Genomic DNA, 47,075 nt, shown 5'->3' on the forward strand with positions numbered 1-47,075 from the left:
CGTTCGTATATAACGTTTCCATTTTTATCTGCTATGCGTAAAAGATAGATAGGTTCTGTCCATATACCATGATTCACAAATACTGAATAAGCGCCTACCATATCATAAACAGAAGCGTCAAAAGTACCCAGACAAATCGAAGGTACTGCCGGCACATCACTGGTAATACCCATATTTTTTGTCAGGGTTGCAACAGCGGTCTGCCCAACCTGTTTCATCATATAGGCGGTAATATAATTCTGTGAATTGGCCAATGCCTTTTTAAGCGTGAGCGCGCCTGGTATTGGCTTATAAGCTTTGGGATACCAGGTAGTGCCATCGCCTGCGTCTATACCAACGGGCTCATTTGGGACGGTATAACATGGCGAATACCCGCCATTACCAATAGCAACAGCATAGGTAAAAGGCTTTGCTGTAGATCCCACCTGACGGGTTCCCATTTTTACCTGATCATATTTAAAATGGGTGTAATTCGTACCTCCTACCCATGCCCTGACGTAACCGGTTTGGGGTTCCATTGACATAAGGGCATTCCGAAGCATGAGTTTATAATATTTAATCGAATCGACAGGCCTCATCACCGTATCGATTTCACCTCTCCAGCTAAAAATGGTCATTTGGGTCGGTGTTCTGAAATTTTGGAGAATCTCTTCTTCGGTCTTTCCTTCAGTTTTTAGTTGCTGGTAACGGTCAGAACGGCGCATGCCCTGACTTATCAGTAATTTTGCTTCCGGGATATTAAAAGGGTCGCGGCCCTTCCATGAATTATTGAACTGAACCTGCAGTGTTTTTAGATACTCCCTCTGAGCATCTTCTGCATATTTCTGCATTCGCGAATTGATTGTTGTATAGATCTTGAGCCCATCTCTATCCAGATCATAAGGTGTGCCATCGGCTTTGTAGATCGAATTTTCTTCAAGTGTCTGCTGAATATCTTTCTTGAGTACCGCCCTGAAATAGGGTGCAGCCCCTTCGTTATGATCAGAAGGATTGAATGCCAGTTTTAAAGGGCTTTTCTTCAGAAGTTCTACCTCAGCATCACTGAGGTAATTTGCGTTATGCATGTTTTCCAGAACCGTATTTCTGCGTCTGAGGGCTCTTTCAGGATTACGGTGAGGATTATAAAGTGAAGGGCCTTTCAGCATCCCGATAAGAATCGCAGCTTGTTCAGGTTTAAGCTTATCAGGTGTAGTGCTGAAATAAGTTCTGGCCGCTGATTTAATTCCAAATGTATTGTAAGATCCAAAATCTACAGTGTTAAGATACATTGTAATAATCTCTTCCTTGGTATACTGCCTTTCCAGTTTTACAGCCACAATGAGCTCCTGTGATTTCTGAATCAGTCGCTTGGTAAAGTTTCTGGATCTTCCTTCTTTTGAGAACAGGTTTAAAGCAAGCTGCTGTGTAATCGTACTTGCGCCTTGTCGTTTTCCTGCCAGGTTATAAAAAATAACCGTAAAAGTACGTTTGAAATCAATACCCGAATGACTGTAGAAGCGGATATCTTCAGTTGCGATCAGGGCATTAATTACATTTGGGGAAATCTCATCGTAGCGAACATTAGAGCGATTTTGAACATAATAGGTGCCTAATACAATATCATCACTCGAAATAACCTCGGAAGCCTGATAACTCTTTGGATTTTCAAGCATACGAAGATCAGGTAGCCTGCCAAATAATCCCAGACCGATGCTGAAGATCAGTATAGCTCCAAATGCGATCAATCCCAGGATCCATTTCCAGAATAGGATAGTATAGCGATTTAAATCATGCTGAGTCAGCTTGGTATTCATATAAAACTTGTATTAATAGTTCTTTTTGTAATACTCAACATAAAGGTCGAGTGTTTCTTTATCAGTTATTTTTTCGAGATTCTGAGAATTAATTATGAAGGTATTGTATTTGGCTACAGGTATTTTCATAATTGCCCTCATCAGGGGGCTGATATTAGTAAAATAAGTTGTTACCGCTTCTTTTCCAGCAAACGGACCTACAAATATCAGTTGATTTTGGTTAGCAACCGATTTTAATTGATGTTTTATTGCTGATCCGGGTAAATTGGCCCGGTTAAACTGCCCGATCCCAAATCGGGATGAGCTTAAATTAACTGAAGGGTCAGAAATATTCACTACGAAATAATGCTCAGCAGAATCATCCTTTCTGAAAAGGCCGGTTTCTGACTCAGTTCCTAATATAACGGTTTGAGGTTTCTCCTTATTATCGGCAATTGGCTTATTGTCATTAGGTTCAGCGACTAAGATCGCAGGCTGCTCAATTTCAGCCTCCTGGAAAAATCTGTTATTGAAATCCATGTCACTTAACGCTACTATCCGGTCTGCCATTGCAACCCTGTTCGAATCGATGAATGCAAGATGTTGCTTAATGAGAGGAACTATTAGTTTTTCGTCGGGGAAATTACTGACTATCTCTTTAAAAGCATTTTCCAGACCCGGAAGTTTTTGAGTATGCCCAATGGCCAGCGAATTTAGGTAGGCTAATTGTGCAGGCACTTTTTGTACTCCTGAAACTTGTCTGTACTTTTCAATAGAATTAAGCATTTCTGTATAATTCTTTTTTACATATAAGTCGTAGATGTCATTGTAAAGCCGGTTGAAGGCAGCTTCCTGCTCATCCTGTTTTTGATTGAAATCCGGGTCTATAATTATTTTTGCAAATGGGGAGTCAGGAAATTTAGTAAGAAGGATATTTTTGTATTCTTCAGATCGTTTCTTGTTGGCGGTGCTGTAAAGTCTGTATAAATTATAATAAACGGCCAGTTTATTCTGATTTTCAGGGAAACGGTTTAATAATTGTTCATAGGTTTTTACGGCTTCGGCAGTATCGGCAGATATGTCCCGATAATAATTGGCAATATCATAAAGTGCAGATGCAATTTTCTGATTTGACTCGGCCTTTTGTTCAGGGCTAACAGGAACCAACAGGAGATATTCTTTTATCCGGGAATCCATATCGGGCTCCGTTTTTATTTCCTGGATCGGAAAAGGGTTTGCAGCACTGCCAGGATCCGGGAGAATCGCTGAAGGCATCTCAGATACTGTGCGCTGGCTTCGCCGCCAGTTATCTTCCAGTTTTCTTGGACCCCAGCGTTTCTTAAAATCGGCAAGACCCTGACTTAATGCCGCCGAATTATTAAAATAGAATCTCGTATCTCTGGAATTGGAAGAAGTTAGAGTTGTTGGCATAAATGCATTTCCACCAACAGGACTTCCTGAGCTGGTCTGTGCTTTTTCGATTTGTGCCTGTATCATTTTGCCAATTCTTTCTTTGCGCTCAGCATCAGGCAATTGCGCCAGCATTTGCAGGGTATCCTGCTGAGCTATTATGCTTAGACTATTTGCCAGTACCTCCAGATTATCGGCTTTCTTTTTAATCAGAAGGTAATCAGGGTAATTTTTAGGTAAGCTGATGAGTGTACTATCATAATAGGTCTTAGACATTAGAAAATCCGACTTAGTAAAGTAAATTTCGGCAAGCTCCAGATAGGCCAGTCCTTTCAGGTTTAAATTTTTTGTGCTTTTCGATACAGCCAGATTATAATTTTCAATTGCTTTTTCAAAATTATTGGCCTGGGCATAACTATTGGCTATCTGAAAATAGACCTGGTCAAGAAGTTCCCTGTTTTTGTCATCCTTAAGAAGAGCCATGATCTCTCTGGTTCTTCCTGAAGTATCTCCACTGAGTTCGGTTTTAAGATTAATACGACTAAGGTTCGCATTAAATGCCATATCGAAAGGGGCATTGCTTTTAATTACTTTCGTATAATTCGATAATGCGTTCTGTGCCTGGCCGGTAATTTCATACAACTGAGCAGTGAGATAGGTCCAGCGGATCTTCTTCTGTTTATTTTTGACCGTTTTCAGGGCCTTTTCGAGCAGGTTTATTGCTTCTTCATCCTGCTTTGCATAAATGTAAAGCTGAGCACGTGTTGCATAAATATCAGCAACAGATTTTTTTTCTGATAATATATTGCTGATGGCTGTATCAAGAGTGCTTTCAGCTTCCTCCAGACGATCGGATGCAATCAGAGACCTTGCTTTCCATGCCAGTGCCGCCTGTCTTATCTCTTTCCCTTCGGGATAATTATTATATACGTAGTTAAAAAATTCAACTGCATTGAAGAAATTAGACTTCAGATGGTTTGCCTTAGCGATTAGAAAATAAGCATCATCAACATACTTACTCAGGGACTTTTCATTGGCAATGGTGTTTGCCTTTAATATTGCATCATCCAGTTTTTTTAACTCTGATTGTGAAAGACTCTCATTGGGCTCTTTATAGACAGAAATTACCCGGTCATAATTATCAGCATAATTTAACTGAATGTTTTTTTCACTTAGATTGATCAGTTCTTTTGCATTATAAAGTATATTATAATGTGCTGTTAAATTCTGCATACCCCGGCTGGCCACAGTTTCTTTCTGTGAGCTGCATGAAAGCAGGCAAAAGCAAAAAAAGCAGCTTAGGAATATAAAACGAAATGCAATCAGAATATTTGAATTCAATTTAATCTTGCTTGAAATATATAACAGAATCTTTGCAAAGATATTTTATCGTAACGGATTTGTCCTGATAAATATAAACTCTTTCTGTCATAAAACTCTTTCAATCGGGGGGACTAACTATTTTCTGCTTTGATTTATTTCGCTGAATGCAGCTTATATTTTGATAATTTTGCAATACAAAATCGAGTTAATGGAGCAGAAGGAAGAGAATCACAAGAATAATGACAAGACTGATGGTATTGAAGCTGAAAAGCAGGCTCTGAACAGTTATGTAAAATATACAGGTGTGGCTTTTCAAATGATGGCTATTATCGGACTATCGGCATTTATTGGTTATAAGACCGATCAGTATTATGAACATAAGACGCAATGGGTAACGGCAATTGCCTGTGTTTTGGGTGTCTTTTTATCAATTTATCAGACCATCAGACAGTTAAAGCCATGAGTATTTATCGTTTTTTCATTTATTTTATTCTGTTCACAATTTTCCTGGCCATAGCCCCCCTGGTATTTCAATTCTTTTATCCGGAAATGAAGTTCCTGATTCCAAAATTTTGGGCCCTGTTCTGGATATTTGAAGTTTTAACCCTAAGTATCTATCTCCTGGCTACCTGGAGGATGAGAATCAGTGATAAGGCATCCGGTCAGGCATTGCTCGGCAGTGTTACCATAAAGTTGCTTTTTTGCATGATAATAGCCTTTGTTTACATCAATGCAAACCCGGTTGATCCCTTTAAATTTATCATCAATTTTTTTTATCTATATTTCTTTCATACAGTGTTTGAAATATATTGTTTGTTATGTAACTTGCGCAACCAAAAATTTAAGTAAATTCCTTATAATAAATGGATTTGAGCCATATTTTCAATTCAAAAAAATTCTTCAGCATAGCTATTTGTGCAGTTTTATTTTCGTTTTTGAGTTTTTCCGCTTTTTCTCAGGAGCATGCATCATCAGATACCACACATGCTTCTGCATCAGAGGCACATGATACTAAACCAGAAAAGGAGGAGGATATATCCAAGGTAATTCTTCATCACATCGCGGATTCGCATGAGTGGCACTTTTTTGGTCATGTAGCGCTTCCTTTGCCGGTTATTTTGTGGACTGATAACGGACTGGTTAGTTTTCTTTCTAATAAGTTCGGACATAATGATCATGGTACTGAATTGCTGGATGTAAATGGCACCAAACTGGTTTATTATCACGGAAAATATTATTATCCTGAATCTGTAAAAAGTGCTGATGGAACTTACATCGCATACAACAACAAAGGGGAGATCATGAATACCAAGCCTCTTGATATTTCAATTACCAAGAATGTGGTTTCTTTGTTAATTTCAGTTACAATTTTGCTTATCGTGTTCATCGGGATTGCCAATGCTTACAAGAAACGTGAAGGTAAAGCTCCGAAAGGTTTGCAGTCTATTCTTGAGCCAATCATCATCTTTGTTCGCGACGATATTGCCAAGCCGCAGTTAGGTCATAAATACAGAGGTTTTATGCCCTATTTATTAACGGTATTTTTCTTTGTTTGGTTGAATAACCTGATGGGATTGATTCCTTTTTTCCCGGGAGGTGCAAACTTAACTGGAAATATTGCAGTGACTATGATGTTAGCACTCTGTACCTTTATTTTAACAACTGTAAATGGTAACAAGAATTACTGGGGTCACGTATTTACCCCTCATGTTCCATGGTGGTTATATCCATTAATGATCCCGGTTGAGATCATTGGTTTGTTTACCAAGCCTATCGCCCTTATGATTCGTTTATTTGCAAACATTACTGCTGGCCACATTCTTATTTTAAGTTTGATCTCTCTGATCTTTATCTTAAAGTCGGTTCTTGTTGCAGGTATTGCAGTTCCGTTTGTTCTGTTTATCAGTGTGATCGAGTTAGTGGTAGGTTTTATTCAGGCATTTATTTTCACAATTCTGTCGGCCTTATTTATAGGGATGGCGGTTGAAGAGAAACATGCTGAGCATTAATATGAATTTATTTTTTGTTTAATATATATTTAAAAATCAGATTATGATCGTAGGAAGTATCGCTGGTATTGGTGCAGGATTAGCTGCTATCGGAGCAGGCATTGGTATCGGGAACATTGGTGGAAAAGCCATGGAAGGTATGGCTCGTCAGCCAGAAGCAGCATCTAAAATTCAAACAGCAATGTTAATCGCAGCAGCATTCGTTGAAGCGGTAGCACTGTTTGCTGTGGTTGTTGCGTTCTTAGGAACAGGACAAGTAAACTAAAAAAATAAGGCTTGTGCGATTGGCACCGGCCTTATTTTATTGTTTTGATTGATTTATTAAATAATATAACAAAATGACATTACTGGCATTAAATCCATTAGTTTCTCCGGATCCGGGTTTATTTATCTGGTCAACAGTAGCTTTTTTAATACTGTTCTTCCTTTTAAGCAAGTTTGCATGGAAGCCGATTGTAAAGGCACTTGATGAGCGTGAGCGTTCAATTGAGGATGCTTTATCGAAAGCTGAAATGGCGAAAGCTGAAATGGCTAAGCTTATCAGCGAAAATGAGGATCTTTTAAAAGAAGCCCGTTTAGAGAGAGACAACATTCTTAAAGAGGCCAAAGAAATTAAAGATCAGATCATTAATGATGCAAAAGATCAGGCTAAGACTGAAGGAACCAAATTGATCGAAAAGGCAAAAGACGAGATCACGAACCAAAAGCTTGCTGCTATGGCAGAGATCAAGAATCAGGTTTCAAGCTTGTCATTAGCTATTGCTGAGAAAGTATTACGTAAGCAACTGGAAGATCAGGATAAACAACAGGCTCTTGTGAATGACCTGTTGAAAGAAGTAAAACTTAATTGAGTTGACAATTGATAGTTGAGAATTGACAGTTTGAAAAACTCTGTAACTAACAACTAACAACCAACAACTAACAACCACTATGTCAGAAATACAAGTTGCATCGCGTTACGCAAAATCTATCATTGACCTGGCTGTTGAGCAGAATGCTCTTGAACTGGTTAAGAAGGATATTGAATTGTTTCTCGGAACATGCAGAGAAAATCCTGCTTTACAGGCAATTCTAAAGAATCCGATTATAAGCCTTGACAAAAAGGCAAATATTCTGGATGGCTTATTTGGTGATAAGTTGCATAAAATGATTCTTTCTTTTTTCCATATTGTGATCAGGAAGGGTCGTTCAGAAATTTTATATGCAACTGCCAAGGAATTTATCAGTCAGTACAACATTATTAAAAATGTGGTAAAGGCCACTGTAACCTCGGCTTCTCCATTGAGTAAAGAAAATATTGCTCAGATAGAAGATGTGGTAAAGCAGGCAACAAAGGGTGAGGTTATCCTTTCGGCTCAGGTTGATCCTGATCTGATTGGAGGGTTTATTCTGAAAGTTGGCGATAAGCAGTTTGATACCAGTTTATCCAGCAAGCTGAATAAACTGAAAAAGGAATTTGAAAATAACTAATTAACCCCAAATCCTTAACAGGGCTTTTGATTGCTTCCTAATAGGGGTAGGGGGCGTAAGATTTACAATATAAAACTCAAAAAATACTACTATGGTAGAGGTAAGACCAGATGAAGTTTCGGCGATTTTAAGACAACAACTGTCAGGCTTTAAGTCGGAGGCTGAACTCGAAGAGGTTGGCACCGTGTTACAGGTGGGTGATGGTATCGCACGTGTATACGGTTTAACTAAGGTTCAATCAGGAGAGCTGGTTGAATTTGATAGCGGTTTACAGGGTATCGTATTAAACCTTGAAGAAGATAACGTGGGTGTCGTATTGCTGGGTGCTTTTGATGAGATCAAAGAAGGCGCTACAGTAAAACGTACCAATAAAATTGCTTCCATCAAAGTTGGTGAAGGAATGCTTGGCCGTGTTGTTAATACACTTGGTCAGCCAATTGATGGTAAAGGGCCAATTCTGGGCGAAACGTATGAGATGCCTTTGGAGCGTAAAGCACCGGGTGTAATCTATCGTCAGCCGGTTACTGAGCCATTGCAAACTGGTATCAAAGCAATTGATGCGATGATTCCAATTGGCCGCGGACAGCGTGAACTTGTGATTGGTGATCGTCAAACTGGAAAAACTGCGGTTTGTATTGATACTATCATCAACCAAAAAGAATTTTATGAAGCAGGTAAGCCTGTATTCTGTATATATGTGGCAATCGGTCAGAAAAACTCTACAGTAGCCCAGATTTTAAAAGTATTGGAAGAAAATGGTGCATTGCCATATACTGTGATCGTTGCGGCTTCTGCTGCTGATCCTGCTCCAATGCAGTTCTACGCTCCTTTCGCCGGTGCTGCAATTGGTGAGTTCTTCCGTGATACCGGCAGACCGGCATTGATCGTTTATGATGATCTTTCAAAGCAGGCTGTTTCTTATCGTGAGGTTTCTCTTTTATTACGTCGTCCTCCGGGCCGTGAGGCTTATCCTGGAGACGTATTCTACCTGCACAGCCGTTTACTGGAGCGTGCAGCAAAGATCAACCAGAACGACTCAATTGCACAGTCAATGAATGATCTTCCTGAATCAATTAAGCATATCGTTAAAGGAGGAGGTTCCCTAACTGCTTTGCCGATCATTGAAACTCAGGCAGGTGACGTTTCTGCATATATTCCAACGAACGTGATCTCGATCACCGATGGTCAGATCTTCCTGGAGTCTAACTTATTCAATGCAGGTGTTCGTCCGGCTATTAACGTAGGTATTTCGGTATCACGTGTAGGTGGTAATGCGCAGATCAAATCGATGAAGAAAGTTGCAGGTACCCTGAAACTTGACCAGGCTCAGTACCGTGAATTGGAGGCGTTCTCGAAATTTGGTTCTGACCTTGACGCGGCTACTAAATCCGTATTGGATAAAGGTGCGCGTAACGTGGAATTGTTAAAGCAGGCACAGTTCTCTCCTGAGACAGTTGAAAAGCAGGTTGCAATTCTTTACATAGGTACCAAGAACCTGATGAGAAATGTTCCGGTTAATAAGGTGAAAGCTTTCGAAGCGGAATTCATTCAACAATTGGAACAACGTCATCCTGAAGCTTTACAGGGTTTGAAAGCCGGTAAACTTGATGATGCTATTACAGGTGCTCTGGAAACAGTAGCGAAAGAGCTAAGTGATAAATATTAATAAGATATGAGATTTGAGATTGGGCATGTGTCTAATATCTCAAATCTCAAATCTCGCATCTAATAAAAATGGCTAATTTAAAAGAAGTAAGAAATCGTATAGCATCTGTCAGCTCAACTCAGCAGATCACCAAGGCCATGAAAATGGTTTCTGCAGCAAAGTTGAAACGGGCAACCAGTGCGATTATTCAGCTGCGTCCTTATGCAAATAAGATGAAAGACATTCTGTCGAATCTTTCTGCAAGTATGGACGGTTCCAATTCTCCATATACTCAGGAGCGTGAGCCGAATAAAGTATTGATTATCAGTATTTCATCTAATCGTGGTCTTGCAGGAGCATTCAATATGAATGTGATCAAGACAACCAATAATCTGATTTCAGAAAAATATTCAGAACAACTACGTAAAGGCAATGTTCACATTGTTGCTATCGGTAAAAAAGTTCAGGATTTTTATGAGAAACGAAAATTTACAGTCATTGGTAATAACAATGAATTATTCAGTGATCTGAGTTTCGAAAATACTTCTAAGATTACTGAATCTATAATGGCTGCTTTTGCTAAAGGTGATTACGACAGGGTTGAACTGGTGTATAACCAATTCAGAAATGCTGCTGTTCAGATCCTTACCACTGAGCAATTATTACCTGTACCTAAATCGGATAACCTTACTGCGAAAACAACACAGGTTGATTATATACTTGAACCTTCACAGGAGGAGATCGTTGAACAACTGATCCCTAAGTCAATCAAGACTCAGGTTTATAAAGCCGTTCTTGATTCACATGCTTCCGAGCATGGTGCACGTATGACTGCAATGGATAAGGCAACAGAGAATGCGGGCGACTTGTTGAAAGCTTTAAAACTTTCTTATAACCAGGCCAGACAAGCTGCTATTACAACTGAGTTGACAGAGATCGTAAGTGGTGCAGCTGCTTTATCGAACGGCTAACATTTAGCAGATTCAGTTTTGAACTGTAAAATAGATTTGTAAATTTATACTTTCTCAATAAAAGGAAATGGAAGACACATCAAACAACAATAACTCTACCACTGAAGCTAACGATCCTTCACATTATACTACTATTACTGTTGGTATAGTAATTGGTCTTATCGGTATATTTTTACGTTTTACCGGTACATGGCCTATGATCGACATTGTGTCGAACATTATTTGGGTTGTTGGAATTATTATCTGCTTAAGATCAGTTTTGAAAATATTAAAATAAACTTGTTTTAAGGTGAAGGGCTCATATCCTAGCGGTTATGGGCCTTTTTTTATTTTGCGGCAATCAGACTTTTAAGTTTAGAATCTGTTTTCAGTTTTCTTAAAGCCGCTTCATAAGCTAACCAGTATATCTCTTCCGTTTTTCTCACATCAAATACACTGGTTGCCCCCATACCATGGGGCTCTATTATTACATCGCAGTATTCTGCTTTAAGAGCCATATCTGAATTGATCGACATGATAATAGACCGTTCTACGAGCCTGCGGTAGCTTTCAATTCTGTCTGTTTCAGGAAGATGATTACAGGATGAACCGATAATAAAATCGCATTCTGATCGTATTGGCTCAACCGGGAAATTATTTAAAATGCCACCATCTATATAAATTTTTCCGCCTATATGGATTGGTTTAAAAAAGACAGGTATAGCACTTGAAGCTAATATGGGATTGATTAATTCACCGGAACGGAAATAGGCTACTTTACATTCATTGAAATTTGTAGCAGTAATTACTGTAGGAATTTTCAGGCCTTCGAATGAATCGTGTGGAAGATATTCCAGTAACAGAGTCCTGATTTTATCCAGTGACATCAGTCCTTTAGCCCCGAAAGCAGGTCTGATGTATTTATAAAGGTGGGTCTTCATAAAGACCTTGAGGATTTCGGCAGGTTCAATGCCCTGAGCGAAGAGTGCGCCAACAATGGAGCCTGCACTGGTTCCGCTGATTCTGTCAAACTTAATTCCTGCTTCTGTAAGAGCCTGGAGGACACCTAAATGTGCCACACCGCGTATTCCACCTCCCGAAAGCACCAGACCTATTTTCATTTGCTTATGCCATTAATCTCTCGGTTTGTATTTAGATCCGGCAAGAATTTTTTGCGCATCTTTCTCAAGCATTAGATCCTGAAGGCTAATGTCCGGATTCTTTTCCATGTATTGTCTGACGATTTGCCAACCGGTCCATACCCCGAGTTTTGGAGCAGAGGAGGAGTTCTCACCAATCCCGGGGGTGAATGGCGCTTCAGCCAGGTATTTCTGAATTTTCAGATAATCACTTTCAAACAAAAGTTCGTTTTCGAGAAGATATGCCCAAATTCCTGCTTCAGAATCCTTACACCATTGTAGCTGTTCTGTGGTATAGCCTATTTTCAGAGTGTCAGGAGTATCTCCTAAAACTGCGTCCATGAAATATAGAATTTTGCCATTGTAGATCATTTTTGAGACCAGATTTCGATCCGCATCATTCTCTGGGAACATCTCTTCACGAATAAAGGCCTCAATTACCCTCGGGCTAATATTCTCCGGACTGAATCTTCTGGAAATGTATTGAGGAATACTCTGTCTTAATGCCGGATAGAACCGGTCGCCATTCTTTCCCAGAAACATGTCGAGACCAATTCCGATATAATCATTACCAATCGGTGTTTGTACTGCAAATCCTGAAATAAAGCTGATGAGACGGGGAAATTTCTGTTTTGGGTAATAGTACCGGATATATCTGAAGGCCTGATCCAGTTCGAGTTGCTGCTTATCCAAATCAGGAAATGTTTTATCTACTGTTGACCGGAGTTCCAGGTAATCCTTATTGCGAAGTATAGTACGGAGATTGCTGTAATAAGTCGTGTCAGTGGTATTTCCTGCGCTGATCATCTTTTCCATATAATCATCGTAGAACCATGTATATTTTTTTCTGAGATCGGGAACTTTTACTTCAATGGAATCAGGATTTACACCATTGAGTTCCTGATCAAACCGCTCAATAGGAATACTGATTTTGATCTTGCTGATATCCGGTGACTTTTTGTTATTGCAGGAAAGAGCTGTAAGGCATGTAAAAAAAAACAGGTAAATTTGGAAGTGTCTCATGGATACATATTATCTGCTAAATTATAAAAATGCTCATGAAATATTTACTGTCCTGCTTCTTAAACAGACCGGAAAAAATTCATAGCTTTTCATATTAACGAATTACAGGATGAAGATTGCGCTAGCTCAGCTAAATTACATTATTGGCGACTTTGAACATAATACACAAAAAATAATAAAGACTATTCAGGATGCGCGTGAAAAGGGTGCTGATCTGGTAGTTTTCGCAGAGTTGTCTGTATGTGGCTATTCACCAAGGGATTTTCTTGAATTTTCTGAGTTTATAGAACTATCTGAGCATTCAGCAAGGAAAATAGCAGCTGCCTGTACGGATATAGCCTGTATTCTCGGTCTCCCAACGCCAAATCCTAAGATCGAAGGGAAGGATCTTTACAATTCGGCATGGTTCATAGAAAATACAGAGGTTAAGGCAATTGTGAATAAGGCCTTATTGCCAAATTATGATGTTTTTGATGAATATCGTTATTTCGAACCTTCGGTAGATTTCGGCTGTGTAGATTTTATGGGGCATAAAATTGCTTTAACAATCTGTGAGGATCTGTGGAATATCAATGATAATCCAATGTACACAATTTGCCCCATGGATGAACTGATCAAGGAGAAGCCTGATCTGATGATAAATATTGCCGCTTCTCCTTTTGCGTATAATCATGATGAAGAAAGGGTACGGATCCTAGGGGATAATTGCCGGAAATACAAACTGCCACTGTTCTATGTAAATCAGGTTGGAGCACAGACTGAAATTATTTTCGATGGTGGTTCATTGGTTTTTGATGATTCCGGGATGCTTCTGGATGAAATGGCTTATTTCTCAGAAGACCTGAAGATATATGAGTTTGAAGACCGGAAAGTGAAAGGCTTTAAGCCCAGAGTTCATGATGCCCAGAACGATATTCATCAGGTTCATGATGCACTGATACTCGGAATTAAGGATTATTTCCAGAAATCAGGTTTCAGCAAAGCAATATTGGGACTTTCAGGTGGAATAGATTCGGCACTGGTATGTGCTCTGGCTGCAGAAGCTCTTGGCCCTGAAAATGTGATGGCAGTGCTAATGCCATCAGAGTTTTCTACCGGCCATTCTGTACAGGATGCATTGGATCTGGTTAAGAACCTGGGGTGTAAACATGAAATTATACCGATCCGGGAAGCAGCTTCAGCATTCGAAAACATGATGAAGCCAGTATTTAAAGACCTGCCTTTTAATGTTGCAGAAGAGAATATACAGGCAAGGAGCAGGGCAATTATTGTAATGGCGATGTCGAATAAGTTTGGCTATATTTTACTAAATACTTCCAATAAAAGTGAGTGTGCCGTAGGCTATGGCACGCTATACGGAGATATGGCAGGAGCTATTGCGGTACTTGGCGATGTTTATAAAACACAAGTATATAAATTGTCAAATTATATTAACCGTGAAAGGGAGATAATCCCGATAAATAGTATTACAAAACCACCCTCAGCCGAACTGCGCCCCGGACAAAAAGATTCAGATTCACTTCCTGAATATGATATTCTGGATGCAATATTATTTCAATACATCGAACTTAAGAAGAGCTCCGCAGCAATAATTGAACAGGGATTTGATGAAATCCTGGTAAAGAAAGTACTCCGGATGGTTAATGTTGCCGAATTTAAAAGAAACCAGGCTCCACCAATTTTACGGGTTTCCCCTAAAGCTTTTGGGATGGGCAGGAGGTTGCCGATTGTGGGGAAATACCTTAGTTAGTTGAGGCCCGATGGTTATCGGGTTGAGAGTTGAGAATCAATTGGGAATCATTCTAGTGACCCTGAAGGGGTCTTATGTGAATTTTAAATACATTCGACCCCTTCAGGGTCGGGAAACGAGAATTTATAACGTTTCTATAAATATACGACCCCTTTGGGGTCGAAGTACAAAAGCTTTAACCGGACACTATTGGTGGATAATTGAGAGTTGAAAGTGTCAATACTCCAGACCAAATAAAAAAACCTCCGAAAGGAGGTTTTTTTATTTGTAAAAACGGGGCTTACCCTGTATTAATTATTAGGTTTCACTTTTATACTATCGCCATCTATTTTAATCTTGCCATCCTCATCTTTCAACTTCATTTCCTCACCGTCAATTTTGATCTTAGTACCATCTTCGTATTTGATTTTGATCTTATCACCATCACGCTTAACTTTTGTTTCATCAAGCATCCATTTGCCATCTGCTTGCATAAGCGCATGATTCACAACCAAACCCGTTTGAAATAAAGTATCACCTGCATTATTGGTATAGAATTCTACAGGAACTCTTTCGATACTATCTATAGCCCAGCCTGTTTGCGGATCCACAATGATATAAACAGTCTTTCCGGTACTCAGATTTGTATAATTACCTGGTACGACTCTGGCTTCAGCCTCAGTATACTCAGACTCATTAGACATTGTGGTATCACCAGCCATGTCATTCTTCTTATCGCTGTTACAGCCTATAAATGCTGAACTTATTATAACAGCAAATAGAATTGATTTAATATTTTTCATTTTATTTTTTTTAAGCTTAATGCTGAGAAAGTTTTAAAGTGAGGAACTTAATTTTTTTGTTTTGTGACAACTCCGTCTTCAATTTTTGTTTTTGAATCGCCGTCTTTGATCTTTACATCGCCGTCTTCATCAATTTTCTTTTTGTAGTCACCATCTTTGATCTTTATATCACCATCGCCTTCAACTTTGATCTTGTAATCACCATCTTTAATTTTATAGTCATCACCATCAACCTTTTTCTTGTAATCGTCATATTTGATCTTTATTTCTTCATCATCAACTTTAACCTTGGTTTCATCCACATCATAGTAGCCTGATTCCGAAGCAATGAGTTTATCGTTTACAACGATACCGGTAGTGAAGATGGTGTCCTTGTTGTTATTGACGTAGAGATAAACCGGTTTTTTGGTTTCACTATTGATGGCATAGCCAGTTTCCGGATCGGCAATGACCATAATGGAATCGCCAGTATTGAGATCTACATAAGTTCCGGGTTCAACTTTGCCTCCATTGTTGCAGGATGCGAGAGCCAGCAAGGATACTGCGCTCATTAATTTAATAGTAGTTTTCATAGTCATTTTTGGTTAATAATGGGTTAATAATCAATCTGATAAAAGCTTTAAAAAAATAAAACCTGGTAATTAAGAATTCAGACTGAAGTTTGAGAATGGAAAATTTAATATTTCCCATTCTCTATTCCCATTATTAAAAATGCCTATATCATCGTTGCACGTACACGTTCAAGCAGGGCTTTGGTTTTAAGGATACCTTCATATTCTCCCAATTGCTCCCCTTCGTATTCAATCCCCACATAGCCTTTAAATCCTGAATCCTTAACAATTTTAAGCATCCTATTATAATCGGTTTCGATGCAATTACCTTGTGCATCAAAGTCCATAGATTTTGCACTTACTGCTTTGGCATAAGCCATCATTTCATAAGTGCCCTTATATTTATCATATTCTTCAATGCATTTATTCTTACTATCACGAGTAAGGCAAAAGTTATTAAAGTCTGGTAGGGTACCTACATTTTTCATGCCAACATTCTTCATTACGGTCGAAAGCCAGTAACCATTAGAGCTATATCCTCCATGGTTTTCAACGATGACATTGATATTCTCTTTTACAGCATACTCACCTAATAGTCCGAGACCCTCTATAGCTGCCTTCTGTACATCCTCTGCGCTCCCTACCCCATAAGCATTCACCCGGATTGAGCTGCAGCCCAGATATTTGGCAGCTTCTACCCACTTTTTATGATTATCTACAGCCTGTGTGCGTTTTGTGGTATCAAGTTCTCCTAAATTGCCTTCTCCATCACACATGATCAGATGATTCTTTACACCATTATCAGAGCAGCGCTTCAGTAATTCGTTCAGGTATGCGGTGTCCTTCGCTTTATCTTTGAAAAAGGTATTAACATATTCCACAGCACTGATACCAAATTCTTTTTTGGTTATCACCGGAAAATCCAGATTGTCTATTTTTTTGCTGCGAAGTGTTCTGTGCAAAGACCACTGAGCAAGAGAGATCTCGAAAAATGAGTTTTTTATATCTGCCGCGTTTGAATGATTACGCGGGTTCATTTTCCCTGAACATGAATAAAATGCAGAGGGCAAAATTGCAATTCCTGCAAGGCCCGTGACCTGTTGTATAAATTTACGGCGGTTGTTAGACATGTGTCCTTTTCTTTAATTGGTGAATTTTGAATTTACAATAAATAAAATTATAGTGAAAATTTAAGGGGTATAATATTTTATGGTCAATAGTCGAAATCGTGTTTTAAATGCCTGAATTAATCATTTATCATAGAACCGTCAGATGCTTGTAACAAAGCTGCAAATTGAATGTTTTGCCCTTCAAAATGCGTTCCTTTGTATAGTGAATTAATGAATTATAAAGGTTCTGTGATCCTTATATAAAGCGCGAACCTGAATAAGATCTGGTTTTTAGTTTAGTTTTAGTTTAGTGAGATCCGTTCTGAAAAGGACGGATCTTTCTTTTTAAAGAACCTTAGATCTTTCTTTTTTCAGTAAAGAAACTACTAAAATAAAGACAAATATTCCGCTTCCTATTGATCCGATTCTGGCTATATAATCCCCAAACCTGACATAGAAGCTTAGATCTTCATTCAGATTAATATCCTGTTTAATAGCTCCCTGAACCCACCACTTGGTTCGCTGAACTATATCACCGCGTTGGTTAATAAATGCTGAAATTCCTGTATTTGCAGATCTTGCCACCCATCTTCTGGTTTCAATTGCCCTGAGTTTGGCATAGTGCAGGTGCTGATCTTTGCCTGAAGTATTTCCCCACCAGCCATCATTGGTGATGATTGCAATGAATTGTGCGTCTTTTTTTATGTAGTCGGCTACGTATTCACCCCAGATCGATTCATAACAAATTACAGGAGCAGAACCTATTCCACTTTGGGAATAAAATACCGAGGGTTCATCCTGCTTTCCATAGCTCCCCGTAGCTCCTCCAAATGCAGCAAAGGCCGGTTTTAAAAATGATAATGCATTCGAAAAGGGGGTTTGTTCGACACCCGGAACCAGCTTGGATTTATGATAGAATTGAAGGGTTCCTGAATTTTCTATAGATACCGCAGCATTGAACACATCAAAATAAATTCCACTGTTTTTATTGTATCGCGCAGTCACTGTTTTAGCTGAATCATAAATGGCAAAGCTCTCAATCCCTGAGATCAGATTTGCATTTTTGTACTTATTCAAAAAATTCTGAATTGTTTTAAAACTTTCATCCTCCCTGAATGTTTTCTCTTCCGTGCCCTGTGATATTGCAGTCTCCGGCCAGATGAAATATTCGGTATTGCTTTGCCCCAGTGAATCCGAAAGATGGATCAAACGATTAATTTGTTCGGAAGGAGGCATGGTTCCGAATTTTTTATAGGGATCGATGTTAGGTTGTACGACAACAATATTGGCAGGATTTGATTTTTCAGTATTGCTGAAATAAATGGATAGTGAAATTAATACCGGTAATGTGACCATTATTACGGTTGGTAAAACCAAGCGGGTTCTATTCAATTTTAAAGTACCTGCTTTAATGACCAGCCAGATCTCAAAAAATAAAATATTTGAGAGGAGGACCCATAATGTGCCACCGTATACACCAGTATACTCATACCATTGTACCAACTGATGGGTAGCCGCGAAACCATTTCCGAGATTCATCCATGGGAATGCGAGGTCCCAGCTTTGATGCAGGTATTCATAGCCAATCCAGAAACAGATGAGCCCGGTATAAGCCCATAATTTTGAAGTGATTAACCTTAGTCTATAGTAGAGCCAGAATGCAAGAGTCATTAAAACTGCTCCCAAACAAAAGGGGATCAGTGAAATCAGGGCGGCCACCCAGGTAGGCATTGCCGAATCCAGGGAATTAAAAACCCAGTAAATACTGGCGGTGTTCCATGCAAAAAAACAAAGAAAGGCTGTCCGAAAAATCAATTTTCCTTTTTTCTTTGCTTGCGCCCCAATTATGTTTTCTGTCGCCAGTAAAATAGGAACAAGTGCTATCAGAAGAATTGGGGAGCTGAATGGAATAGGTGGCCAGGCGAACCAAAGTAAGAAGGCGCTTAAAAGCGCAAGCTGATAATTTCTTTTCATCAAAGTCTGGCTAGGATTTCAGCTTTTTTATTTTCATATTCTTCCTGACTGATGAGTTGTTTTTCGTACAGCGTTTTTAGTTTCTGCAGCTTTTGGGTTAGTTCATCTTCTGGTTCTGTTATTTGTATCTCTGCAATTGATGGAGTATTCTGATCTTCAATTTCTATGTATGATGCATAGTCATCCCCAAGATTCTCATTCTGCAGCACGCTATTTTTCTCATCAAATCCTGGCATGGTCTTAACTTTTTCCAACTGCTCATTGCAGAACTGATAGAGTTTACGTGCCTGAACTTTTGGAATGAAATCAATGGCGATGTTTTCACCTCTCTGAGGGATGGCAATAAACTTTGATCCAAAGAACTCTTCTTTGAAAGAAACCTCTTTAATTTCAGCCCATGGGAAAGTTTTATAAGCCGTAGTAAGCCCCAGATTTTCAGGTATGCAAAATACAATACGTTTATTGGTTACTGCGATACAATCTGGAATCAGGGTTACGGCAGGCTTTTTTTGTATAGCCAGATAGATAACGGCCTCTCCCGAAGTAAGCATATCCCGTAGTTTGCCCAAAACTTTTTCGGCAGTTCTTGGATCCTGATCATCTGTTAAATATTGTTCAATTAACATAATCTAGTTTTTAATAATTATAAATTTTATTTGCCCGCTACACAAATAACGATCTCACCTTTTAAAGTATGAGTTTCAAAATGTATTTTAATTTCCTCAAGAGTTCCTCTCACTGTCTCTTCAAACATCTTGGTTAATTCTCTTGAAACAGACGCCTGACGATCCGGCCCAAAATATTGTGCGAACTCTTCCAATGTTTTCAAAAGCCGGTGCGGCGATTCATAAAATATCATCGTACGGTTTTCATTCACCAGTTCCTTCATTCGCGTTTGCCTGCCTTTCTTAACCGGAAGGAATCCTTCAAAAGTAAAGCGATCGGCAGCCAGACCCGAATTAACCAGGGCAGGAACAAAAGCAGTAGCACCCGGCAGGCATTCTATTGGCAGATCATTACGGATGGCTTCACGAACAAGTAGAAATCCCGGATCGGAGATTGCCGGTGTACCTGCATCAGAAATTAAAGCGATTTGTTTTCCCTCTTTAAGGAAGCGAATCACCTCTGTTACCGACTTATGCTCATTATGCTGATGGTGCGAAAATAATTTCTTGTCTATCCCAAAATGCTTCAGCAAAGGTGCACTGGTGCGGGTATCTTCTGCCAGGATCAGATCTACTTCCTTTAGAATGCGAACTGCCCTGAAACTCATGTCTTCCAGATTGCCGATCGGTGTAGGTACAAGATAAAGTTTGCCGCTCATTATTTCTATTCTTATTCAGGGATTCATTCAGGAAAAACTCCAAAATCAAAGCCCAAACTCCAAACTGTTTATATCTTTGTCTAAAATTATTAAAGATGCTGCAAGTTAGTTATATCCGCGAAAATAGGGAGGAAGTTTTAAATCGTTTATCTGTCAGGAATTTTAAAAATCCTGAACTGGTTGATCAGATCATAAAGCTTGATGATGACCGCCGTCAGACTCAAACTCTTTTGGATTCTATTGCTGCCGAGGCTAATGCCGCTGCAAAAAAGGTTGGTGAACTTATGCGTCAGGGCTTAAAAGATGAGGCTGAAGCAATAAAAACACAGACTACAACATTCAAGGAGCAAATCCGTACCCTTGGAGATAAACTTTCTGCCATTGAGATCCTTCTGCAGGCTGAGCTGGTGCTGTTGCCTAATTTACCCCATCAATCGGTACCCAAAGGCTTTGGAGCCGATGATAATCAGGTTGCATCAGAACATGGAGCGATACCCCAGCTCATGCAGGGCGCTTTGCCTCATTGGGAACTCGCCGCAAAATATGACATCATAGATTTTGAACTGGGCAACAAAATTGCCGGTGCCGGTTTCCCGGTTTATAAAGGTAAGGGTGCTAAACTACAGCGAGCACTGATCAATTTCTTTCTTGATAATGCAGATTCAGCAGGTTACCGTGAGATGCAGCCCCCAATTGTTGTGAATGAGGCCTCAGGTTTCGGTACTGGTCAACTTCCTGATAAGGAAGGTCAGATGTATCACATCACAGGCGATAATCTTTATCTGATTCCTACAGCCGAGGTTCCGGTCACAAATCTGTACCGTGACGTGATTCTGAAAGAAGAAGAATTACCGATAAAAAATTGTGCTTATACCCCATGCTTCCGTCGCGAGGCAGGATCTTATGGTGCTCATGTTCGCGGGTTAAACCGCCTTCATCAGTTCGATAAAGTTGAGATTGTACAGGTTGTGCATCCTGATCACTCTTACGATGTTTTGGAAGATATGAGTAATTATGTTCAGTCATTATTGAAAAAACTTGAATTGCCTTACCGTGTACTTAGTTTATGTGGTGGAGATATGGGCTTTACCTCTGCAAAAACATATGACATGGAAGTTTGGTGTGCTGCCCAGGCACGCTGGCTAGAAGTTTCTTCAGTTTCCAATTTTGAAACGTATCAGAGTAATCGTCTAAAACTGCGTTATAAGAGCGGCGATGGAAAGCCCCAGCTGGCTCATACTTTAAATGGAAGTGCACTGGCACTGCCGCGTATTGTGGCTTCTCTTCTGGAAAATAATCAGGATGAAAAGGGTATCAAAATTCCGGCAGCGCTTGTGCCTTATACAGGTTTTGAATATATCAGCTAGAATTTTTTAATAGAATATGTTAATTTAACCTGAGTTCGATATAAGGAAGTTTAATTAACACGGATATAATTGGTAAAATAAGTGTCTGGAGACACCAGAGTTAATTTTGGAAATCAATACCTGTATGTTATAGGTTGGTCCAGCCCTTTCCTCCGGAGTAGTTCCGGCAAGAAATCGCGTTGTATTTAAAATTACGAATAGCCGGAAGCTACCTCCTCCGGCAAGGTTTATTTTACCCGGGGCTGTTTTTCATAGGGACGGGTGGCCCCGAGCTGCTGCTGCGCGCGTGCCTTGCGTTCCATGAATTAAATAAAGAGGCACAGATCCTGCTTGCTAAAACAGGAGAAAGTGAGTCAATTAAAACTTAGCTCAGCAAGATTTTATATCTCCTCATGTTAATTAAAAAAGGCCAATTATCAGTTCCAGGATTTTCCACATTACCCAGACAAAAATCAGAATAAAGATGATAAGGAAGATTACGATCCAGAGTAGCGTGCCCTTGCCACTGCCCTGATGTTTTCCTTCTTCATAGTATTCTTTCAGGAGACGGATATTTCTTGAGTTTGACTTATAGGCAAAGTCAAATACCTGCCCAATAATTGGGATCGCACCAATGGTTGAGTCCAGAATGACATTCAGAAACATCAGAATAAGGACTTTCCGGCTCAGGCCATGTCTTGCCATCGTAAGGACCAGCACAATTGAAACTGCAAAACCCGAAATATCCCCCAATACCGGAATTAAATTTAAAAGAGGGTCGATGCCAAATCTGAAATTTGTTCCGGGGATTCGAAATTTTTCATCCATAAGGTAAGAAACACGTTCTGCCCAGCTCAATTTGGAACTCAGTTTTTTCTGCATATAAAATTGTTTAGTTTATTTTATCCAGATGCCTATCCAAATTAGTGCCATTTTAATCAAAAAAATAAGTTTTTGAACCAAAATCTTATTTGGTATCAGGTTTTTAATTTTTTACCTTAGGGACAAATTAGGTTATTTATGAATATCAAGAAAATACTGATAGCAAACAGGGGAGAGATAGCAATCAGGATTAGTCGTGCCTGCAATGAATTAAATATACAGACTGCGGCTATTTATACTTACGAAGATCGTTACTCTCTTCATCGTTACAAAGCCGATGAGGCCTATCAGATTGGAGAAGATAACGATCCCTTAAAACCATACCTTGATATTCAGGCCATTATTGAGATGGCTAAATACTGTAAAGCCGATGCTATCCACCCCGGATATGGCTTTTTATCAGAGAATCCTGAGTTTGCCCGTCAGTGCGCTGAAAATGGAATTATTTTTATCGGGCCAAGACCTGATGTAATGATTGCATTAGGGGATAAGATTACTGCAAAAACTGTCGCTAAAAATGCCCGGATCCCTATCATAGAGAGCAATGAACCAGACCTGACCAGCCTGGATATTGCACTTTCAGAAGCTGGACGTATCGGCTTCCCTATGATTTTAAAGGCAGCCTCAGGTGGTGGTGGACGCGGAATGAGGGTTGTTAGAACTGAAGAAGAGCTTAAGAAAGCCTTTCCTGAAGCTAAAAGTGAAGCTAAAAATGCCTTTGGTGACGATACTGTTTTCCTTGAGAAATTTATAGAGCGCCCACGTCATATCGAAGTTCAGATTGTTGCTGATAACCATCAGAATGTGATGCACCTGTATGAGCGCGATTGTTCCGTTCAAAGGCGTTTCCAAAAGGTTGTAGAGGTAGCCCCTTCCCTGAACTTAAAGGATGAGACCCGTGAGAAATTATATCATTATGCTGTAAGCATCGCGAAAGCTGTTAACTATAATAATGTTGGAACGGTTGAGTTTCTTGTTGATTCGGATGAGCGCATCTATTTCATTGAGGTTAATCCAAGGATACAGGTAGAACATACTGTTACAGAAATGATTACCGGGATAGATCTGATCAAAACTCAGATTTATATTGCCGATGGTTATAAACTTTCAAGTCCGGAGATCGGACTTCCGGATCAGGCTCATGTCATGAAAAATGGTTTTGCAATGCAATGCCGTATCACCACTGAGGATCCATCTAACGGATTTAAACCTGATTATGGAACACTGATCACCTACCGTAACGCAACCGGTTTTGGGGTGCGGTTGGATGAGGGAAGTACCTATCCTGGTATGAAGATCAGTCCCTTTTTTGATTCTATGCTGGTTAAAGTAAGCACCCAGGGTGCGACTTTAGTTGATGCGGCCCGTAAAATGAACCGTGCACTGCGTGAGTTCAGGATCAGAGGTGTTAAAAATAATATTCAGTTCCTCGAGAATCTGATCAATCATCCTGTTTTTGTTGAAGGCAAGGCTACCGTTAATTTTATACAGGAATATCCTGAATTGTTTGCCATTACCACCGGACTTGACCGTGGAACACGTGTCCTGTCCTTCCTTGGTGATATTTCATTGAACGGCAACCCCGATGTAAAAAACTTTGATCCGAAGGTACGCCTTGAAAAACCACTCATTCCTGAGTTTGACCATATGGCTCCTTATCCAAAGGGTACAAAAGATATGCTCACTGAATTGGGTGCTGAAGGATTTTGTACCTGGCTGAAGAACGAAAAGAAGATCTATTATACTGATACAACTTTCCGTGATGGTCATCAGTCATTGCTGGCTACCCGTATGCGTACCTATGATATGCTGAAGGTTGCCGAAGCTTACGCAAAAGATCATCCGCAGACCTTCAGTATGGAAGCCTGGGGCGGTGCTACTTTTGATGTATGCCTGAGATTCCTTCATGAAGATCCATGGATCAGATTACAGAAGCTGAGGGCTGCAATGCCAAATATCCTGATTCAGATGCTGATCAGGGGCTGTAATGGTGTTGGATATTCAGCCTATCCGGATAACCTTGTTGAATCATTTGTTCAGAAAAGCTGGGAGAATGGAGTGGATGTATTCCGGATTTTCGATTCCCTGAACTGGATGGAAAATATTGCTCCATGTATCGATATGGTGCGCAAGACCGGTGGTATTGCCGAAGGTGCATTATGCTATACCGGAGATATTCTTGATCCAAAACGTACAAAATATAACCTTGACTATTATTTGCGCCTGGCCAAAGATCTTGAAAATGCAGGATCGCATATTCTGGGTGTTAAAGATATGTCGGGTTTACTTAAACCATACGCAGCCAAAATATTAATCGAGGCATTGAAGGATACGGTGAAAATTCCAATTCACCTGCATACTCATGATACTTCCTCATTGCAGTCGGCAACTTATATGCAGGCTATTGATGCAGGTGTAGATGTTGTAGATTGTGCTTTAGGTGCATTGTCTGGCATGACTTCTCAGCCCAATTTCAATTCCATAGTTGAAATGATGCGTTTTCATGAGCGGGAGAACCCTTATAATATTAAGTCTTTGAATCAGTTCAGTAATTATTGGGAAAGTGTTCGCGACTATTATCACCCCTATGAATCCGGCATGAAATCCAGCTCTGCTGAGGTTTATCAGCATGAAATACCGGGTGGACAGTATTCAAATCTGAAACCTCAGGCAATTGCTTTAGGTCTGGGTGATAAGTTTGAAGAGATCAAAGAGCGTTATGCCGATGTGAATGAGATGTTTGGAGATATCGTCAAAGTTACCCCAAGTTCAAAAGTGGTTGGTGATCTTGCTCAATACATGGTTGCGAACAATATCAGTAAGGAAGATATATTCACCAAAGGAGATCAGATCTCTTTCCCTGAATCTGTTGTTTCTTATTTTATGGGAGAACTCGGTCAGCCGGAAGGAGGGTTCCCTCAGGAGCTCCAGCGGATCATTCTGAAAGGCAAGGTGCCTCTAACTGACCGTGCAGGTAAACATATCCCTCCGTTGGATCTTGAACAGGATTTTAAGGATTTTAAGAAGAAATTCGGTGATGACCTTCCCTACACTACCTACCTGTCTTATAAATTCTATCCTAAAGTAACTGAAGATTACCTGGTCATGTTCAGGAAATACGGTGATGTGGACGTGGTTCCGACTAAGTATTTCCTTTACGGGATGAAGCCGGGCGAAGAAACAACGGTACAAATAGCGCCGGGTAAAACCCTGCTTGTCAGACTTCAGTCTATTGGCCCTGCCGATGATAAAGGAATGCGTACAGCTTTCTTTAAGCTAAATGGACAGACAAGGAATATTGAAGTTCAGGACAGATCGATTAAAGTGATCCGTCAGGAGAACAGAAAGGCTGAAAAAGATAATGAATGTCATGTTGCCTCACCTTTACAGGGCATGCTTTCCAAAGTTTTTGTTAAGAAGGGTGATGAAGTAAAGAAAAATCAGCCTTTGTTTATGGTCGAAGCCATGAAAATGGAAACCAATATTGCCGCAAATAATGATGGTATTGTTGGGGATATTATTTTAACGCCCGGTACATTGGTTAATACGGATGATTTGGTGCTTGAGATTCAAGGAATGTAGATGTGAGATGTGAGACCCGATAGCTATCGGGTTGAGAATGACTATTAATTTGACATTTAGTAGGATATCCCTGACAACTGGCAACAGATAACAGACAACTCACTATCCCATTCTCTTTCCAACAATCTGGTGCAGACTTTCAAAGACCAGTTTCCCCATCGTATCACAGCTTTTGAAGGCCGGGTTTTTATGATAGGATGCAAGCTCTTTGCCTAGCTGTATGACTTTTTCTTCAGGTGCTATGGAATCAGTATTCATAACTTCGAACAGATCCTGCAGACGGTAGTATCCGGAACGGAAGCGATTCGCAATCAGACTTCTTTCTTCTTCCTGATACTGCCGCATGGTAGTAAGATCCATATGCTGCATCCCAAGCTGAACAAGTGCCAGATTTTCTTTGAAATAATGCGGAAGGTACATTTTTAATCTCCCTTCATAGGATTGCTGATCAAAGTCGATTGCCCTGAATCGGTATTGATTGCCTTCAATATCCGGGGTAATGTCGACAACGAAATTATAAGAACGCATATCTCCCAGCAACCTCACAAAACAGCGTTCATTAAATTTAACGAACTCCTTGCAAATACGGATCTGATTAAATTTTGATGTGTGGAGGCTTCGCTTAATAAACTCATCACCAGGCAGACCGGGAATATGCTCCTCTATGAGTGTATTCCCATCTGTCATATAAATTATCCTGTTAGGGGATAGCACATGCTCCAGTTCAAGTCCGTAGACACGCGATGCATCCCCAACCTTGATGTAGAAATGATCATAGTTATCATTCAGGCGGTTGATTATCCGAACCCTGAAAGGCCTTGTATTGGCAAAGGTGCAATAATCGATACGTGCTACCGAAAGGTGTTCCATCACTGCGGTATCACCATCTGTATTCATCAGGGCATAGATATAAGTGAGATTCGGGAATAACTCCTTCATCTCACTTTCATCATAATATACTGTGTACCAGAGTGTATCGCGCCCTTCCTTATCCCGAAGAGGTGTCTTCAGATTGAAGCGAAGCAGATCTGTGTATTGAACAGGTAGCTTTACCTCACGGTCGTATTTAATCAGATAATCACGAAGCCCAGTCCTGATCGGGTATAGTGTTTTTTTCTTTGAGGGGACAATACCTCTGGGCTCCTTTTGTACATGCATTTTAGTTGATAGTTGTCAGAGATGTATTGCTAAATTGTCAAATTAATAGTTCATTACCAAATCTTTGTCATCCCTCTTCGCGAAGGGCGTATCGGGATAAGTTCCTCTTTAATTTAGAGTACAAACTTAAAATGATTACGATTTTCGTTGTCAACTGTCAACTGTCAATTAAATTATTTTATTTCAAACACCGCCCTCATCTGGTAATTCAGTTTGATCTTTTTGAAATCAATATCCGGCATTGCAGCTTCAGTTGAAGCCATAGCATCAGCTTTCATCATTACGTTGGCACGGTACATTGGTTGAGGATAATATTCATTATTGATTTCCTGGATCTCCATTGCTCCACCCAAAGTTCCGCCAATCGAAGTGATCAGATAATCTGCTTTGTTTTTTGCGGCCTGAAGTGCTTTTATTTTCAGCTCTTTTTTCAGGGTTTCAATTTTAGAATAATCGTAGCTCTCAATATTGCTGTACTCTATTCCTTTAGGATCTACGGCACTCATAATTTCATTGAATTTGGTCAGATCAGTGACTTTGATCTTATATTGCTTGCGGGCCAAAAAATCTGGAGCTTTTTTCTTTTCCCACCAGTTATTATAGCTGGAAATATTGTTGATCGTAAAATTTTCCTGAGGAATGCCTGCTTTCAGAACTGCCGACTGTAACTGACGTTCAAGTTCTTCGATCTCAACTTTCTTCTTGTTGTTTGAATCCCTGAAATATTCTTTCAATGACATTCCGATATAAATAATATCCGGTGTTACTTCAGCTTCAGCTGATCCGTTCACTTCGATTTTTCTGCGTGTATCAATATTTTGGGAAAAGGCGCTTAAGCTGAATACACTTAAGAGAGCAATTGCTAATATGTTTTTCATGTTTCTTTGTTTAATTAAATCTATAAATATAGGATGAAAAATTCGTGCCAAATCCATAAGGAGAATTAAAAATTGAGAGTTGAGAGTTGAGAATTGGGATTGATTTTCAGCTAAAAATACGTTATAGACAATAAAAAAGGCCTTTTCAGGCCTCGGTTTTATTCTTCAATACTTTCGCTATGGGGAAAGATCTCTTCTTCTTTCTCTTCTTTAAAATATCGTTTCTGGTAAATGAGTATCATAATGACACCGATAGAAATAGCCGAATCGGCTAGATTGAAAACCGGACGGAAGAAGATAAATTCTTGACCAGCCCAGAAGGGGAACCATTGCGGATAGATGCCCTGAATGATCGGAACATAAAACATATCGACCACCTTACCATGGAACAGGCTTGAATAACCTCCTTCAGCCGGGAAAAGCACTGAGGGTTCATAATATGAACTTTCATTGAATATGACACCATAGAAGGTTGAATCAATGATATTTCCCAGCGCTCCGGCAAATATGAGTGCGAGATTCATTATCAGTCCGCGATGATACTTCTTTTTAATTAAATGTACCAGCCCATAACCAATCCCGCAAACGGCCACAATACGGAATAAGGATAAAGCAAGTTTTCCTGCTTCACCCCCAAACTCTATACCGAAAGCCATTCCATTATTTTCGGTGAAATGTATAATCGCCCAGTTGCCGAATATTTTGTACTCCTGTCCTAAGGTCATATTAAGCTTAATCCAGAATTTTAGTCCCTGGTCAGCTAAAAGAATAAGAAAAATTGCAAAAAATGGCTTGGTATAAGCTTTCATTTACGCCTGTTTCAGTTTAGCTTCCATACTTAAAGTAGCGTGCGGAACAGCACGTAAACGTTCTTTCGGGATTAGTTTGCCGGTTTCTCTGCAAACACCATAGGTTTTATTTTCAATACGAACTAAAGCGCTTTCAAGGTTATCAATGAACTTTCTCTGTCGTGCTGCTAACTGATTGATCGATTCCTTTTCTAGGGTTGCCGAACCATCTTCAAGAGTTTTATAGGTTCCTGCAGTATCATCAGTCCCGTTCATATTCGGATTGCTTAACGATTGCGTTAAGGCAGCTAATTCTTCTTTTGAGCTACGTAGTTTCTCAATAATGAGATCTTTAAATTCCTGTAATTCTGTATCGGAATATCTAGTTTTTTCGTGCTTATCCATTTCTATCCTTTGTTTATTTGTATTATTAAATTCTTATCATCTATACTTACAGTTTCACCCGAGTCAAGATCTGCCACAAGCTCCAGTGAGTCGGCCAGAATTTCCGCGCAAATATAGCTTAAATTATTTTTCAGGGCTTCAGAAATATACGGATGCTCTTTTACCCGTACCCTGATCTTGTCTGTCACCTCAAAACCAAGCTCTTTTCTGAGATTCTGGATGCGGTTTACCAATTCTCTTGAAATTCCTTCCTGTTTCAATTCTTCGGTTAGTGTAACATCCAAAGCAACAGTTAAGTTTCCAAGGTTTGCTACCTGCCATCCCGGAACATCTTCAGCAAGAACTTCTGCATCTGCAAGATCTACCACATATGAAGTTCCCGGAATAGCAATACTGCCTTCATTTTCAAGGCGACTGATATCCTGCTGCGACATCGTGTTCAATGCTTCTGCCACAAGTTTCATATCCTTACCAACTTTCGGGCCTAAAGCTTTAAAATTTGGTTTTATTTTTTTACTGATGATTCCTGAGGTGTCGGTAATGTATTCGATACTCTTAAGGTTTGTCTCAGAAAGGATAAGATCTTTTACCTTTTCAACCTTGGCTTTGAAGCTTTTATCCAATACCGGGATCATCGCTTTACTCAATGGCTGCCTTACATTGATACTTACCTTTTTACGTAATGATAGAATCAGTGAGGAGATATCCTGTGCCAATGCCATGCGTTCTTCCAGATCTTTGTCTACCAGCGCCTTATTATAAACCGGGAAGTCTGCCAGATGAACTGAAATGACTTTCTCTTTACCTGTAGCTTTGTTCAGGTCTATGAATAATCGATCGCTGAAGAATGGCGCAACAGGAGACATTAATTTTGCAATTGTACTCAAACAGGTATAAAGTGTCTGGTATGCCGAAATCTTGTCTTCAGTATATTCACCTTTCCAGAAACGGCGGCGGCATAAACGAACGTACCAGTTGCTCAGATGTTCGTCTACAAAATTCTGGATAGCACGTGTAGCACGTGTTGGTTCAAAATCTGCATAGTATTTATCCACCTCAAGACTCAGGGAATTCAATAAGGAAATGATCCAGCGATCAATTTCAGGACGTTCTTTAATATCCTCCTCTTTATAGCTGAATCCGTCGATATTGGCATACAATGCGAAGAATGCGTAGGTATTGTGCAGGGTTCCGAAAAACTTGCGGCGAACCTCATCAATTCCTTCAATATTGAATTTCAGGTTATCCCATGGGGATGCATTACTGATCATATACCATCTGGTAGGATCTGCACCATATTTTTCAATGGTCTCAAAAGGATCAACAGCATTTCCCAGACGTTTGGACATCTTATTACCGTTCTTGTCGAGTACAAGACCATTTGATACCACATTTTTGAATGAAATGCTATCATGCAGCATCACCCCGATGGCATGCAGGGTAAAGAACCATCCGCGGGTTTGATCAACTCCTTCTGCAATAAAATCAGCGGGGTAGATTGAACCGGGCTCGCCGTCAGACCCTGCCTGTTTATTCCAGTATTCTAAAAATGCTTCCGGACTGATATTACCACTCTTACCTTCAGCTGTTGGAGGTAGACCCCATTGCGCATAAGGCATAGCTCCTGAATCAAACCAGACATCGATCAGGTCAGTCTCGCGAATCATTTTCTTGCCTGATTTGGAAACAAGGATTACATCATCCACATAAGGACGGTGCATATCATTGATCTCAAATGATGCATCCATAAATCCGGCTGTAACGGCCTTTTTAATCTCTGATCTGAGTTCCTCAACAGAACCGATGCATTTTTCTTCAGCTCCGTCAACTGTTCTCCATATTGGCAGCGGTGTACCCCAGTATCTTGAACGTGATAGATTCCAGTCCACAAGGTTTTCGAGCCAGTTTCCGAAACGGCCTGTCCCCGTTGATTCGGGTTTCCAGTTAATAGTCTTGTTCAGCTCAACAAGGCGGTCTTTTACCGCTGTGGTTTTAATAAACCAGCTATCCAAAGGATAGTACAGAACAGGTTTATCAGTACGCCAGCAATGCGGGTAACTGTGCTCGTATTTCTTAACGTCAAAAGCCTTATTGTCTTCCTTTAATTTGATTGCAATGAGTACATCTGTAGGCCTGAAATCAGGGTCTTTACGTTCCTCATCACTGTAATATTCTTCTTTTACAAACCGTCCGGCAAAATCAGTTACCTCAGCAACAAAACGTCCCTGTTTGTCTACCAGCGGTAACTCATTTCCTTTTTCATCAGTGATCATTACTGATGGCACATTGTTTTCACGGGCTGCCCTGAAGTCATCCGCCCCAAAGACAGAAGCTGTATGCACAATACCTGTACCATCTTCAGTAGTTACAAAGTCGGCAGGAATAACACGAAAAGCATTCTTCTCAAGATCAGCATTGCTTACGTAAGGCATTAATTGATGATAGCGCAAACCGACAAGGTCAGAACCCTTAAAATCAGTGACCTGATTCCATGGAATTATCTTGTCGCCAGCCTTATAATCGTCAAGGGATAAAGCTTTGTTTTCTTCTTTGAAGTATTTTGAAACCAGATCCTTTGCCAGAATTACACTGACCGGCTGGAAGGTATATGGATTGAATGTGCGGATCTTAACATAGCTGATTGATGCTCCCACAGCCAGAGCGCAATTCGATGGCAAGGTCCATGGGGTAGTTGTCCAGGCCAGTATTACGGTGTCCTCTTCTGTATTTTCAAACAATCTATCCATCAGCGGGTGATCCTGATCCCTTTTCAGGTGGAACTGAGCAACGATGGAAGTGTCCTTAAGCATTTTGTAGGTACCGGGCTGATTCAGTTCATGAGAACTTAATCCGGTACCCGCAGCAGGGGAGTAGGGCTGAACAGTATAACCTTTGTATAAAAGGCCTTTTTCATGAAACTGCTTCAGTATCCACCAAAGCGTTTCGATGTAATCATTTTCATAAGTGATGTACGGATTTTCAAGATCAACCCAATAACCCATTTTCTCGGTCAGGTCGTTCCAAACGTCGGTGTACTTCATCACCTCTTTACGGCAGGCAGCATTGTAATCGTCAACACTAATCGTTTTGCCAATATCATCTTTGGTAATTCCCAGCTTTTTCTCAACAGCCAGTTCGATCGGCAAACCATGGGTATCCCAGCCACCTTTACGCTCTACACGATAACCTTTCAGGGTTTTATAACGACAGAAAATATCCTTGATGGAACGGGCCATTACATGATGTATTCCCGGCATCCCATTCGCAGATGGAGGACCTTCATAAAAGATATAAGGTTTAGTAGCAGGACGGTTTGAAATACTTTTATCGAATACCTGGTTTTGTTTCCAGTAATCTAAGATCTCTTTCCCGGTTTTTGATAAATCAAGTTGCTTATATTCTTTGTACATCAGTGCTTTAACTCCCAAAATTTAAGGATGCAAAGTTAAGAAATTAAAGGCTTAAAATGCAGATTTTTGAAATCATTAATCCGTATTCGGGAGGACAGAATTCAAAATAAGTATTTTGCTTACCTTTGTATTAATCTGATTTAGCTCTATGGGAAATAAATATATGCGTCGCGGCCTTTGGTTGATCCTAATCGGAATTGCATTTAACTTCCTTGGATATTACCTGATGCAAGGGGATGAATTCAAATATGGCTGGGCAATGATCATCGGAACAGTTGCATTTGGTGTAGGTTTTTTGCTCGTGATCTATAGTTTGATCCGCAAAATGGATCGTAGTGCCTTGATGAAAGAACGTTCTGAAACAGAGGAATAGGTTCGTTTAGGTCTGTTTGCTGGCGCATGCGTGTGCTTCTTTATTTAATTCCTTGAACGCGCAGCATGCGGGCATCCAATGTCATTATTTAAGTTCCATCCTTCGGTGAAAGTGATAGTAATCGGACGACAAATTGGGAGGTTCCAGCTTTCGCTGGATTCGATAGCTATCGGATGACATGCCTTTTTTTAGTATTGGGGAGATCCTGAATTCGTCAGGATCGTAGTTACTGAAAAAGGCCCTGCATTAAAAATAGAAATTGATACCAATCAGATTCCGGTGAAGGCCGTAATCTCCCTGTTCCACCCCATGGGCTGTCATTCCAGCGAAAGTTCGAACCTCCTGAATCTTTAGGAAATTCTATTTCAAGCTTTCCAAGGACAGCAAGTACTTGTTAACCCGATAGCTATCGCTTGTCAATTATCAACTGTCAACTATATTAAATATCCCAGGTTTCTCCCCTAGCTTTCGCGATCTTCTTTCTTTTGCGTTTATCAATCTGCACCAGCAAAGCAGGTAAGAGCGTCAGGTTGGAAATCAGGGCGATGATCAGTGTGATCGACAAAAGCAATCCCAGAATCATCGTACCGCCAAAGGTTGATGCAGTAAAGATCCCGAATCCAAAAAAGAGAACAAGTGCTATATAGGTCATACTTACACCGGTTTCACGGATAGTGTCTGAAATAACCTTAGTGGTTGTAAAATCCGTCGACTGTAATTCCTGCTGATATCTGGTAAGGAAATAGATGGTTTGATCTGATGCAAGTCCGAAAGCAATTGTAAATATCAGAATGGTAGATGGTTTAAGCGGAATATTGAAAAAACCCATCAGGCCTGCTGTAATGATCAGGGGAATAATATTGGGTAAGAGCGAGATAAACATGATCCGGAGGTCTCTGAACTGGAACAAGCGGAGCATAGAGATCAGAAATATAGCCAGCAGGATACTTTCCATCAGGTGTTCCAGCATATAATCTGTTCCTTTCGAAAAGATAATGCTTGAACCCGTCAGTAAGACATCAAATTTCTCAGGATTCAGAATTGAGTCGATACGCGGTTTTAATTCATCCATCAGAACATTCATGCGTTTTGAGCCAACATCAGCCATCTGAAAACTTACTCTTGCTACCTGCTTATTGCTGTCGATAAAACCTTTTAGCATATCACTGTTCCCGCCTGAATTTGCGAGGTAAGAAAGGACAAAGTTTTTCTCCATATCATTCGGGATGCGGAAGAACTGTGGATCCCCATTATAAAATGCCTGTGAAGCATATTTTAAGGCTTTATTTAAGGAAACTGAACGAGAGAACTCAGGGTAGGATGAGATCATTTCCTCCATTTTGTCAACCCTTTTGATGGTCGAAAGATTCAATACACCATTCTTCTTCCGGGTATCAATGCTCACTTCCAGCGGCAGAATGCCTTCAAAATTCTTTTCAAAGAACTTCAAATCACGGTTTATCGGAGAATTTTGAGGGAGATCATCAACAACATAACCGTTTACATTGATCTGCATCACACCGATCAAGGAGACCAGTGTGATGATAATTGTACCAACATAGATCAGGTGACTGCGCTCATGTACCAGAAAATCGGTCTTTACGAGCAGTTTGTGCAGGAAGCCATTATCATGATCCTCCTGTGCTTTGAGTTTAGGAACCGGAAGATAACTGAAAATGATAGGTATCAGGCAAAGGCAAATAAACCAGGTTGCCATTACGTTCAAGGCTGCTACTACACCGAATTCAACCAGCAAGGCACTGCCAGTGAAAAATAAAACCCCAAATCCTATAGCTGCAGTGACATTGGCAATTAAGGTAGTTTCTGAGATCCGAAGTATCGTGACATGCAAGGCCTTATCCTTATTGCCATGCTTTCTTAATTCATTATGGTATTTATTCAACAGCAATATACTATTGGGTATTCCAATAATTACAATCAGTGGAGGAATCAAACCGGTAAGCATCGTGATCTCATAGCCAAACATCACCAGTGTTGCCAGACTCCAGATCACCCCAACTATTACCAGAATAATCGGGAACAGAACCGGATACAGTTTTCTGAAAAATATAAACAGAATGATTGCAGAAACAAGAATAGAAAGGCCGAGAAAAAGTACAAATTCTCTCGATACGAGCTGGCTGACCGCTGTACGGATGAATGGAAGGCCTGAATAATGTACTTCAACACCGTGCTTTTTACTAAGGGCATCCGCTTTTTCCAATATCGTTTTGATAATGGGTCCGCGCTTAGGTGTATTCAGGATCTTGTGATCGAAATTGATCGCCATTAATGTAGCATGACTTTCTTTATTATAAATCAATCCCTCATAAAATGGAAGATCATAAATGCGATTTTTAATACTGTCCATCTCAGAATCGCGAAGTATAGCCCCTCCGCTAATCTGTTTTAAAACGAAACGCTGATTTAAAGTGTCCTTTTGGAGGTCATAGAGATTGCCTACACTAAGTACCTGCTTGATTCCTTCCAGTTTTTGCAGCTCTGTTGCCAGAATACTCCAGTCATTGAACAGTTCCCTGCTCATTAATTTCGGAGTGCTGATACCCAGAACCATCATATTTCCGTCTTCTCCAAACTTGCTTTTAAAATCATTATATCTGATAAAAGCGGAGTCGGTTTGCGGAAGAATTTTACTGCCGGTGTAAGAAAGTTTAACAAAGCTAGCTTTCCATGCCATGAACAAGGTTAAAACGAAAAACAGTACAAGAATCAGAATCCGGTTTGAAAGTATAATTTTGGAAAAGTTATTCCACATGCTGCGCGGTTTAGTATAATGGCGAAATCAGTCCGTAAAACTACAAAAATTCTTAATTTGGACTTTATTAATATGATAATTCGATATCTGTCAGCATTTTGCATGTAATTGATTCTATCATCTTTACATTTTAACAAAGAATGAAAAAGTTTTTCGGGGGATTTGTTTTTGCTTTCAATGGGATTATGTACACATTTAAAACCCAATTGAATTTCAGGGTGCATTGCTTTGTTGCTGTTGTTCTTGTGGCACTTTGCTTTTATCTGGAACTAAGTATAGCAGAATGGCTCTGGATCATTGCCGCCATGGCCATGGTTTTAATTGCCGAACTTGCGAACACCGCGATTGAGACCCTTGTTGATCTGGTTTCCCCTGAATATAATATCAAGGCAGGCCTGGTTAAAGATGTTGCTGCTGCACTGGTACTGATTGCAGCTTTGATGGCACTTGCCATCGGAATTCTAATACTACTTCCAAAGATCTTTCATGCTTCATAAAACCCGGGGGATTGTTTTTAAAACTACGAACTATGCTGAAACCAGCGTGGTAGTACAGATTTTTACTGAAAAGTTCGGTTTGCAATCCTACCTGATCAACGGAATCAAGCGTCCTAAATCAAAGATCAAACTGAACAGTCTGCAGCCATTGCATCTTTTGGATATGGTGGTTTATCATAAAAGCTCAGGAAATATTCAGCGCGTTTCGGAGTTAAGGCATCAGCCGGTCTTTCTGAGTATTCCCTATGATATTGTAAAAAGTTCAATCATCATGTTTTTAAATGAGGTGCTTTACAAGTCGCTCAGACAGCATGAAGCGGATGAAGTACTCTTCGAATTTTTGTTTCATGCAATCGAGATTCTGGATGGAATCAGTAAAGGGGTATCAAATTTTCATCTGTACTTCCTGCTTCGTTTAACCCGATTCCTTGGATTTTACCCCGATACTACTTTAGCCGGCCAGGCAGATTTTTTTGATCTTAAGAATGGTTGTTATTCTAAAATGCAGCCTCCGCATGCCCTGATCCTTGAACAACCACTAACAGCCCTCTGGACTTTAATTCTGAATGCTAAATTCGATAATCTGGAAGATCTGAAGATTTCTTCAGCTCAAAGAAAACTATTACTGGAGAAGATTCTTGATTATTACAGTTTGCATATTGAAGGCTTCGGACAGGTGAGATCGCATGAGGTATTGGAGGAGGTGCTGGGTTGAGATATGAGATATGAGATAAAAAAGTATTAATTAAGCATAATCTCTTCTAACAACAAACAACTAACAACCAACAACCGTTATCCATTTTTAACTAAAATTTTGAAATGTGATTTTTTTGTTATTACATTGTACTGAATTTGAGAAAGTTAACTGCCATATTTTTCCTTCTGTTGTTCCTGTTTAACATAGCGGGTTACAAAGGTTTTTTCTTTTTTCTAACCCAATCAGCTGATGAGCGACTGGCAGAAAAGATTAAGGATGGTAATGATCTGGATAAAGACATGATTCTGGTTAAGTTTCCATTCAACGTTCCCTACCTTTCTGATTCCAAAGATTTTGAATCAATGGAGGGTGAGGTAAATTTAAAGGGAACCATTTATAAATATTTAAAACGCAAAATTGCAAGAGATACACTTTTCCTGATATGTATTGAAAACAAGGAAAAAACATTGATTGAAAAGAAGCGGGCTGAGTATTTTAATAAGGTGAACGATCTGGACGCAAGCACTAGCAAAAAATCAGGAGCCAAACAAATTAAACTTGACTACTACTTCAAAAATTCTGAGATTACACTAAAAGACTTATATGTGCTGGATTATCAATCGCCGCACAGTTTTGTAATAAATTCAATTCAAAACGGGCATTATTACCTCTTTGCCCCGCCTCCGGAATCCCTCATTTCCTAATAATATCAGGTTTATCAGCTATATCCAATGAGCAGGGCTCCTTGGGTCTGAGCTATTTTAAGATAGTTTCCTGAATAATTAATTCCTTGCTGTTTTCCTGTTTGACTGAAGGCTTTCGGGCTCTTTTTTCAATGTTTATTGATTGTCAATTGCTTTAAATGCATGATTTAAAGGGATAAGCATAATGCTTATTTCTCCGCTCATCATTATAATCTATGCAATAGATGTCTCAATTTAACCTGATACGGCAAGGCTGTTTTAATTATTTATTATGAAGCGAAATGCCACATATTTCTTTAGAAGAGCATTTACCCGGAATTACGGGCTTGCTTGAATATCGATTGGATACTGCCTATCCGATCAGGGATCTCACCCAGATACTTTTAAGAGGTGAATCTACATTAACTCAGGCAGAGCGTGAACTTATTGCAACTGTAGTATCTGCCGGTAACGAATGCAAATTTTGCACTGCCGCACATACTGCCGCAGCCGACATTTTACTCGGAGAATGTAATACCACTCAAATGGTACTGCATGACCTCGAAAATGCACCGGTAAGTGATAAGATGAAAGTTCTACTTGAAATTGCCAGGAATGTTCAGATCTCCGGCAAAAGGGTTAGTCCGTCCATTATTGAAAAAGCAAAATCCCTTGGGGCAACAGATCTTGAAATTCATGATACTGTTTTGATCGCCGCTTTATTTTGCCTGTACAACAAATATGTGGATGGCTTAGCCAGCATTACCCCTAATGACCCTGCATTCTACCAAACGTTGGGAAACAAAATCGTTAATCAGGGATACCTCAGATCCCCTCAATTAATTAAAAAATCTTAAATCAAATTTTATGAAAACAAGTTTACTATACATCATACTCATAGCTTTATTTATCCCGTTTTCGGCCTTTTCTCAAACCGGAACTGCATCAGGAACGATTACCGATAATGAAAGCAAAAAGCCGATCTCAGGAGCAAGTATCTCCATTAAAGGACTGCTTGCCGGCACCATTACTGACAGTGAGGGCAAATTTCAAATCAGCACGAAATTGCCCTTACCTATTACATTAATCGTCTCCGGCCTCGGTTATGTCCGGCAGGAGATCATAATCAATGAGTTTTCAGACAAGATCACTGTTGCCCTTTCACCTGCCTCCACACAAATGGATGAGGTGGTGGTCTCGGCTTCAAGAGTGGAGGAAAACATCATGCAATCGCCGGTTACGGTCGAGAAAATGGATCTCAGATCTATCCGCGAAACCCCTTCCTTTAGTTTTTATGAAGGATTACAGTCCCTGAAATCACTGGATGTGGTTACCAGCGGACTGAACTTTAAATCCATTAATACCCGTGGTTTTGGGGGTATCGGAACCGGACGTTTTCTTCAATTGGTAGATGGAGTGGATAATCAGACTCCCGGATTAAACTTTTCTGTTGGTAACCTGTTCGGACTTTCTGATCTGGATGCCGAAAGCGCAGAGCTGATTCCCGGAGCTGCTTCAGCACTTTACGGCCCGGTCGCTTTTAACGGGGTTCTGATGATGAGAAGTAAAGACCCTTTTCAATATCAGGGTTTGAGTGTTCAGACCAAATTGGGTGTTAATCACCTGAATGATAGTTATACAGATGCGGCAGCTTTGTACGACCTCACTATGCGTTATGCAAAGGCTTTCAATAATAAGTTTGCATTCAAAACCAATGTCTCTTACTTCAAGGGTCTGGATTGGTATGCAACCAATTACACAGACATTGACCAGAATACTCCATTAGCATCCCGCGGTGCCTCAAATCCCGGAAGAAATGCACTGAATATTTATGGAGATGAAATCGCTCAGACCATAAATGGAATCGGCCGTGTTTCGAGAACCGGATATGAAGAGCGTTATTTAACAGATTATAAGGTCGATAATCTGAAGATGAATGCTGCCCTGCATTATCGTCTTTCTGATAACCTGGAAGCGATTTACCAGTATAATTTTGGAAAGGGTACCGCAAATTATACCGGCAGCAGCCGCTTTTCGATCAATAATTTCACCCTGCAGCAGCACCGACTGGAGCTAAAAGGCAGTCAGTTCTTTATCAGGGCATATACCACGATAGAGAACTCCCATGATTCTTATAACCCGCGTACCCTCGGACAAAAAGTGAATCAGGAATGGGTACAGGATCTGAACGGAAATAAGGTAAGTCCTAATGTGGCTGATGCAACCTGGTTTTCACGATATGAAGCGGCCTATAAAGGGAATATTACCGGAGTTACGGCAAATAATCACAGCATAGCCCGTGGATTTGCTGATCAGGGTAGGTTTTTACCCGGAACCGCTGAGTTTGAGGCCATGAAAGATAAATATCAGGCGATACAGGGGCTTACGGGAGCTGGAATATTCAGTAATAGTAAACTCTATCATGCCGAAGGACAATACGATTTCAGCAAGGCTGTTAAATTTATGGATGTGCTTGCTGGCGGTAATCTCCGGAAGTTCGACATGTTTACCAACGGAACCCTGCTTGACGATAAAAACAAGGAAATAACAATCAGTGAATACGGCGCATTCCTGCAATTGTCTAAACTGCTTTTCGAGGACAAGTTTAAGCTGGTTGCTTCCGCACGTTATGATAAGAATGAAAACTTTAAGGGAAGTTTTACGCCAAGGGTTTCTGCAGTTTTCTCTCCGGTAAAGAATCATAATTTCCGGGCTTCATTTCAAACCGGATTCAGGAATCCTACACCTGTTGACCAGTACATCAAATTATTTGTAGGTCCGATCACCATTCTTGGAGGTACACCAGAAAACAGTGCCGGTCTGCCCGCTTACAGTAATTCATATACCTCAAGTTCAGTAAGCGCATTTGGTGCTGCCTTTGGTGCCGCTGTCGGATCAGGTACCCCTCCTCCAACGGCTATTGCTAATAACAAGCATCTCCTCAAGAAGTCTGATGTTGCTTATATCAAGCCTGAGCAGATAGAAAGCTATGAGATCGGCTATAAAGGACTTATAAGTGAGAAGCTCTTTATCGATATTAATTATTATTACAGCAACTACCAGGACTTCATCCTGAATCAGGTAGTAATCAGTCCCACAAGCCCTGTATTAGCTGCTGATGGCACTCCTAATCCTGCTGCTGCAATGGAAATTCTGAACAGACAGGCACAGGCTTATCAGTTGTATACCAATGCTTCGGATAAAGTGAGTGCGCAGGGTTCATCTTTAGGATTAACTTATTATTTCCCTAAAAGCTATCAGTTGACAGGAAACAGTACCTGGACCTCCTTTGATCTGAAAGGTGCCAATCCCAATAATATTCCGGCATTCAATACTCCGAAATTTGTCTCGAACCTGATTCTTTCAAACCGGAATTTATTTAAAAACATCGGTTTTAGTATGAATTACCGCTGGCAGTCGGCATTTAACTGGGTAGGATCTTTCAGCGATCTGCAACCGGGCAGGATAGAGGCTTACGGACAGTTGGGTGCACAGCTAAGTCTTAAAATACCGGCTGCTAAATCGGTTCTGAAGATTGGGGGAACCAATCTGAGCAATAAATACAATGTGCAGGCTTATGGTTCGCCGGCAGTCGGAGGCGTGTATTACGTCTCTCTGACTTTTGATGAGCTCCTGAAATAAGGCCATGTCAGTAAAAAAGAAAGATATCATAAATCCTGCAGGAAGCAGGAATCTACTATTCGCCATTTGTGTAATCTGTTATGCATTTGGCGGATATTTCTCAACGCTGATGCCTGTTTACCTGCCGGTGGTCGTTAAAGAACTGATGGCTGATGTGAGTGCAGATGATCTGAACGAGGTCAGTGCCTACATCGGCTCAATGTTCCTGCTGGGCTGGACCTTTGGCGGAATATTATTTGGCTTTTTAGGTGATCATATTGGCAGAATCAGGGCTTTTGTGATTGCGGTGAGCTTGTACGCGGTGCTCAATATCCTGATCAGCTTTTCAGACAGTTGGCAGATAGTTATTCTGTTAAGATTTTTCTCCGGATTGGGAGTTGGAGGGACTTTGGTACTGGCTACTATTCTGGTCGCTGAAATCTGGCCTGCAAAATCAAGGGCTATCGCATTGGGTATTCTAGCAGTTACCTTTCCGGTAGGAATTATTTCAACAGGAATTGCCAATAACTTCTTTTCCGACTGGCGCATGGCATTTTTACCGGGTTTTATCCCACTGGCGGCAGCTTTTACTGCCTTAATTCTGATCAGGGAATCAAAAGAATGGATACAACTGAAACAGGAATCATTGGATACAGAGCAGCCATCAAAATATTTAGCCCTGTTCGAAAGCCACAATAAGAAGAATCTGATTCAGGGATCCCTGATCTTTGGATCGATGATAATCGGCCTCTGGGCTATATTTTCATGGATGCCAACCTGGGTGCAAAGTTTGTTCCCTGATCCCGGGCAGGGCCAGGCAGAGCGTGGGATTACAATGATGATCCTCGGAAGCGGAGGAATTGTTGGCGGATCCCTTTCAGGTTTTCTGATCAATTATCTGGGACATAGAAAAACACTCCTGATTACCTTTGCAGGTTGTTTTGTAATGTGCTTCATCATTTTTAAAACGAACCAGACTTTTAGCACGGTCATCTATCCTGAATGTGCTTTCCTGGCGCTTTTCTTCGGTATCAGTCAGGGGACCTTGTCTTCCTATCTGCCGGAGTTATTCCCGACAAAGATCCGTGCGACCGCTACCGGATTTTGTTTCAATATCGGTCGGCTGGCAACAGCAATTGTTGTATTCTTCGTAGGAGCATTGGTCCATGTTATGGGTGGATACGGAAACGCAGTACTGGTTTTTTCAATCACATTTTTAATAGGTCTGCTGGTTACATTCTACTCTCCGGAGGCTGTAGCTCATTCAGATTCAAGTTTAAGTTTAAAAGAAAATTTATAATGGCACATATCAACGTACCCGAAGGGGTTCCCGGAATCAGGAGCCTTGTGATGTTCAGACCCGAAACCGGCAAGCCATTGTATGAGCTTGCGCAGGCTTTGCTTCGCAACCCCTCATCGCTTTCAGAAGCTGACAGGGAATTAATAGCAAGTTTTGTTTCCTCAAAAAACGATTGCATGTTCTGCATGAGCAGTCATGCCGCCGCCGCGCGATACCTTTATAAGGATGATAAAGGTATTGTTGATTTTGTTCTGGAGGATTATCTGACTAGCCCTATTTCAGCAAAGCTGAAAGCCCTGCTCAGTATTGCTGCTAAGGTTCAACAGGATGCAAGGACGGTTAGCCCCGATGATATTTCCAATGCAAAAAATGAAGGCGCTACTGAGCAGGAGATCCACGATACGGTTCTGATTGCGGCATCTTTCTGTATGTTCAATCGATATGTGGATGGCCTGGCAAGTCTTACACCCACTGAGCCCGAAGTTTATGAGGCTATGGGAGAGCGGATGGCGCAGGGCTATACTTTACCTAAATAAGGGAGAAATGACAAAAAAGAGCTTATTGGTATTCGGACTATTTTTGACTATTTCGACAGCTTTTGGTCAGGTAAAGAGTGATACAATCAAGGCAAAAATTCTTGAACCAATAACTGTTCAGGGAATCTTAGAACGAAATGGGCTTAGCCGACTCGAACCCATTGTTGGAACTTACATTTTTACAGGAAAAAAAAATGAAGTTATTTCACTGACACAAATGGATGCTAATCTGACAGACAAAACCGGGCGACAAATCTTTGCAAAAGTACCAGGAGTTTTTGTTTATGATATGGATGGTTCTGGTAATCAAATAAATATTTCGACAAGAGGACTTGATCCACACAGAGGTTGGGAATTCAATATTCGTAAGGACGGTGTGCTGACAAATTCGGATATGTATGGTTATCCGGCCAGCCATTACAGTATGCCACTTGAAAGTATTGAACGTATAGAATTGGTTCGGGGTACAGGCTCATTACAATATGGTTCACAATTTGGCGGTATGTTAAATTATGTTTCCAAACAAGGAGATACTACAAAGTCTATCCATTTTGAAAGTTATAATACTGTAGGTTCATTCAACTTATTAAGCTCTTATAATGCCATAGGTGGGAAAATCGGGAAAATTAAATATTATGCCTACATCTCAAAGCGTTCAAGAGACGGCTATCGTAGAAATGAACATACTGATTATGATGCAGAAAGTATAATGATAACTTATCAAGCCAATAAGAATTTATCACTTCGCATGGAGTGGGCAAGGTCTAATTATGTGTATCGCATCCCCGGACCTTTGACCGAGGCTATGTATAATACCGACCCAAGACAAGCAACAAGATCAAGGAATTATTTTAATCCTGCTATTAACATTCCTTCTTTCCTGTTAAAGTGGAATATTTTGGATAAGACAAAACTTCAATATACTTCATCGGCAGTTATTGGCAACAGAAACAGTGTAATGTTTGACAAGCCTGCAACTATAAAAGACACTATAAATACTACAACAGGACAGTATAACTCCAGACAAGTGGATATTGACAATTTCAACAGTTATACTAATGAATTACGTCTATTAAGGCAGTACAGATTAGGAAAGCAGGAAAGTTCGCTTGCAATGGGTGTGCAATTAATGAACAATGACTTGCACCGAACCCAACAAGGCAAAGGCACAACAGGCAGTGATTTCGATTTGACATTAGTTAATCCCCAATGGGGAAGGGATATTCATTTCAAAACTCAAAATGTTGCCCTGTTTGCTGAGAATAGTTTTAAACTTTTAAAAAATCTCTCTGCAAATATTGGAGCAAGGCTTGAAAGTGGCGAAAGTAAAATGTTGGGTAATATCACTTACTTGCCAATAGATAGAATTCCTTTTAATCTCAAGCATCGATTTGTTTTACTAGGCTCGGGTGTAAGTTATAAACCAACATCATTTATAGATATTTATGGAGGTTGGTCGCAAACATACCGGCCAATGATTTTTAAAGATTTAGTTCCTACAGAAATTTACGAGAAAGTAGACCCTAACTTGAAAGACGCAGATGGTTATAATACAGAATTGGGTTTTAGAGGAAATTGGAAGTTTTTGAAGTGGGATATTACAGGTTTTTTACTTCAATACAATAATCGTTTTGGCACGATTGCCCAAACAGATGAAAATGATCAATTATATACTTACAGAACAAATATTGGGAATTCTCTAACCAAAGGGGTTGAATTTTTCATTCAGGGAAATTGGACATTAAACAACAAAACAGAATTATCAATATTCACATCAAGCGCCATTATGGATGGCAAATACACTTCAGGAAGCATAAAATCGGGCTCTGTAAATATTAGTATTGATGGTAATAAAATTGAAAGTGTACCGGGCATAATTTCGCGAAACGGGCTCACCTTTCGTTTTAGAAAATTCAGCTTGTCGGGGCTATACAGTTTTACAGGAGATAGCTTTGCAGACGCATTAAATACTGTTATTCCGGCTGCAAATGGTTCTATAGGTATAGTCCCTTCATATGGCATTTTTGATCTCAACACAACAATAAAGATTTCAGAGAAACTTGAAATTAAAGGTGGTTTAAACAATTTGACAGACAAGCAATATTTTACAAAGCGACCATTATTTTACCCTGGTCCCGGTATTTGGACATCAGATGGAAGAAACGGAGCAATATCATTTATTGTGAGAATTTGACGACAAAAGCAAACCTTAACTAAACAGCAATAAAATGGCACATATTGATTTGATGAATGATCTGCCCGGAATCCGGGGATTAATGGCCTTCGATCCGCAGGCTGCTGATGCGCTTAACGGACTCGCTAATGTATTGTTATGCAGGGAAAGCAGCCTGACAAAGGGGGAGCGCGAAATGATTGCGACTTATGTATCCTCCCTTAACGACTGTTTATTTTGCCAGAGTGTTCATGGGGCAGTAGCTTCTGCACATTTGGGAGATGCAAACGGTGAGCTGATTTCACAGGTGAAAAACAATTTTACGGAAGCGCCAATTTCAACTAAAATGAAAGCCCTGCTTGGAATCGCCGGACGTGTGCAGCGGGGAGGAAAGATGGTCGCGCACCGGCAAATTCTGGATGCAATTGCCGAAGGAGCAACAGATCAGGAGATCCATGATACCGTTTTAATTGCAGCAGCATTCTGCATGTTTAACAGGTATGTCGACGGATTGGGAACCTGGGCACCCAAAGATCAGCAGATATATAAAGACAGAGCGCACGGCATTTTGGAGGGTGGTTATACCCGCCCCGGGCAAAATACTTAAAAATGCACCAGAGATGTTTTGACAACATGAATATCATAATAATGTTGATTTGGGATATTGTATGGGATATCCCTGAAATTTTCCCCCGGCCCTGATACCACGGCAGCAATTTTACCGTAAACTTTTATTGCTGTTGCTGGCTCAGGCCGGGATGGAAAAGAAGAATTAAGACCCGATAGCTATCGGGTCGGGTAGTTCAGAGAATGAATTAGAAAAACTGTCTGAGCTAGGATTAATAGGATTAAAGGATTGATAGGATTCAAACGCAAGTCGGGTAGTTCAGACCCGATAGCTATTGGGTTACTTTTTCAATCTACCCTCCTATTCTCATGATTCCTGATAGAAATCGCACACCCAATAATCCATAAAACAAAAATTCCTTCAATGATGCGCTGGATTAATCCGGCATAAGGACTTAAAGGGCTAGCTAACAAAATAAGAATAAAGAAAGCGGAGCTGAATCCCAATAAAATTGAAACGCGCGACAGGCGAGCGCGGGTATTGGCCTTCTTTAATCCGAAACCAATGAGCAGCAGGCAGAGTGGCATTCCAATATAAGTAAAGAGTCCGCTCAGATTATGGATGACCTGGGAGATACCCGGATTGATCATTTCCTTATTGCATCCGGCTTCGCATGGAAAAATTCCAACAGTAATTGTTGCCAATCCATAAAATAAAGCAATCCCATAAAAGCTAAGCCTGATCTGCCTTGATGCAGGCATGTTTACGGGTGCTGCGAAGGCAAATATCATCAGCAGGATACCCGATGGAATATATCCGAAATATCGGATCTCTTTTGAGTAAGGCCGGTCTTCGGACATAGACTCGCTGATAAGCTGCGATAAAGGATTATAATTTTCTGCGATCAATCCTGCGAGCAGCGAAGCAGTCACAAAAAATGCCGCTCCAAGGATGCCGCAGATAAATATTGTTTTTTGGTTTAATCTCATTTTGTGAACCTGCAATGCTGAAGCAAACCTGTGTATTTCTATAATTTATTTATTATCTTGCTGATAACCAGACTTAATCACTATGAAAAATCTTTCAGGTAAACCAGGGATAATAATATTTACGGTATTAATCATTGCTTTATTGTACCTGGTATTTCGCCCGATCCCGGTCAGCAGGGATA

General features: G+C 40.3%; 39 protein-coding genes. 21 read left to right on the plus strand and 18 right to left on the minus strand.

Translation table 11 applies throughout. From position 1 onward, the window contains the following. Together VGE44_RS15435 and VGE44_RS15440 are read right to left on the minus strand one after the other, a co-directional pair. On the minus strand, positions 1 to 1,793 hold a 1,793-nt coding region (locus VGE44_RS15435; protein ID WP_331080775.1), incomplete at its 3' end, for a transglycosylase domain-containing protein. A 12-nt stretch (positions 1,794 to 1,805) separates the two neighbouring features. After that, positions 1,806 to 4,415 (minus strand): tetratricopeptide repeat protein, encoded by a 2,610-nt coding sequence (locus tag VGE44_RS15440; protein ID WP_331080777.1) that lies wholly within the window; start codon positions 4,413 to 4,415, stop codon positions 1,806 to 1,808. 298 nt (positions 4,416 to 4,713) lie between these two features. On the opposite strand from VGE44_RS15440, the gene VGE44_RS15445 reads away from it, so the two are divergent. From VGE44_RS15445 to VGE44_RS15480, 8 genes are all read left to right on the plus strand, one after another. Then, on the plus strand, positions 4,714 to 4,968 hold the full coding sequence (locus VGE44_RS15445) for an AtpZ/AtpI family protein (RefSeq protein ID WP_331080779.1): 255 nt from the start codon (positions 4,714 to 4,716) through the stop codon (positions 4,966 to 4,968). A gap of 472 nt (positions 4,969 to 5,440) precedes the next feature. Then, positions 5,441 to 6,514, plus strand: a complete 1,074-nt coding sequence (atpB, locus tag VGE44_RS15450) for a F0F1 ATP synthase subunit A (RefSeq protein WP_331080781.1) — start codon at positions 5,441 to 5,443, stop codon at positions 6,512 to 6,514. A gap of 46 nt (positions 6,515 to 6,560) precedes the next feature. Further along, positions 6,561 to 6,779 carry an ATP synthase F0 subunit C gene (gene atpE, locus VGE44_RS15455; protein WP_090705041.1) on the plus strand — a complete coding sequence of 73 codons (219 nt, stop codon included), beginning with the start codon at positions 6,561 to 6,563 and terminating at the stop codon, positions 6,777 to 6,779. Positions 6,780 to 6,852: 73 nt separating this feature from the next. Further along, on the plus strand, positions 6,853 to 7,365 hold the full coding sequence (locus VGE44_RS15460) for a F0F1 ATP synthase subunit B (RefSeq protein ID WP_305363446.1): 513 nt from the start codon (positions 6,853 to 6,855) through the stop codon (positions 7,363 to 7,365). Between the two features lie 79 nt (positions 7,366 to 7,444). Then, positions 7,445 to 7,984 (plus strand): ATP synthase F1 subunit delta, encoded by a 540-nt coding sequence (gene atpH, locus VGE44_RS15465; protein ID WP_331080787.1) that lies wholly within the window; start codon positions 7,445 to 7,447, stop codon positions 7,982 to 7,984. A gap of 91 nt (positions 7,985 to 8,075) precedes the next feature. Beyond that, on the plus strand, positions 8,076 to 9,650 hold the full coding sequence (gene atpA / locus VGE44_RS15470) for a F0F1 ATP synthase subunit alpha (protein ID WP_324486757.1): 1,575 nt from the start codon (positions 8,076 to 8,078) through the stop codon (positions 9,648 to 9,650). Positions 9,651 to 9,718: 68 nt separating this feature from the next. Next, positions 9,719 to 10,600, plus strand: a complete 882-nt coding sequence (gene atpG, locus VGE44_RS15475) for an ATP synthase F1 subunit gamma (protein ID WP_331080790.1) — start codon at positions 9,719 to 9,721, stop codon at positions 10,598 to 10,600. Between the two features lie 67 nt (positions 10,601 to 10,667). Beyond that, positions 10,668 to 10,877 (plus strand): hypothetical protein, encoded by a 210-nt coding sequence (locus VGE44_RS15480; protein ID WP_331080792.1) that lies wholly within the window; start codon positions 10,668 to 10,670, stop codon positions 10,875 to 10,877. Positions 10,878 to 10,926: 49 nt separating this feature from the next. Here VGE44_RS15480 and VGE44_RS15485 read toward each other — a convergent pair whose 3' ends face one another. After that, positions 10,927 to 11,700 (minus strand): patatin-like phospholipase family protein, encoded by a 774-nt coding sequence (locus VGE44_RS15485; RefSeq protein WP_331080794.1) that lies wholly within the window; start codon positions 11,698 to 11,700, stop codon positions 10,927 to 10,929. A gap of 12 nt (positions 11,701 to 11,712) precedes the next feature. After that, the gene (gene gldB, locus VGE44_RS15490; RefSeq protein WP_331080796.1) at positions 11,713 to 12,741 is read right to left on the minus strand and encodes a gliding motility lipoprotein GldB; all 1,029 of its coding nucleotides are present in this window, start codon (positions 12,739 to 12,741) and stop codon (positions 11,713 to 11,715) included. 109 nt (positions 12,742 to 12,850) lie between these two features. Between gldB and VGE44_RS15495 the strand changes: the two genes are divergently transcribed. Further along, positions 12,851 to 14,491 carry an NAD+ synthase gene (locus tag VGE44_RS15495; RefSeq protein WP_331080799.1) on the plus strand — a complete coding sequence of 547 codons (1,641 nt, stop codon included), beginning with the start codon at positions 12,851 to 12,853 and terminating at the stop codon, positions 14,489 to 14,491. 290 nt (positions 14,492 to 14,781) lie between these two features. On the opposite strand, the gene VGE44_RS15500 is transcribed toward VGE44_RS15495, so the two are convergent. From VGE44_RS15500 to rsmI, 6 genes are all read right to left on the minus strand, one after another. Further along, positions 14,782 to 15,273, minus strand: a complete 492-nt coding sequence (locus VGE44_RS15500; protein ID WP_331080801.1) for a hypothetical protein — start codon at positions 15,271 to 15,273, stop codon at positions 14,782 to 14,784. Positions 15,274 to 15,320: 47 nt separating this feature from the next. Continuing rightward, positions 15,321 to 15,845 (minus strand): hypothetical protein, encoded by a 525-nt coding sequence (locus VGE44_RS15505; protein ID WP_331080803.1) that lies wholly within the window; start codon positions 15,843 to 15,845, stop codon positions 15,321 to 15,323. 143 nt (positions 15,846 to 15,988) lie between these two features. Beyond that, positions 15,989 to 16,954: a sugar phosphate isomerase/epimerase family protein gene (locus VGE44_RS15510; protein WP_305363456.1), complete on the minus strand. Its 966-nt coding sequence runs from the start codon at positions 16,952 to 16,954 to the stop codon at positions 15,989 to 15,991. Between the two features lie 324 nt (positions 16,955 to 17,278). Next, positions 17,279 to 18,907 (minus strand): apolipoprotein N-acyltransferase, encoded by a 1,629-nt coding sequence (gene lnt, locus VGE44_RS15515; RefSeq protein WP_331080806.1) that lies wholly within the window; start codon positions 18,905 to 18,907, stop codon positions 17,279 to 17,281. Beyond that, the gene (locus tag VGE44_RS15520; protein WP_331080808.1) at positions 18,907 to 19,533 is read right to left on the minus strand and encodes a PH domain-containing protein; all 627 of its coding nucleotides are present in this window, start codon (positions 19,531 to 19,533) and stop codon (positions 18,907 to 18,909) included. Before VGE44_RS15520 ends, lnt begins: the two co-directional genes overlap by 1 nt. A gap of 26 nt (positions 19,534 to 19,559) precedes the next feature. Further along, positions 19,560 to 20,231, minus strand: a complete 672-nt coding sequence (gene rsmI, locus VGE44_RS15525; protein WP_331080810.1) for a 16S rRNA (cytidine(1402)-2'-O)-methyltransferase — start codon at positions 20,229 to 20,231, stop codon at positions 19,560 to 19,562. 95 nt (positions 20,232 to 20,326) lie between these two features. Here rsmI and serS point away from each other — a divergent pair, with 95 nt between their 5' ends. Then, on the plus strand, positions 20,327 to 21,598 hold the full coding sequence (gene serS, locus VGE44_RS15530) for a serine--tRNA ligase (RefSeq protein WP_331080812.1): 1,272 nt from the start codon (positions 20,327 to 20,329) through the stop codon (positions 21,596 to 21,598). Between the two features lie 399 nt (positions 21,599 to 21,997). On the opposite strand, the gene VGE44_RS15535 is transcribed toward serS, so the two are convergent. Continuing rightward, complete coding sequence (locus VGE44_RS15535; protein WP_331080814.1) at positions 21,998 to 22,459, minus strand: DUF4112 domain-containing protein; 462 nt, start codon at positions 22,457 to 22,459, stop codon at positions 21,998 to 22,000. A 138-nt stretch (positions 22,460 to 22,597) separates the two neighbouring features. Here VGE44_RS15535 and VGE44_RS15540 point away from each other — a divergent pair, with 138 nt between their 5' ends. Next, the gene (locus VGE44_RS15540; RefSeq protein ID WP_331080816.1) at positions 22,598 to 26,041 is read left to right on the plus strand and encodes a pyruvate carboxylase; all 3,444 of its coding nucleotides are present in this window, start codon (positions 22,598 to 22,600) and stop codon (positions 26,039 to 26,041) included. Positions 26,042 to 26,143: 102 nt separating this feature from the next. Here VGE44_RS15540 and VGE44_RS15545 read toward each other — a convergent pair whose 3' ends face one another. The 5 genes from VGE44_RS15545 to ileS all read right to left on the minus strand — a co-directional run bounded on the left by VGE44_RS15545 (position 26,144) and on the right by ileS (position 32,680). Beyond that, complete coding sequence (locus tag VGE44_RS15545; protein WP_331080818.1) at positions 26,144 to 27,199, minus strand: hypothetical protein; 1,056 nt, start codon at positions 27,197 to 27,199, stop codon at positions 26,144 to 26,146. Positions 27,200 to 27,372: 173 nt separating this feature from the next. After that, complete coding sequence (locus tag VGE44_RS15550; protein WP_331080820.1) at positions 27,373 to 28,077, minus strand: SIMPL domain-containing protein; 705 nt, start codon at positions 28,075 to 28,077, stop codon at positions 27,373 to 27,375. Between the two features lie 158 nt (positions 28,078 to 28,235). After that, positions 28,236 to 28,886: a lipoprotein signal peptidase gene (locus VGE44_RS15555; RefSeq protein ID WP_331080823.1), complete on the minus strand. Its 651-nt coding sequence runs from the start codon at positions 28,884 to 28,886 to the stop codon at positions 28,236 to 28,238. After that, positions 28,887 to 29,270: a TraR/DksA family transcriptional regulator gene (locus VGE44_RS15560; protein ID WP_305660884.1), complete on the minus strand. Its 384-nt coding sequence runs from the start codon at positions 29,268 to 29,270 to the stop codon at positions 28,887 to 28,889. Between the two features lie 2 nt (positions 29,271 to 29,272). Further along, positions 29,273 to 32,680, minus strand: a complete 3,408-nt coding sequence (gene ileS, locus VGE44_RS15565) for an isoleucine--tRNA ligase (RefSeq protein ID WP_331080851.1) — start codon at positions 32,678 to 32,680, stop codon at positions 29,273 to 29,275. Between the two features lie 148 nt (positions 32,681 to 32,828). Here ileS and VGE44_RS15570 point away from each other — a divergent pair, with 148 nt between their 5' ends. Then, complete coding sequence (locus VGE44_RS15570; RefSeq protein WP_331080827.1) at positions 32,829 to 33,053, plus strand: signal peptidase; 225 nt, start codon at positions 32,829 to 32,831, stop codon at positions 33,051 to 33,053. Between the two features lie 439 nt (positions 33,054 to 33,492). Here VGE44_RS15570 and VGE44_RS15575 read toward each other — a convergent pair whose 3' ends face one another. After that, positions 33,493 to 35,829: an efflux RND transporter permease subunit gene (locus VGE44_RS15575; protein ID WP_331080829.1), complete on the minus strand. Its 2,337-nt coding sequence runs from the start codon at positions 35,827 to 35,829 to the stop codon at positions 33,493 to 33,495. A 140-nt stretch (positions 35,830 to 35,969) separates the two neighbouring features. Here VGE44_RS15575 and VGE44_RS15580 point away from each other — a divergent pair, with 140 nt between their 5' ends. The 9 genes from VGE44_RS15580 to VGE44_RS15620 all read left to right on the plus strand — a co-directional run bounded on the left by VGE44_RS15580 (position 35,970) and on the right by VGE44_RS15620 (position 45,943). After that, a complete protein-coding gene (locus VGE44_RS15580; RefSeq protein ID WP_331080831.1) occupies positions 35,970 to 36,326 on the plus strand; it encodes a diacylglycerol kinase family protein in 357 nt (118 codons plus the stop codon). Further along, on the plus strand, positions 36,316 to 37,041 hold the full coding sequence (gene recO / locus VGE44_RS15585) for a DNA repair protein RecO (protein ID WP_331080833.1): 726 nt from the start codon (positions 36,316 to 36,318) through the stop codon (positions 37,039 to 37,041). The genes VGE44_RS15580 and recO overlap by 11 nt, the downstream gene beginning before the upstream one ends. A 137-nt stretch (positions 37,042 to 37,178) precedes the next feature. Next, positions 37,179 to 37,727 (plus strand): hypothetical protein, encoded by a 549-nt coding sequence (locus VGE44_RS15590; RefSeq protein WP_331080835.1) that lies wholly within the window; start codon positions 37,179 to 37,181, stop codon positions 37,725 to 37,727. Positions 37,728 to 38,008: 281 nt separating this feature from the next. Then, positions 38,009 to 38,563 (plus strand): peroxidase-related enzyme, encoded by a 555-nt coding sequence (locus VGE44_RS15595; protein ID WP_331080837.1) that lies wholly within the window; start codon positions 38,009 to 38,011, stop codon positions 38,561 to 38,563. Positions 38,564 to 38,573: 10 nt separating this feature from the next. After that, positions 38,574 to 41,348 (plus strand): TonB-dependent receptor, encoded by a 2,775-nt coding sequence (locus tag VGE44_RS15600; protein ID WP_331080839.1) that lies wholly within the window; start codon positions 38,574 to 38,576, stop codon positions 41,346 to 41,348. A 4-nt stretch (positions 41,349 to 41,352) separates the two neighbouring features. Next, positions 41,353 to 42,627 carry an MFS transporter gene (locus VGE44_RS15605; protein WP_331080841.1) on the plus strand — a complete coding sequence of 425 codons (1,275 nt, stop codon included), beginning with the start codon at positions 41,353 to 41,355 and terminating at the stop codon, positions 42,625 to 42,627. After that, entirely contained in the window at positions 42,627 to 43,163 is a 537-nt protein-coding gene (locus VGE44_RS15610; protein WP_331080843.1) for a peroxidase-related enzyme, read from the plus strand. Before VGE44_RS15605 ends, VGE44_RS15610 begins: the two co-directional genes overlap by 1 nt. Positions 43,164 to 43,170: 7 nt before the next feature. Then, positions 43,171 to 45,357: a TonB-dependent receptor family protein gene (locus tag VGE44_RS15615; RefSeq protein WP_331080845.1), complete on the plus strand. Its 2,187-nt coding sequence runs from the start codon at positions 43,171 to 43,173 to the stop codon at positions 45,355 to 45,357. A 34-nt stretch (positions 45,358 to 45,391) separates the two neighbouring features. Continuing rightward, complete coding sequence (locus tag VGE44_RS15620) at positions 45,392 to 45,943, plus strand: peroxidase-related enzyme (protein ID WP_331080847.1); 552 nt, start codon at positions 45,392 to 45,394, stop codon at positions 45,941 to 45,943. A gap of 308 nt (positions 45,944 to 46,251) precedes the next feature. Here VGE44_RS15620 and VGE44_RS15625 read toward each other — a convergent pair whose 3' ends face one another. Continuing rightward, entirely contained in the window at positions 46,252 to 46,893 is a 642-nt protein-coding gene (locus tag VGE44_RS15625) for a DUF998 domain-containing protein (RefSeq protein WP_331080849.1), read from the minus strand. Between the last annotated feature and the right edge of the window lie 182 nt (positions 46,894 to 47,075).

This window comes from Daejeonella sp., assembly GCF_036405355.1.
Lineage (GTDB): Bacteria > Bacteroidota > Bacteroidia > Sphingobacteriales > Sphingobacteriaceae > Daejeonella.

Bases quoted from the DNA above. Each gene is read 5' to 3' on its own strand.
- VGE44_RS15510 (WP_305363456.1), bottom strand. From the start codon at position 16,954: ATGTCTAACAACCGCCGTAAATTTATACAACAGGTCACGGGCCTTGCA.
- VGE44_RS15610 (WP_331080843.1), top strand. From the start codon at position 42,627: ATGGCACATATCAACGTACCCGAAGGGGTTCCCGGAATCAGGAGCCTT.
- VGE44_RS15555 (WP_331080823.1), bottom strand. From the start codon at position 28,886: ATGAAAGCTTATACCAAGCCATTTTTTGCAATTTTTCTTATTCTTTTA.
- VGE44_RS15615 (WP_331080845.1), top strand. From the start codon at position 43,171: ATGACAAAAAAGAGCTTATTGGTATTCGGACTATTTTTGACTATTTCG.
- VGE44_RS15625 (WP_331080849.1), bottom strand. From the start codon at position 46,893: ATGAGATTAAACCAAAAAACAATATTTATCTGCGGCATCCTTGGAGCG.
- rsmI (WP_331080810.1), bottom strand. From the start codon at position 20,231: ATGAGCGGCAAACTTTATCTTGTACCTACACCGATCGGCAATCTGGAA.
- VGE44_RS15535 (WP_331080814.1), bottom strand. From the start codon at position 22,459: ATGCAGAAAAAACTGAGTTCCAAATTGAGCTGGGCAGAACGTGTTTCT.
- VGE44_RS15595 (WP_331080837.1), top strand. From the start codon at position 38,009: ATGCCACATATTTCTTTAGAAGAGCATTTACCCGGAATTACGGGCTTG.
- VGE44_RS15620 (WP_331080847.1), top strand. From the start codon at position 45,392: ATGGCACATATTGATTTGATGAATGATCTGCCCGGAATCCGGGGATTA.
- recO (WP_331080833.1), top strand. From the start codon at position 36,316: ATGCTTCATAAAACCCGGGGGATTGTTTTTAAAACTACGAACTATGCT.
- VGE44_RS15605 (WP_331080841.1), top strand. From the start codon at position 41,353: ATGTCAGTAAAAAAGAAAGATATCATAAATCCTGCAGGAAGCAGGAAT.
- VGE44_RS15570 (WP_331080827.1), top strand. From the start codon at position 32,829: ATGGGAAATAAATATATGCGTCGCGGCCTTTGGTTGATCCTAATCGGA.
- gldB (WP_331080796.1), bottom strand. From the start codon at position 12,741: ATGAGACACTTCCAAATTTACCTGTTTTTTTTTACATGCCTTACAGCT.
- VGE44_RS15440 (WP_331080777.1), bottom strand. From the start codon at position 4,415: ATGCAGAATTTAACAGCACATTATAATATACTTTATAATGCAAAAGAA.
- VGE44_RS15545 (WP_331080818.1), bottom strand. From the start codon at position 27,199: ATGCATGTACAAAAGGAGCCCAGAGGTATTGTCCCCTCAAAGAAAAAA.
- atpA (WP_324486757.1), top strand. From the start codon at position 8,076: ATGGTAGAGGTAAGACCAGATGAAGTTTCGGCGATTTTAAGACAACAA.
- VGE44_RS15500 (WP_331080801.1), bottom strand. From the start codon at position 15,273: ATGAAAAATATTAAATCAATTCTATTTGCTGTTATAATAAGTTCAGCA.
- VGE44_RS15580 (WP_331080831.1), top strand. From the start codon at position 35,970: ATGAAAAAGTTTTTCGGGGGATTTGTTTTTGCTTTCAATGGGATTATG.
- serS (WP_331080812.1), top strand. From the start codon at position 20,327: ATGCTGCAAGTTAGTTATATCCGCGAAAATAGGGAGGAAGTTTTAAAT.
- VGE44_RS15495 (WP_331080799.1), top strand. From the start codon at position 12,851: ATGAAGATTGCGCTAGCTCAGCTAAATTACATTATTGGCGACTTTGAA.
- ileS (WP_331080851.1), bottom strand. From the start codon at position 32,680: ATGTACAAAGAATATAAGCAACTTGATTTATCAAAAACCGGGAAAGAG.
- lnt (WP_331080806.1), bottom strand. From the start codon at position 18,907: ATGAAAAGAAATTATCAGCTTGCGCTTTTAAGCGCCTTCTTACTTTGG.
- VGE44_RS15540 (WP_331080816.1), top strand. From the start codon at position 22,598: ATGAATATCAAGAAAATACTGATAGCAAACAGGGGAGAGATAGCAATC.
- atpH (WP_331080787.1), top strand. From the start codon at position 7,445: ATGTCAGAAATACAAGTTGCATCGCGTTACGCAAAATCTATCATTGAC.
- VGE44_RS15460 (WP_305363446.1), top strand. From the start codon at position 6,853: ATGACATTACTGGCATTAAATCCATTAGTTTCTCCGGATCCGGGTTTA.
- VGE44_RS15520 (WP_331080808.1), bottom strand. From the start codon at position 19,533: ATGTTAATTGAACAATATTTAACAGATGATCAGGATCCAAGAACTGCC.
- VGE44_RS15505 (WP_331080803.1), bottom strand. From the start codon at position 15,845: ATGAAAACTACTATTAAATTAATGAGCGCAGTATCCTTGCTGGCTCTC.
- atpG (WP_331080790.1), top strand. From the start codon at position 9,719: ATGGCTAATTTAAAAGAAGTAAGAAATCGTATAGCATCTGTCAGCTCA.
- VGE44_RS15575 (WP_331080829.1), bottom strand. From the start codon at position 35,829: ATGTGGAATAACTTTTCCAAAATTATACTTTCAAACCGGATTCTGATT.
- VGE44_RS15480 (WP_331080792.1), top strand. From the start codon at position 10,668: ATGGAAGACACATCAAACAACAATAACTCTACCACTGAAGCTAACGAT.
- VGE44_RS15485 (WP_331080794.1), bottom strand. From the start codon at position 11,700: ATGAAAATAGGTCTGGTGCTTTCGGGAGGTGGAATACGCGGTGTGGCA.
- VGE44_RS15600 (WP_331080839.1), top strand. From the start codon at position 38,574: ATGAAAACAAGTTTACTATACATCATACTCATAGCTTTATTTATCCCG.
- VGE44_RS15560 (WP_305660884.1), bottom strand. From the start codon at position 29,270: ATGGATAAGCACGAAAAAACTAGATATTCCGATACAGAATTACAGGAA.
- VGE44_RS15550 (WP_331080820.1), bottom strand. From the start codon at position 28,077: ATGAAAAACATATTAGCAATTGCTCTCTTAAGTGTATTCAGCTTAAGC.
- VGE44_RS15445 (WP_331080779.1), top strand. From the start codon at position 4,714: ATGGAGCAGAAGGAAGAGAATCACAAGAATAATGACAAGACTGATGGT.